A 48,301-nucleotide genomic window follows, 5' to 3' on the forward strand; every position below is an offset into this window, starting at 1 on the left:
ACCACTTCGCGCAAGGCCGCGTACTCACCGGGAGATATCACCGGAGGTCGGCCGGTCTTTGCCATCGTATTGCTCCTGCGGGATCAGCACCCCAGGAGCATAGTTTATTTCTTCGACACCCTCTTGGGTTTCACCAAAAAAAGAAAAGCGGTCCAAACGCCTTGGCGCGTGGACCGCTTGGAGCGGGCTGGGTGCTTGCCGGTGGCAAGCCGTGATCAGCTGGCCGATGGCGTGCTGGTGGCTGCGTCGGCTGCGGCACGTGTCGCGGTCTTCTTTGCGGCCGCTTTCTTGGCGGGGGCCTTGGCTGCAGGCTTGGCGGCGGCCTTTGCAGGAGCCGCCTTCTTTGCCACTGCCTTCTTGGCGGGGGCCTTGGCTGCGGGTTTGGCGGCTGCCTTGGCAGCAGCTTTGGCGGGTGCAGTCTTGCTGCCCTTGGCCAGGGCGTCCACACGGGCGCTCAGGGCTTCGAGGTCGCGGGCCGAGGGCACGCCCAGCTTGGCGAGGGCCTTGGCCACGCGGTCTTCAAAGATGTTTTCGAGCTTGTCCCACTGGCCCTGGGCCTTGGAGCCGATATCGCTGGCCATGGTGGTCACACGGCTGGTGGCTTCGGTGATCTTTTCTTCGGCCACGGCCTGGGTCTTGCGCTGGATGGTCAAGCCTTCTTTGACCAGGGCTTCAAACACCTTGCCGCCTTCTTCCTGTGCCTTGGAGAAGGCACCCAGGCCTGCCAGCCAGATCTGCTGGGCGGACTCCTTGACGGTGCTGGACAGTTGGGCGTTGCTCTTCTTTTTGTCGGCGCTGAGTTTCTGCAGTTTCTTGACCATGGGGCCTCCGTTGTGCGGTTGGTTGGGTTTGCCGGGGCGGGTTGCCTTCGACGCATGGCCGCACTGTACGCCGCACGGCGCGACAGGTGTAGGCACGCGCTCCTAAAAATGTAGAGCGTGCCATCTAGGGCCTGTTCGCACTATTTTTGCCAGCGCGAAGGCCTCCCCCGCCACGCCACTCGTCGTTGCGTTCCCAGCCAAGGCCCCGGCCTTGGCGTCGTCGCGCGCCTAGATTGGCGTGGCGGGGGAGGCCTTCCCTTCGGGTTGCGATGCCCAAGGGCCATCTGCGGCGTTGCCAAGCCTCGCTGGGGCCGTACTCCAGCTTCGTTCGGCGCTTTGCGCTTGGCCCTTGGGCATCGCAACGCATCTGGCAAAAATAGTGCGAACAGGCCCAAGCCCGCCTGCCGGCGGGGCGCCTAGCATCGGCGCGGGTTTCTGCTGAATCGGTGCGCGCAGGCCTTGGGCAAGAATGAAGCTATCTCAGAGGAGTTATCCATGCAGTATTTCGTGACGGGGGCAACGGGGTTCATTGGCAAGCGGCTGGTCAAGAAGCTGCTGGAGCGCAAGGGGGCCGTGGTGCATTTCCTGATCCGGCGCGAGAGCGCGGACAAGGTGGCCGACCTGCGCAGCTACTGGGGCGTGTCGGCCGCGCGGGCGGTGCCGGTGTTCGGCGACCTCACGGCCAAGAAGCTCGGCGTGGCCTCCGAGGATGTGAAGAAGCTCAAGGGCCAGATCGACCACTTCTACCACCTGGCCGCGGTCTACGACCTTGGGGCGGATGAGGAAACCCAGGTGGCCGTGAACATCGAGGGCACGCGCAATACGGTCGACCTGGCCAAGGCCATCGATGCCGGGCATTTCCACCATGTCTCTTCCATCGCGGCGGCCGGCCTGTACGAGGGTGTGTTCCGTGAGGACATGTTCGAGGAGGCAGAGGGCCTGGACCACCCGTACTTCCAGACCAAGCATGAGAGCGAGAAGATCGTGCGCCAGGATTGCAAGGTGCCCTGGACGGTGTACCGCCCCGCCATGGTGGTGGGTGACAGCACGACCGGCGAGATGGACAAGATCGACGGGCCCTACTACTTCTTCAAACTGATCCAGCGCCTGCGCCAGCTGCTGCCGCCCTGGATGCCCACGGTGGGCCTGGAAGGCGGGCGCGTGAACATCGTTCCGGTGGACTTCGTGGTCAACGCGCTCAATGTGATCAGCCACCAGAAGGACATCGTCAAGAAGTGCTACCACTTGGTGGACCCGGTGGGCTACCGGGTGGGCGACGTCCTGGACATCTTCAGCCGCGCCGCCCATGCGCCGCGCATGAACCTTTTCATCAACGCAGCCTTGCTGGGCTTCATCCCCAAGGGCATCAAGAAGAGCCTGATGGCCATGGCGCCCGTGCGCCGCGTGCGCAACGCCGTGCTGAAGGACCTGGGCCTGCCCGAGGACATGCTGACCTTCGTGAACTACCCCACGCGCTTCGATTGCCGCGAGACCTTGGCGGCGCTCAAGGGCTCGGGGGTGACTTGCCCCAACCTCAAGGACTACGCCTGGCGCCTGTGGGATTACTGGGAGCGCAATCTCGACCCCGAGCTGTTCATCGACCGCACGCTCAAGGGTACGGTGGCCGGCAAGGTGGTGCTGATCACGGGCGGGTCGTCGGGCATCGGCCTGGCGGCGGCGCACAAGTTTGCCGAGGCGGGCGCCACCACCATCATCTGCGGGCGCGACCAGGACAAGCTCGACGAGGCCTGTGCCGAAGCCAAGGCCAAGGGTTATGCGTTCATCGCGTATTCGGCCGACATTGCCGACATGGCCGACTGCGACCGCTTTGTGCAGCTGCTCATCGACAACCACGGCGGCGTGGACTTCCTGATCAACAACGCAGGCCGCTCCATCCGCCGCGCCATCGAGTCGAGCTACGACCGCTTTCATGACTACGAGCGCACCATGCAGCTCAACTACTTCGGTTGCCTGCGCGTGACCATGGGCTTTTTGCCCGGCATGGTGGAAAAGCGCAAGGGCCATGTGGTCAACATCAGCTCCATCGGGGTGCTGACGAATGCACCGCGCTTTTCGGCCTATGTGGCCAGCAAGGCGGCGCTCGACGCCTGGACGCGTTGCGCATCGAGCGAGTTCGCCGACCAGGGCATCACTTTCACCACCATCAACATGCCGCTGGTGCGCACGCCCATGATCGCGCCGACCAAGATCTACAACAACGTGCCGACGCTGAGCCCCGAGGAGGCGGCCGACATGATCGCCCAGGCCTGCATCTTCAAGCCGGTGCGCATCGCCACGCGCCTGGGCATCACCGGGCAGTTGCTGCATGCGCTGGTGCCGCGTGTGGCGCAGATCACCATGAACACCAGCTTTCGCATGTTCCCGGATTCCACCGCCGCCAAGGGCAGCAAGGACGCCAAGCCGCAGCTGTCGGCCGAGGCTGTGGCGCTGCAGCAGATGATGCGGGGCATCCACTTCTAATGACTGTCCGGCCCGCGCAGAAACCCCCGCGTTGAACTCTGTTACCCGGGGGCCGGGCGGGGTGGGATAATCGTGGGTTCTGCCGAGCTGGCATTTCACACAGCCCTCCCTATGATTCTGGTTACTGGCGGCGCGGGTTTCATTGGCGCCAACTTCGTTCTTGACTGGCTTGCTGCCTCCAGCGAGCCTGTGGTCAACCTCGACAAGCTCACCTACGCGGGCAACCTGCACAACCTGGACAGCATCCAGGGGGATGCGCGGCACCTCTTCGTGCAGGGCGATATCGGCGATACCGCCTTGATCGCACGCCTGCTCGCCGAGCACAAGCCCCGCGCGGTGGTCAACTTTGCGGCCGAATCGCATGTGGACCGTTCCATCCATGGCCCTGAGGATTTCATCCAGACCAACATCGTCGGGTCCTTCCGACTGCTGGAAGCCGTGCGCGCCTACTGGGGCGCACTGCCCGGGGGTGAGCGCGAGGCATTCCGGTTCCTGCACGTCTCTACCGACGAGGTGTACGGGTCGCTCGCACCCACGGACCCGGCCTTCGCCGAAACGCGCGGTTTCGAGCCCAACAGCCCCTACAGCGCCAGCAAGGCCGCCAGCGACCACCTGGTGCGCGCCTGGCACCACACCTACGGCCTGCCGGTGCTGACCACCAACTGCAGCAACAACTACGGGCCGTACCACTTCCCTGAGAAGTTGATCCCGCTGATGATCGTCAACGCACTGGCCGGCAAGCCGCTGCCGGTGTATGGCGACGGCATGCAGGTGCGCGACTGGCTGTACGTGAAGGACCACTGCAGCGCCATCCGCCGAGTGCTGGAGGCCGGGGCTCCGGGTGAGACCTACAACGTGGGCGGCTGGAACGAGAAGCCCAACATCGAGATCGTGAACATGGTCTGCGGCCTGCTCGACGAGCTGCGTCCCCGCGCCGACGGCCAGAGTTACCGCACCCAGATCACCTACGTGAAAGACCGCCCGGGCCACGACCGCCGCTATGCGATCGACGCGCGCAAGATTGAGCGCGAGCTGGGTTGGAAGCCCGCCGAGACCTTCGATACGGGAATCCACAAGACCGTGCAGTGGTACCTGGAGCATGCCGACTGGGTGGCCAGCGTGCAGACCGGCGCCTACCGCGACTGGGTGCAAGCCCAGTATGCGCAGGAGCCCGCAGCCGTGGTGGGCGCCAGCGCATGAACATCCTGCTCTTTGGCAAGGGTGGTCAGGTGGGATGGGAGCTGCAACGCAGCCTGTCGGTGCTGGGCACAGTCACGGCACTGGACTTCGACACTACGGAACACTGCGGTGACTTTTCCAATCCGGCCGGCGTGGCCGAGACGGTGCGTGCGCTCCGTCCCGACGTCATCGTCAATGCCTCAGCCCATACTGCCGTGGACAAGGCCGAGAGCGAAAGTGACTTCGCCCGTACGTTGAACGCCACCACCCCCGGCGCGATTGCGCAGGAGGCTGCGAAGCTGGGTGCCTGGCTGGTGCACTACAGCACCGACTATGTGTTCGACGGCAGCGGCAACCGCCCCTGGGTGGAAACCGATGCGCCCGCACCCCTGAGTGTGTATGGCCGCACCAAGCTCGAAGGCGAGCAGCTCATTGTCCAGTCGGGCGTCAAGCACCTCATCCTGCGCACCAGTTGGGTTTATGCCGCGCGCGGCGGTAATTTCGCCAAGACCATGCTGCGGTTGGCGCAAGAGCGTGAACGCCTGACGGTGATTGATGACCAATGGGGTGCACCCACCGGCGCCGACCTGCTGGCCGATGTGACCGCCCACGCGCTGCGCCACCTGCAGCAGCGCCCGCAGGATGCCGGGTTGTACCACTGCGTGGCCGGTGGTGAGACCAACTGGAATGAGTACGCAAAATACGTGCTGGCGCAGGCGCAGAAAGCGCAGAATGCTATCGAAATAAAAGCAAAAGAGGTGGCGCCTGTTCCTACGAGCGCGTTCCCGACACCTGCCGTGCGCCCCCAAAATTCGCGCTTGAACACCCACAAGCTGCAGTCCACTTTTGGCTTGCAGATGCCCCATTGGCAGACCGGTGTGGCGCGCATGCTCACGGAAATTCTCTGAACGGACCCCAGACCATGACGCAACGCAAAGGCATCATCCTCGCAGGAGGCTCCGGCACTCGGCTGCACCCGGCTACGTTGGCCATCAGCAAGCAGCTGCTGCCGGTCTACGACAAGCCCATGATCTACTACCCACTGAGCACGCTGATGCTCGCGGGCATCCGGGACATCCTCGTCATCAGCACTCCGCAGGACACGCCGCGTTTTGCACAGCTGCTGGGTGACGGCAGTCAATGGGGCTTGAATCTGCAATACGCCGTGCAGCCCAGCCCGGACGGGTTGGCGCAGGCGTTTGTGATCGGAGAGCCTTTTCTGGATGGAGCACCCAGTGCCTTGGTGCTTGGAGACAACATTTTCTATGGGCACGATTTCCATGAATTGCTGGGCAGTGCCCAGCAGCGCACGGCGGGTGCCAGCGTGTTTGCCTACCATGTGCACGATCCGGAGCGCTACGGTGTCGCCGAATTCGATGCCCAGGGCAAAGTGTTGTCGCTGGAGGAAAAACCTGCACAACCCAAGAGCAGCTATGCCGTTACCGGGCTGTACTTCTACGACAACCAGGTCGCAAAGATGGCCAGGAGCCTTAAGCCATCGCCACGCGGCGAGCTCGAAATCACCGACCTGAACCGGCTGTACCTGGAGCAGGGGCAACTGAACGTCGAGATCATGGGCCGTGGCTATGCCTGGCTGGATACCGGCACCCACGAAAGCCTGCTGGAGGCCAGCCAGTTCATTGCGACACTGGAGCATCGCCAGGGCCTCAAGATCGCCTGCCCCGAGGAAATTGCGTGGCGTTCCGGCTGGATTGACAGCGCCCAGCTGGAGCGCCTGGCACAGCCTCTTGCCAAGAACGGTTACGGCCAGTACCTCCAGCGCCTGCTGAACGACAAAGTCTATTGATCACCCCATGCACTCCATCCGGCAATCCATTCCAGACGTTGTCCTCATCGAACCCAAGGTGTTCGGCGACAGCCGTGGCTTTTTCTACGAAAGCTTCAACCAGCAGGCCTTTCGGGAGGCCACGGGTGTCGAGTGCGAATTTGTGCAGGACAACCACAGCCGCAGTAGCCAGGGCGTGCTGCGCGGCCTGCACTACCAGTTGCCCCCCAGGGCGCAGGGCAAGCTCGTGCGGGTGGTGCGCGGCGCTGCGTTTGACGTGGCGGTCGATATCCGCAAGGGTTCGCCCACCTTTGGCCAGTGGGTAGGGGCGCTACTGACCGAAGACAACCACCGGCAGCTTTGGGTGCCGCCGGGGCTTGCCCACGGTTTTTTGGTGTTGTCCGAATCAGCAGACTTCCTTTACAAGACCACTGACTACTACAGCCCGGAGCACGAGCGCTGCATTCGCTGGGACGATCCACAGCTTGCCATCGCCTGGCCTGCGGTGGAGGCCGCCATTCAGCTTTCGGCAAAAGATCAGGCGGGGCGCTGGTTCGCTGAGGCTGACCTTTGACGACGGCGTTGGGGCCTGTGACCGGTCCTTCGGGCGGTCCTGCCAAGCTGCGGATCGCCCTGTTGGGAGCCAGGGGCATTCCTGCAAGTTATGGGGGTTTCGAGACATTCGCCGAACAGCTTTCGACACGCCTGGCGGCGCGTGGCCACGAGGTCACTGTGTATGCAGAATCCAGCGAGTCGTCCGTCGCAGACACCTTCTACCAAGGTGTTCGCGTGTGCCACAAGCGCCGACCCCAGTGGGGGGCTGCCTCGGTCCTGGCCTACGATTGTGCCTGCCTGTGGGACGCCCGCCGGGGATACGATCTGGTTTACATGCTGGGTTATGGCGCTGCGTGGGCCTGCTGGTGGCCCCGGGTTTTTGGGGTTCCGGTCTGGATCAACGTAGACGGACTGGAATGGGCCCGCAGCAAATGGGGGCGGGGCGCGCGCATTTACCTGCGTTGCATGGAGTGGGTGGCCAGCCGGGTTGCCACGCGCCTCATCGCAGATGCCGAGGCCATTGCACAGAGGTTCCGCCAGACCTATCCCAAGGGGGCACCGTCGAGTTTCATTGCCTACGGTGCTGAATTGGTGCAAGACCAGGACGCAGACCCTTCCTTGCTGTCTGTGTGGGGACTTCAGGCCCATCGGTACATGCTGGTCGTGGCGCGGCCAGAGCCAGAAAACCATATCCTTGAAATCATCCAGGGCTATGGGATGCATGGCGGTGATTGGCCACTGGTCGTCGTGGGAGACGTGTCTGGTGCCACGGCCTATCAGCAACAATTGCGGCAGCAGGCCAGTGCGCGTGTGCGTTTTGTTGGCGGCATCTACGATGCAGGGCAGCTCGCGAGCCTGCGTGTGCATGCGGCCTGCTACCTGCACGGCCACTCGGTGGGCGGGACGAACCCTTCGCTTCTGGAGGCGCTGGCCTGTGGAAACTGGGTCATTGCGCATGACAACCCGTTCAATCGCGAAGTGGCACGCGATGCGGCCGACTACTTCGAGACCCCCGAGCAACTCGCTCGCTGCTTGGACCTTGTGGTGGATCAGTCGGAAGCCATGCGGCCGCAGCGAAGCCAGCGTGCCCGCGACATCGTGGCAGAGCACTACACATGGGACGGAATCACAGATGCGTATGAAGCACTGATGCATTCTGAATGCCAGCCTCATCGCACGGCGACAACAGGTACAGGCGTAGTGTGATTGCCCCGAGGGATGGATCAGCCTTGCACAGCGGGTTGGCCGGGGCTGTCCCGTCCGCACAGCCCCTGGTGGATGTGCTGCTGGCGACATACAACGGGTCGAAATATCTCCATGCCCAGCTCGATTCCCTACTGGTCCAGACGCACCATAATTTTCGCGTCTTGGTCAGTGATGATGGATCTTCGGATGCGACGCTTGAGATTTTGGAGAACTACCGGGCGCGCTTCGAGGGGCGTTTGGTAGTGGTGCCCAATCCCCATTGCGGGCAAGGAGTGGTCCGGAACTTTGAGAACCTCATGGTGGCCAGCCTGCAAGACGGGCAGGCGGGATGGGTTGCTTTCTCGGACCAGGACGATGTCTGGCTTCCTCAAAAAATTGAGCGATGCTTGAACGAAATGGTGCGGATGGAGGAAGAGGGGGGTGAAGGGTTGCCCTGCCTGGTGCATTCCGACCTGACGGTCGTCGATGAGAGTCTGAATGTCATCTCGGACTCCTTCGCCAGATACCAGCGCATGGATCCACGGCAGTGTTCGCCGCTTTCACTTCTCAGTGTGAATCAGGTGACGGGATGCACGATGATGGTGAATCGCACCCTGTTGCAAATGGCCTTGCCCTTGCCGCGCGAGACCATCATGCATGACTGGTGGTGCGGCTTGGTGAGCGGGAGTGGCCGTCGCCGTTTCGTGTCGGCCCCATTGATCCTGTACCGTCAGCATGGTGCCAACCAGGTGGGTGCCAAAGACCGCAGCCTGAAGACACGCTTGCTGCGTCTATTGACGAATGGCGCAGGGATCGTTGGGCGCGTCAGGGTGCTCGGAGGCGCCACCTACTTGCAGGCGCAGGCGCTGCAACTGCGATTGCGAGCCGTGGGGTTGGATGGGGGCTACGTGTCAGAATACCTTGCGTGGAGAGGCCGACCCTTCTGGGTGAGGATGGTGGGATATCGACAATATTATGTGGGCCCCGAACTTGATCGAATAAGCCGCTGTTTGTTGTGGTTCAAGTGATTCGACTCTTTGGGTGATATGCATCGTCCCCGGCTATTTGGTGGTTGGAAGAATGTTCAAAGGCGTTAGTAATGAAGCTCTCGGCTGAAGTTGGTGAAGTGGAAAGCGTTGACCTCGCTGCGCCCAGGCTCGGGGAGATGCTCCTTGCGGACCAGAAATTGTCACGCAATGACCTGGAGAGGGCGCTGGAGGTTCAGCGTTCCATGGGCGGGCGTCTGGGGCGTCTGCTTATCAGCTTGGGGCTGGTGTCTGAGATTGACGTGTACTCTGCATTGTCCCGGCAGGCAGGGTTGCCTTTGGTGCGCCAGGACGCCTTCCCGAAGGAAAAACCGGATACATCGCGGTTGAACACCAGTTTTTTGCTGGCCAACAATCTGCTTCCCTTGGGAAACGCGGAGGATGCCGAGTTCACGCCTGATTTCGCGTCGGTAGATCCGAAAAGCGCCGCATTGCGCGATGCATTGCGCCTGGTCTTTGGGGATGCTCCCAGGGTCTTTTTTGGTCTTGAGTCCGAAATATCCAATCAGCTCAATGCCTGGTACGTCCAGGAGTCGGAGCCCGACGGAGAGGTCGTTGCGGACCAGTTCGAGGCTTCGGAGTTCATTGAGCACCTGAGGGATATGGCCTCGGAGGCGCCCATCATCCAGCGCGTGAGTCAAATCCTATCCCAGGCCGTTGCGGCGCAGGCCTCGGACATTCACATCGAAACCTACGAGGAAAAATCGGTGGTCCGCATACGGGTGGACGGGGAGCTGTATCCCATTGACGAGATTGATAACAAGGATGCACCTGCTGTCGTCTCCCGCATCAAGATCCTCTCGCAGTTGGACATCGCAGAACGCCGTATGCCGCAGGACGGGCGTACCAAGCTGCGTGTGCATGGCAAGGAAATGGACTCTCGTGTGTCCACCATTCCCACCATGTTTGGCGAGTCGGTCGTCATGCGCCTGCTGGAAAAAAACTTCGACCTGCTCTCGCTGGAAAGCCTGCACTTCACGCCGCCCACGCTGAAGACCATGCGCCAGTTGCTCAGCGTGCCCCATGGCATCTTTCTGGTGACCGGGCCCACTGGCTCCGGGAAATCCACCACGCTGTATGCCTCGATGCAGGAGCTGGAGGGTGAGAACCTCAAGATACTGACGGTGGAAGACCCGGTCGAATACCGGCTGCAATGGCTCAACCAGGTGCAGGTCCAACCTCAAATCGGACTCACCTTTGCCAAGGTACTTCGCTCCTTTCTCCGCCAGGATCCTGATGTCATCATGATCGGCGAAATGCGCGATGGGGAAACCGCTGAGATTGCGGTCCAGGCGGCGTTGACGGGTCATTTGGTCATGTCCACGCTGCATACCAATAGCGCGCTCGGGGCCATTGTGCGGCTCATCAACATGGGCGTGGAGCCCTATCTGATCACGGCGTCTGTGATCGGCGTGTTGGCCCAGCGCCTGGTGCGCAAGCTGTGCGAGGAATGCAAGGCGCCTCTGTTGCCAGACCAGGCACAAGCCGCCGCAGCGTCCCTGGGTGTGGCCATGGAAGAGGGGCAGGCCATTTATCGGTCCGTCGGTTGTCCTGCCTGTCGGGGCACCGGCTACCGGGGGCGTTTGGCGGTTCATGAGTTGCTGGTCATGACGGAAGACGTGAAGAAGGTGGTTCTCGAAAGAGGTTCTTCCCTTGGGGGCGGAGACGGCGCCTATGCTGGGGGGAACTTGTTGCAGGATGGCGCCACCAAGGTCTTCAAGGGTCTGACAACCGCAGAAGAAGTCCTGCGCGTCGCGCGTCAAAATGATTGAATTTCAATACGATGGAATCACGTCCGATGGCAAGGCTTGCCAAGGGACGATTCGCGCGCTAAACGTGGAGACTGCGCGGCTGCGGCTCATCGGGCAGGGCGTAACGCCGGTTCGTATTGCGGACGAGTCAGCTGCCGTCGCCCAAGATGAACAGCAAAGCCGGGGCGGCAAGCTCAAGCGCGGCGAGATACTTTTGTTCAGTCGCGAGATGGCGCACCTCAAGCAGGCCAACATGCCGCTCGACAAGGCGCTGGTCATGCTTAAAGAGACCGCAAACACGGAGCGGCTCAAAGCCTTCATTGCCAAGGTGGAGGAAGGGGTACGGGGCGGCAAGTCCTTGTACCAGTCGCTGCTACCGTTTGAGCGGGATCTAGGGCGCCAATACCTCGTCTTGATCCGGGCGGGGGAAACCTCAGGTTCGTTGGCGGTGGTCCTCAAAGAACTCACGGTGCAGCTGGAGGCGGAAGACAAGTTGCGCAACTACGTCATTTCTTCCATGACGTACCCAGTGATCCTGTTGGTGGTTGCTGTGATGTCTGTCGTGCTTCTGCTGGCGTTTGTGGTTCCCCAGTTTCGAGAGATTTTTGACTCCATGGGTGACAAGCTGCCTTACTCCACTCGGTTGGTGGTCGATCTCAGTGATCTGATCCGCTCGCATTGGATGGCAATCCTGTTAGGCTTAACGGTTGTCCTGTTCCTGGGCTCGCGTTGGAGTGCCACGCCCGCAGGGCGTTTGCGTGTTGATAGCGTGCTGTTGGACCTTCCGCTGTTCGGAAAGGTGTTGCGAAATCTGCAGTTCGCTATCTATTTCCGGACGTTCGGTATCCTGCTGCAGCGGGGTGTACCGATGGTGGATGCCTTGCGAATTGCGGTGGACACGTTGACCAATACCGCATTGCGCAAGGATATTGAACCCCTGGTCGGTATTGTGAAAACCGGCAAGCGGCTTTCCACGGGGTTTGTGTCTCCATACTTCGCTAAATCCAGCACACCGCAGCTTATTCGTGTTGCGGAGGAAACCGGCCAACTCGATATCACCCTGCTGGGGCTGGCTGATCGTTACGAGGATGAAGGTCGGCGCACCATGGGGCGTGTTTTGGCGGCCATGGAACCCTTGATCATTATTGTTTTGGGGGCCTTGGTTGCATTCATCATTATTGCAATTTTGGGCGGTGTCTTGTCGATTAACGACACGATTTGATTGTGAATTGTTTGAGAGATTTTGATATGAATGTAGAGAATTCTGGCCGCAAAGTAATGGCACGAGCGCAACGCTCTTCGGGCTTCACGCTGATTGAACTGCTGGTGGTTCTGGTGATCTTGACGCTGCTTGCAGGGCTGGTGGGGCCCAAAGTGCTCGATCAGCTCGGCGGCGCCAAGTCCAAGACAGCCCGTATTCAAATCTCGGAAATTGAGCAGAGCCTGGACCTTTTTAAATTGGATGTGGGCCGTTATCCCAATGATGCCGAAGGGTTGCGCGCTCTGGCGGACCGGCCCGCAACGGCCCAGGGATGGAATGGCCCATACCTGAAGAAGGGCCTGCCTTCCGATCCTTGGGGCGCTGCCTACCTGTACAAGAACCCGGGGCGCAATGGTGGGCCGGACGTGTTCTCTTTGGGGGCAGACGCCAAGCCGGGTGGTGATGGTGAGAGCGCGGACGTTTTCAACTGACCGTCCTCTCGCGTTTGTCACCTTGCAGTGCTGTCCAGTAACTTGCCTCGCATGAGACGCTGTTTGTTGGCGCCAGCCTTCCGCTCCCGTGGTTTCACCCTGCTGGAGCTGCTGGTTGTACTGGTGCTGGCTGCTATTACCGTTTCGGTGGTCGGAGCTGGAGGACAGGCATTCATGGAGCGGTCGCGCTACAACCAGACGGTACGGGATGTGTCCAGCCAGCTCAACAAGGCGCGCGCACTCAGCGTCCAGGAGGGGCGGTCGGTGACCGTGACCTACCAGCCAGAAATTCGCAAGTTGGTGGTGGATGGTCGGGAGTCTCTGGGGGTGCCGGAATCACTGGTGGTCCAGTGGGAGGCCATCGAGCGCAACCCTCGGTCTGGCAAGGGCGCGGTGGCAGCCGGAGAGCCAATTTTTGTGTTCAATTCTGACGGTGGAGCTCGCGGTGGGCGGCTTGCAGTGCTGCGAGGTGGGCAGGGTGTCACCTTTCGTGTGAACTGGCTGCTTGGAACCGTGGAGCAAGGCATGGCCGTGCCCCAGTCATGACCGTGACGTGCCGTTTGACGCCTTTGTTTGATCTGCCTCTCCCATCATTTAGGCGAGTGCCTCGGAAGCAGTGGGGTTTTAGTTTGCTGGAGGCCCTGGTGGCCATGGCAATCGCTTCCATCGCGCTGGCAAGCCTTTATCGAAGCGTGGGGCAAGGCTCCAAGAATGTGGTGAACGTGGAGGCTCGCGTGGAGGCATCCCTGGTGGCCCGGTCGGCGTTGGCCGCAGGAACCTTTGCCGAAGATTTGATGCGGCAGGACTCCGGTCAGTCGGGCGTTTGGCATTGGAGCATTCAGGTGACGCCTGAACAGGTTCCGCTGATGGAAGAGAGTGGCCGTCCGGCGCAGGGGGCGCCTTTGCGTGCCGCGAGGGTCACCGTGGAGGTCAGCAAAGACGGAGTGACAGCGGTCACGTGGACGACGTGGAAGCCCTACAGGTCTGCACCATGATCCGCGGCTCTCGAAAATCCTCCCGGGGTTTTACCTTGCTGGAGTTGCTGATTGCATTGGCCGTCACGTCTGCCGTGGTTGCATTGATGTTCGCGGGCGTGGGGGTGATCGGGCGTTCTCAAGAGCGCAACCAACGTGTCATTGAGCGCTCTGAACGCATGCTGGTGGTCAGTCAGTGGCTCGGTCGCAAGTTCGATACCCTCCGCTTGTTGAGCCGGCGCGACGAAAACATCTTTGTGAATTTTTTCAGCGGCAATGCGGCAGGTGCGATCTGGGTGGCGCCTTTGCCGGAGCGTGGGGATGCGGGGGGGCTCTATGTATTCCGTACGACCCCCCTGCGCCATGGGGATGGGCGAGTCGATCTGTCGGTAGAGGCCGTTCCTTATGACGGCGCGCTGATGGCGCTAGATTGGAGTCGGGCCTTGCGCGAGACGCTTTTGACAGACGTGCGGACCCTTCAATGGCATTACCAAGACGGTCAAACGGGCCAGTGGACTCAGCAATGGGACTCCGCCAAAGCTTATTACCCAGCCCGGATTCGGGTTGAAGTTGCCGATGCGCGGGGCGATTGGCCTTCATTGGTGTTCCCTCTGGTGAGGGCAAGATGATGGTCAGGTGGGCACGGGGCAGCCGGGGCGCTGCGCTGATTCTGGTGCTGTGGTTGGTGGCATCCCTGTCATTGGTGGTGATGGCGAGCGCGCGTGGGGTTCGCCAGCAGACGCAGCGCGCGGCCCTGGATCTGGAGCGTTTGCGCGTAGAGTCCGTGCTGGATGCGGCCATCCAGCTAACAGCGCAGCGAATGATGGCCGAGAAGACAGTAGAAAGCTGGTACCGTATTCAGCGCTTACCCATGGGGTCGAATGACATCTGGGTGGAGATCACGCCATCTGGAGGGCTGGTGGATGTCAATGTCGCCAGCGAAGCCTTGATGCAGGCGTTGTTTCAGAGAGCCGGGCGTCTTTCGTCGGGGGAGGCAGCCATTCTGACGTCACGTGTGCGGGACTTTCTCGACCCTGACGATACGCCAGGCGGCGTGGGTGGGGCTGAGTCTGCTCAGTACCGCGCGGCTGGCTGGCCCTCCATGCCCCGAAACGGAGCCCTGGACGATCTTTCCGAGCTGAGGTCGGTTCTGGGAATGACGTCTGAGCTCTATGAGATAATCGCGCCCCACTTGGGTATCAACGGGCAGCAACGCATCGAAATCGATTCAGCCCCCCCTGCCCTGATCGATGTCCTGACGGGACAGCCAGGTTTAGGGGCGCGCATTCACAACTCCCCACCGGAAACGCGGGCTGGCGTGCTCTTGACCGGAGCCGCCGCAGATTTCTTCGCGCCTGCCCGGGCGGGGGGGGGGCTAACGGTGCGCCTCAAGGCGTTGGTGCGGGCCGAAGGCGATCGCTGGTGGCAGCGTGAAGCATGGGTCGATCTCAGCGAGCGCCCTGGCGGATTGACCCCCTGGACAACGCTCTCGTTGGAGCCAACACGCCGCTTAAACAAGCCGGAACAGGAATTCAAGCCATGACAGGTTGGGGGCAGCTATCTCTTCGTGCGCAAACAGCGCTGGACCGAATGGCCTGGGGTTTCGGCGATCTCAAACGCGTTCTCATGGAGCATCGCGCCTGGCCCGCGGTTGCGAGTGCGGCGATGGCGTCCGATGGTGGGAGGTGGACTGTCACAGCAACCCACGTGCGCAAGCGATCCAACAACCGAAAGGCTTCCAGCTTGCTGGTGCCGGAGTCGGATTGCCTGTGGGGCACAGTGCAGTTGCCGAACATGCCGAGGAGCTCTTTGGCGGGGGGGGTTGAAGAAGCTCTTTGGCGGGTTTCTCCGATGCCTCCGGAGCAGATTGTGGCTGCCTGGCGGGCCGAGCCCCAAGCCCAAGGTGGATGGGTGGTGGAGTGGGGTATGTGCCGGCGCACCACCTTGACCCAACAAATGGCGAACCACGGTTTTGCAGAGAATGCGCCTGTCTATCTGATGCGCCAGGGGCGAGCCCTCCCTGTCCGCAGCGCTGCATGGCGCAAGCAGGACCGCCACCAGCGTTGGATGGATTGGGGGGGGGGCATATTGCTGCTGGTATTGCTCGCAGTGCTGTCGTTGCCCGCGCTCATGCCACTGGTCTTGAAGCGCCAGGCGGTGGTGCGTGCCGTTGAGCATGTCAGCATGCTGGAGCCCAAGGCGGCGCCTTTGCGCCAGAAGATGGATGAGTTGCGTCGCCAGGCCGAACTGGCGGACGAACTTCGCAAGAACATTAGTACGGATCTACCTCTCGCCAGTGTCATTGACGCGCTGTCGGCAGCCATTCCTGCCGACACGTGGCTGGACCGCATTGAGGTCAATGGCAGCGAGATCAAGATTACGGGTTTGACGGCGAACGCCACGGAACTCATTGGACACCTGGGGCGCCAGCCTGGTTTGGTCGATGTGCGTGCTACGGGGGCCAACGTGCGCGATGGCACCCTGAACAAGGAGCGCTTTACCTTTGAGATGCGCTGGCGAGGTGAGGGAGCAAAGCCATGAAAATGAATGTGTGGCGTCGCCGTTCGGTGGTTTTTCTGCTGCTGTTGTTTGTTGGTGCGCTGGCTTGCGCCGCATTGATCTATAGAACCCTCTGGGTTCGCTACGACAACGCTCTGCAGCAGTTGGAGCCTCGCAGCGAACGTCTCGAAGGGGTTGTGAATGCCGGTTCCGAAATCGAAACGCTGCTTGGTTCTGCGAGCAGCACTGTGGCGCCCTTGTTGCACCCTGCTGGTGAAACTTCGCAAAACGATATCCAGCAAAAGCTTCGCCAAATGATCATGGCTTCTGGCAGCACGCTGGTTTCATCCCAGGTTGCGCTGGAGCCTGGAGTGGATGGCAAGCTGGCGCGCATACGACTTACTGCGACCGTCAGCGGCGAATGGGTCAAGCTGGTGAGTTTCATGGAAAGTCTCCAGACGCACCGCCCTCCTTTCTGGGTGCGCACTGCCAACATCACGCGTGAGGGGGCTAGTTCTGGCGCTGGTCCGCAAAATGCGCGCCTGTCTTTGCAACTGGAAGCCCCCTTGGCGCCAGAGAAGGCCAAGCCATGATCAAACCTTGGTACCTTGGCCCCGTTTTGGGTGCCGTAGCTTTGGCTGCGAGCGTCTACTGGTGGCATGCCGAAAAAGAACGCTGGGTCCCCCCGCCGGCACGTAGACCTGATCTGCCGAAGGTCGAGCCTATGCCGCAAGCGATAAAGGTCCGTGCGAAGCAGGCTGTCGAGCAGCCTTTGTTGTGGATGTCTCGGCGTCCGGTGGCGGTGGATGTGAAAAAGAGCAGTCTGGTCACAGAGTTGATGCAGTCACGCCTCACCGCCGTGCTGGAGTCTGGCAGCGACCGGGTCGCCATCTTGCAGCGCCCAGATGGCAGCACCCTCAAGATCACCGGGGAAACCAAACCCTGGCGAGTTGAATCCTTTGATGGCCGCAAGGCATTCTTTGTGTCTGCAGATGACCAACGCGTGGAGCGCCCACTGGAAGCAGGAAGTGCTGCGACCGTGAAGGCCGGGCCGATCGGTGATCGCCTGCGCAGGCCTGCAGCAAATCAGTAAGCCCCTGTGGCATACCCCAATATTGGAGCTATCTCTATGAACATTCGGCCTTCCATCCTCTTGCTCGCGTTGCTGGCGGCAGGCTGTGCCAGTACGCAGGGTGGTCCTGCGGCGTCCAGCGCGGCAGAGTCCAAGGTCACGGTTGCAGGGGCCTCGGGTCCATCGCAAGCTGCCGCTACTGTGGCGCCTACGCCGGTGGCGCCAAACGCCGTACAGGCAGCATCATCGGCCGGGGCGCAAGCGCAAAAGAGTGCATCTTCCAGTACGAAGCTTTATCCCGGCAACGACCAGTTCTTCAAGCGCGATAAGGCGCCTGTGGTTGATCCAGTCCTTGCCAAGGGCGACAAGGTAGCGCTCAATTTCGAAAATGTCACTGTCAGCAACTTGGCGGTGGCGTTGCTGGGCGATCTGCTCAAACTCAACTACACCATCGATGCAGGCGGAGACACGGTGGTGAGTCTGCATACGCGCCAACCGCTGGCGCGCAATCAGGTGCTGGATGTGTTGGATGCAGTGCTGTTGCCCCACGACCTTGCCATCGTTCGCGACAACGCGGGGGTCTACCACGTGACCAAACGCACAGTCACCCTGGGCGCGCGTCCGGTGGTCGGGGCGTCTAAATTCAAGGACCTCTCGGGTGCCGGGACGGTCATCGTTCCCTTGAATCACATTGCAGCGGCCGAAATGGCCAAGATTCTGGCGCCCATCGCACCGCGTGAGGCCATCGTCTACGTGGACTCCATGCGCAACTTGCTGGTGCTGCAGGGCAGCAAGGCCCAGTTGGGTGGCTGGCTGGAAATGGTAGAAGCGTTCGACGTGGACTTTCTCTCAGGCATGTCGCTCGGGGTGTTCGTACTGGAAAACGCCAACGTCAATGTGGTGCGTGATGCCCTGCAGGCGATGCTAGGTTCCGACAAATCCTCCGATCCCTACGGTGGTGGTGGTGCCGCTCCTGCAGGGGGCGCCGCGCCCAACGCCGCAGGTGGCGCGGCCGCAGGTGGCAGCGCCAGCGGTGCCGGCGCCCAGATGGCGACCCCACTGGGTGGCTTGATTCGCGTCTTTCCAGTTGAACGCCTGAATGCTCTGGTCGTGGTCACGCCGCGCAGCCACCTGTTGGCACAGGTGGAAACCTGGATTCGCCGCCTGGACCGCCCTACCGACACTCTGGAAGCCAGCCTGTTTGTGTATCCGGTGCAAAACGGTTCAGCTTTGCAGTTGGCGGAGATGCTCAATGGTTTGTTCGGTGGCCAGTCCGGGCAAGCCAAGTCGGGAGGCGTGGCAGCAGGGTCGGCGCCCACGCAGTTCTCCCAGGGGGCGGGGATGGGGGGCTCCGGCTTGGGTACGGGCAATACGGGTAGTTCCAGCAGTCTCTATGGCAATACCGGCAGTGCTGGGACGGGCGGCAGTCCCATGGGCGCTGCACTCGGGGCCGGTGGAAACAGGACATCATCCAACAACACTTCCCTCACATCGACGAGCCAATTGGACGGCAATGTTCGTGTGGTTGCGGATGAGAAGCGCAACGCTCTGCTGATCCGCGCTCCGCGCACCGAATACCGCCGGATCGAGCAAGCCCTGCGCGAACTCGACAAAGCTCCATCGCAAGTGCTAATAGAGGCGAGTATTGTGGAGGTGGCACTCACGGGCAACCTTGAATACGGGGTGGAGTGGTATCTGCAAAATGGTCTTAGCAATGGCCGCCAAGGGCAGGCGTCGCTGAACATGAATACCTCGGGGGCCATCAGTGCGAGGCAACCAGGCTTTTCCTACACTATCCTCAACAAGGCGGATGTGGTTAGAGCCACGCTCAATGCGTTGGCCGAGAAATCTCAGGTGCGCCTGCTGTCCAGTCCTTCGGTGCTGGTGTTGAATAACCACAATGCCACCATTCAGGTCGGTCAGCAGCAGCCGATCAAAACATCCACTGCCGTCACCACGGGCAATTTAGTGACCGAGTCCATCACCTACAAGGACACGGGGGTAATGCTTTCAGTCACGCCGTCTGTCAATGCGGGTGGATTGATAACAATGGATATTTCCCAGCAGGTCACCGATGTAGGTGACCGTGATACGGCTACGGGTCAGCGTGCTTTCCAGACACGTCAGATCCAAACGCGTGTTGCTGTGCGCTCTGGTGAGCCTATTGTGCTGGGGGGGCTCATACGGGAAAACGACACTAGCACCCGCAGCGGAATCCCTGGCTTGGCGGACATTCCTCTTTTGGGTTCCTTATTCTCTACAAGCGCGAATCTTCGCAATCGTACGGAGCTGCTGGTGTTGATGACGCCCCGAGCCCTGGAGGATGACGATCAATTGCGTTCCGCCAGTGCGGAGATGCGGGAGCGCATGCGTTCCTTGTCCTTGCAGGCGCAGCCTATGAGTTTCCGCCCGGCAGATGTACCGCTCCAGCCCTGGCGTTAAGTTCGGTGTTGGTGCAGTGTCCGCATGCATCGGGCGCATATATATAGATCGTTAGCCAATCAGGAGATTCTTTACATGACAAAACCTGTTACCCGTCGTCATCTGGTTGTGGCTGTGGCCGTGCCTCTGGTTTTGGCCGCCTTTGGGGGCTGTGCCGCCACAGGTGGCACAGTGGTGTCGGCCGAAGATGATCAGGCGTCACTTTTGACGCGTGCAAAAGCGTACTGGGCGCTGATCCAAAAAAATGATCGTGTAAGCGCGTGGGCCTATGAGGAACTGTCAAAAGACCCGAATGCTACGCTGGAGGCCTATCTCAAGCGCGGTGGCATTGCATTTGATGGAGTGGAAGTTCGTGGAGTGCGCAGCATCGACGGTGACCGTGCAATGGTGAATGTGTGGATGCGCTACTCGTTGCCATTGCTGCGCGTGAAAAACCAAGAGGCTGTGGCTGAGGACGAATGGCGCCGCATTGATGGCGCGTGGCACCATGTGCAGCGTCGCAGTGTCATGTTTCCAACAGCTCAGTGATACTTCGTTGTTTGAGTGCAACAAACGCGCGTGCAGTGGGTTTCTGGTGGAAATAGGTTGAAAAAATCAAAGGTATCAGTATAAGATTGCATCAACCCAAACGGAGTACGGATGGGTTGCAGATCCCGCACAGGGTGGGAAAGCTTCCTTCAATTATCTAAGGACTGAGAAGATGAAAAAATTTGCAATGGCAGCCGTTGCAGCCGCTGCGCTGAGTGCTGGTGTGGCGCAGGCGTACACCGTGGGTACGTTCAGCAATGGTTTCGTGGTTCCTAACGTGATCCACAATGGCGACACCGATACCACTGCTGTGGGTATCATCAACCAAACCGGCAACGTTGTGCCTGTGTTCTGGACGTTCTTTGATGCGAACTCCAACCACGTGACCGACGGTTGCTTCCCTCTGACCAATAAGGACTACGAGCCCTTCATCTGGTCGCAACAATCCGGTACCGGCTTGGCTGGCACCCGTGGTTACCTGGTGTTCGCTGTGGGTGCTAACACTGCATCCACCACGGCTGCTGGCGCATGTAACGTTGCTAACGCTGTTGGTGGTCCTTTCACCGGCGGTATCGGCGCTAACGCTTTCCAAGTGAATACCACGGCTCAAGACGTGTCCTTCACGCCAGTGATTGACGGTCCCCTGACCTTCGCTACTGGTTCCGATCTGACGACTCTGGGCCCACTGAACCTGCTGTCCGTGGCTGGTGCTCGTGCAGTGACGGCTGGTCCTTCGGCTACGCCTGCTTTCAGCATGCGTTATGCAGTTGACGCAGCTCTGAATGCTGGTCTGGAAACCCGCATCGTGGTGTGGTCGACTGGTGACCATCGTGGTACCCACACGGTCAACATGTACGATGCGGCCCAAAACCGTAAGTCGGTGAACTTCGCTCTGGCAGAAGCCGAGCTGTCGTTCTTCAACCCAGAAACCATCCCTGGCCGTCCTGCGAACTTCACCGATGGTTTCATCGAGTGGGCTCCAGTGGCTGCTCAGCCGTCTGACTACCCAGGCGACGCTGGTGCATCGCTGTTCTCCTTGGGCGGTTCTGTGTTCACGTACAGCCTGATCAGCGCACCTGCTTTCGGTGCTGTGCAATCGGTTCTCGGTTCGCACAATTAATTTTTCTTCATGCATGCGGTGCTTTGGTGCCGTATGTAAAAAGAAAAACAAAACTTGGCAATATCCACTTGTGGGTGTTGCCAAAAAAAATGGCGCCAATTTGGCGCCATTTTTTTTGCTTGTGGAGTTTTCATGAAATTGTCTCGTCCTTTTCGCTTTCACTGGTTGGGCGTGGTTGTTGCCGTTGTGACTGTGGGTTGTCAGATGCAGCCAGTCTCTGTTGCTGGACGGGCTGCGCTCGCCGCGGCGCCAATGCCCCAGGGGAATGCTGCCCGTATCACCATTGGGGCGCACATGGTTTGGGGTGGGGAAGCACGCTGCGCTGTAACGGAGGGATGCCGCCTCGTGCTCATTGAGCATGAAGAGGGGAAAGTGGCTTTGCACCGGATTGATGGCAGAACGTCACGGTTGCTTGATCGCCAACCTGTGGCCTACCATCCTGACTCTGCAATATGGTTGTCAGACGCTCTGGTGGCTGCGGCTGTGGAAAACACGGGCAGCCTTGATATCTTCCGCGTAGAGGGGGAGCGCTTGGTGCGCATCCATCAGGCACAGGTAGGCTTTGCACCACGCGATGTCATCTTGGCCAGTGCCTCACAAGGGCAGTACAAGTTTCTGGCTACGCCGTACAGTGGCAAGGAGGTGGCTTGGATCGATTGGCACGAGGACAATCGCCAGGCAGCTACCTCGAAAAAAGTGCGATGGTGCGAGGCCCCATGGCATCCGGTACGCGTGAGCAAGATTCCTGGGGTGCAAGGGGGCGGGTTTGCTGTGGCGTGTCTTGACGACCGCAAGGTAGTGGTTGTTTCAGACTCGGATCTGCTGGCGCCCCCACGGGTTCTTGCGACGTTTGGGGGTGTCGCTCGCCAAGCTCGGCCTTCGCCGTCGGGCCAATGGCTTTACGTCGCGCTAGAGACAGGGGCGCGCAACGCCCGCATCAATATGCAAAGTGGGGAACTCCAGTGGATCCAATCCCCTCTGACTGGCAGCGTCGCGGTTGCGCCATTGTCCGACGATCTTGTGGTTTGGGGTGAGGATGGCAAACTGTACTTACAGCGTCTTGACTCTGAAGCCAAGGTGCTTGAAACGCGTTGGCTGAAGACCAGCGGGTTTTCAACGGGTTTACAGTTGATTGATCTGGATGGTGATGGTGAGCGCGATCTGGTGGTGCTCAACTCGGTGGATGCCGTGGTGGACGTCATCTATGGTCCGCTTTGGGGCAACGCAGCCGAGCGCCTGTGAAATTGAAGATGGGTTTTCAAAAATAGCTATGAGTCATTTTTCGCTTCGTATGAATTGGCCTTCCGCCTTTGCCGCAGTGGCTTTGACAGTTGCTTTATCGGCCGCATCAGCCGCTAGGGCATCGGAAGCCTTGGTCCGGTTCTCCAATGGTGAGACCATTACCCAGGAGGACCTCTCGGTGTATCTGGACCGTCGAGTCGATCTGCGTTCCTCCAGCCGCAACGTATGGGGGGTGCAAACAACCTTGCGTGAAATGGCCATGGTTCGCGTGCTGGCCCTGGAGGGCGCGCAAATGGGGGAGCCCCGCCAGGAGGGAAAGGACGGACAGCGCTTCGATGATGTGTATGCCCAGGCCATCTATACCAAGCTAGCGCCACAATGCAAGCCGCCGGCTGATGAGGCGGCTTCCCGGCAGTTTTTCAAGGAACACCCCCAAGCCTTCAAAGTGCCCCCCATGGCGCGATTGAGCCGCGTGATTCTTCCCGCTGCCGAAACACTCGAAGGCGAGCCCGCGGCGGCTTGGCTTATGAAGCAAGCCCAGGCTGTGGCCTCCGGAACGAAATCGTTTGATGACTTGGTAAAGCAGGCGGAATCTGTATACAAGCTTGATCCCCAGGGTGATCTGGGCTGGGTTACTCTCTTCGAAGAGGATTCCAGTGTCTTGCGCGTGCTGGCAACCGCCAGCCAAGGGGAAATGGTGGGGCCTATCCGTGAAGGCGACTTTGCCTATCTCTTCAAGGTCAATGAAAAGCGTGACGGGCGTCAATTGGCCTGGGGGGATGTCGCAGTGTCGGTGCCTGCCCGAGCAGTCACCTACTGTCGTCAGGAGGCCAGCAAAAAGGTTCGAGAGGATCTTTTCAAGAAATACGGTGTGGAGCTGGACAACGCTGCGATACGTGCGTTGTTCTCGAAACAGTCTGCAGCAAAATAATCTGCACTTGGCATTCCCTGGCACTCTTGGGGTTGCTGTCTCCAAAACGGTGCACGGTACAATCGACGGCTTTGCGGATTGCTAGGCTTGCCATCTGAGTCGCTGTTGGGCGCGGGGCATATGGCGCCGTATTCCGACCAAGATCCTTGCAGCACTTAGACAATGACTCAAATACGCGCCTCTGTGTTGATCCCCGTCAAAAATGGGGGGCCTTTGCTGGGCGAAGTGCTGGATGCCGTGCTGGCCCAGCAAACACCATGGCCGTTTGAGGTCATCGTAGTGGATTCCGGTTCATCTGATGGCTCTGTGGAATGTGCGAGGGGGCGTGGCATCCATGTGGAAAGCATTCCAGCCTCAGAGTTTGGCCATGGGCGTACCCGCAATTTGATGGCTTCCATGGCAAAGGGACAGTTTCTTGTGTTCATCACGCAAGACGCGCGGCCGGCCAGCCCGCAATGGCTTGCCAACATGGTGCAAGGCTGCGATATTGATCCGAGTGTGGCGGGGGCTTTTGGCCCTCATCGGGCGCATCCCCAGGCTCGGCACGTCACCCATTGCGAACTGAACCAACATTTTGCAGGTTTCGGGGACAAGCTTTCAGTGGTCCGTCTCGAAGACCGCGCCCGATTTGCCAACGACCCTGGCTATCGCCAATGGCTGCATTTTTTTTCCAGCAACAACTCCTGTATCCGCCGCTCCGTGTGGGAGCAACTGCCGTTGCCCGAGGTCGCGTTTGCCGAGGACCAGACATGGGCGCTGCGCGCCATTGAGGCTGGGCACGCGAAGGCCTTTGTGCCAGACGCGGTGGTCTATCACTCACATGATTTTGGTGTCTGGGAAACGCTGCAGCGCAATTTCGACGAAGCGCGTTCGTTTAATCTCTATTTTGGCTACCGCATCCAGGACAGTCTCTTGCAGGCCTTGAGGTCTGGTGTGTACTTGGCGAAGCGAGACCTCGGCTGGTTGCGCAACGGTGGTTTGCGCGGCTGGCGCCTCTTCAAGAATGCCGTCTACATGGGTTTTATTGAAATGGCCCGGGTTGCAGGCCAATATCTGGGTACGCGGCACGACCGTCTGCCCACATGGCTATTGCGCTCTGTGTCGCGCGATGAGCAATTGCAGCGCGCAGGAGCCGTGTGACCATGGCGCTGAATCTGTCAAAAAAGATATGGCGTGTGAAAGAAATGGCGCGCAAAGAAGGCGTCTTTGCCGCTCTTCGCGCGGTGGTACGTCGCCTCCGCCAAGGGCCAGGGCGGTATGTGGATGTCTTTCGACACTACGACTTTGCCCTCCCCTATGTTCTGCCTGCCCAGCCCGGTGAGGCCAAGCGGGGAACTCTGCTGTGGTTCATTCCTGATTTCAACGTCGGGTCCGGTGGACATCTGAACATCTTTCGCACCATCTGGCATCTGGAGCAGATGGGCTACGCCTCAAGCATCGTGATTGGCAAGCCCGTCATGCACCACGATGCGCAGGAGGCTCGAGAGTCCATCCGAAAAAATTTTTTCCCGCTGCAGGCGCAGATTCTGTTGGGTCTGGACGATCTGCCGCCGTGCGAGTTTGCTCTTGCCACTGGCTGGGACACGGCATATGCAGTACGTGCCTTCACGGGCGCCATGCACAAGCTGTATTTTGTGCAGGATTACGAGCCACATTTCTATCCCGTGGGGTCCGAGTCGGTGCTGGCACAGAACACTTACCACTTCGGATTTTTCGGTATCACGGCGGGTGGCTGGCTGGCCAGCAAGCTGGCGAACGACTATGGCATGGCCACTCACTCTGTAGGTTTTGGCGTGGAGCTCGAGCGCTATCGACGCCTGCCGCGCAGGGAACCGGAGATTCGCCGGGTATTTTTCTACGCGCGCCCCCCCACGCCCCGCAGGGCGTTTGAAATAGGCCTCCTGGTGCTGAACGCGGTGTGGGAGCGCATGCCTGAGGTGCAGTTTGTGCTGGCAGGCTGGGACACTGCCGGCTATCACATTCCGTTTCCGCACCTGGGCTGTGGCACGGTGGCGCTGGATGACCTGCCGGATCTTTACAGCCAGTGTGACGTGGCGCTGGTTCTATCGCTCACGAACGCATCCCTGTTGCCCCTGGAGCTGATGGCCTCCGGTTGCGCCGTGGTTTCCAACCGAGGCCCCAATGTGGAGTGGCTGCTCAATGAGGAGGTGGCCGTTTTGGCAGAGTCTTCCCCTGAGGGGCTCTCGGATGCTGTTTGTGACCTGCTGCGGGATGACGAACGGCGCCACGCACTGAGCGAACGTGCCGAGAAGTTCGCGCGGGCGCAGACGTGGGAAATGGTCGCAAAGGACTTTGAGGCGGCCCTGCTGCACGCGCGCGCCCAGGATCCGCGGGAGACTTTTTGATGCGTTGCGCGATTCTGGGAGGTGCTGGGTTTCTAGGCCGCCATATTGGACGTGCCATGGCGTCGGAAGGCGCTGAGGTGTGGTCGGTAGACCGTTCATTGCCGGCCGCGGGTAGTGCGCCTTGGCTAGCTGGTGAAGTACAGGCCGACTGCTTTGACCTCTCGTCTTGGTGGGATGTGGTGGGTGGTGCGGATGTGATTGTTCATCTGGCATCTTCCACCGTGCCGGCCACGGCCAGTGAGGATCCCATCCAGGACGTGCAGACCAATTTGGTAGGTACGTTGCGCCTACTGCAAGCACTGCGCAAAAAGGCTGCGCGGCCCAAGCTGCTGTTCGCGTCATCCGGCGGGGCTGTGTACGGACGGCCGCAATCTGTGCCTTTGTGCGAGTCTCACCCTACGATGCCGATGGGCGCCTACGGGGCAACCAAATTGGCGATTGAGCACCACTTGCGCATAGAGGAGGCTCAGCATGGTCTGCCATGCAGGATTCTGCGTTTGAGCAATCCTTACGGCGAGTGGCAACAGCCCCATGGTGTCCAGGGTGTGATTGCTGTGTTTGCACACCGTGCACTCCATTCACAGCCGCTGGATGTTTGGGGGGACGGGTCCGTGGTACGAGATTTCGTCTATGCCGCTGATGTGGGGCATGCATTTGCAGCCGCAGCGCGCCATGAGGGCGAGACCCGTATTTTTAACATTGGCGGTGGCGCCGGGCACAGTGTGAATGACATTGTCCGTACCCTGGAGCAATTACTGGGGCGTACCGTAGAGCGGCGCGTGTTCTCGGCACGTCCCTTTGATCCACCGGTCAACGTGCTGGATATTCAGCGTGCCCAGAAAGAACTGCTCTGGAAACCAACGATGGCTTTCGAGGATGGGGTGGCCAAGTCGGTCGAATGGCTACGGACGGTAGCATGACGCGCCCAGCTTCCCACTCCACAGCCGTGTCATCGGCAGCGCCACGCAACCCGCGCCAGTTGTGGGTGCTTTGGCGATATTGGATGGTGCGCGAGTTCAAGACCCGCTACGCCGGTTCGGTGTTGGGTTTTGCTTGGGCTTTTGTCCAGCCTCTCGCCACGTTGGCAATTTTTTACGTTCTTTTCGGTCTGGTCTTGGCGGTGCGTGTGCCTGGGCTGGATGTCAGCAACGGCTATCTGCTGCACCTTTTGGCAGGGCTGGCCGTGTGGTTGCCCTTTACAGATGCAATCGGGCGAGGCGTGGGGTCTTTGGCCGCATATGAGGACTTTTTGCGCAAACAGCCCATGCCTGCGGAGATTCTGCCCGCCGTGTCGGTGGGGGGCAGTCTATTGGTCCTGGGCATTGGGTATGGGTTGTTGCTCATTCTGTCCGTTTCGCAGGGCGTGGGGCCGTATGCGTCGCTGGCTTGGCTGCCGGTGCTGGTGCTGGCCCAGATTGCCCTGACCTTTGGCCTCACGCTGTTGCTGAGCATGGCCCATTTCCTGTGGCGGGATGTGGGTTCCATGGTGGCCTTTGCGCTGCAGCTTTGGTTCTACCTGACGCCTGTTGTCTACCCGTTGTCCCAGGTGCCAGAGAAGTTCCACAATTGGTTTCTCTTCAATCCGGTGGCGTGCTTGGTGCTTATGGTGCAGAGCACTGTATTGCACATGCCGGTGCCATCGGGAACACCCCTCGCTCTGGTTGTGTGGGTGGTCTTGCTCGGTGGCGGCGGATGGTGGTTCTTTCGCTCGATGAAGTCTGCATTGGGCGAGGCCTTGTAAAGCCATGACGATACGCTTTGAGGGCATTGAAAAGACCTACATGGTTTACAGCCGTCCGCAGGACCGGCTGTGGGAGTGGGTGACACGCAAGCAGCGCCACCGCGTTCACGTAGCTTTGACGGGTGTGGATTTTGAAGTACAGGCGGGTGAAACGTTTGGCCTCATCGGCGAGAACGGTGCTGGCAAAAGCACCTTGTTGAAGATTGCCGCAGGCACTATCCGCCCCACCCGTGGGCAGGTGTCACAAGAAGGTCGCGTTGCCGCGTTGCTGGAGCTGGGCGCGGGCTTTCATCCCGAGGAGTCGGGCTACGACAACATCCGCTTCATGGCCGCGCTGCATGGCCTGGAGGGTTTGGCGATGGAGGACTTCATTGTCCGAGCTACGGCATTCTCGGAGCTGACCAGGGAAACGCTTGAACGGCCGGTGAAGACCTACTCCTCGGGTATGTTCATGCGCTTGGCTTTTGCCGCCGCGACCGCTATTGATCCGGATGTACTGATCGTGGACGAGGCCCTGTCGGTGGGTGACCTGCACTTTCAGAAGAAAAGCCTAAACCGCATTCTGGAGCTGCGCGAGCGGGGCGCGACGGTGCTTTTCTGCTCCCACAACCTGTACCAAGTGAGAAGCCTATGCCAGCGGGCCGCCTGGATTCATGGCGGCCACGTGCAGGCGATTGGTGCGACCGAGGATGTGGTGACTGCCTACGAATCCCATGAGCGGCGCAGGTATGCCCATCTGCGGGTTGAGGCCCATGAGGCTGAAAAGAAGGACGCCGCTGCACAGCCCACAGCCGTCGCATCATCGGGCGCCCCTCTGGTAAAAATCGCGGGACTGACGATCGAGACCGGGGACGGCATCAATCCGGCACAGGTGGATTCGTTCCAGGATCTGTCGGTGGAGATTGAAATCGAGTCCTATGGGGATGCGCCGTTTCATGTACTGTTTGCGATCGTTCGCCCCGACAAGGACAACGTGTTTGGCACCAGCACGCAGTTCCGTGCTGATGGCACGCCGCTGCAGGGCATCGGCAGCCACCGTATTCGTGCCAGATTTCCACGATTGCCACTGCTATCGGGCGAATACCTGTGGAGTGTGTATGTCCTGGATGATTCGGGCATCCAGGTGCTGGACATGGCCGAGCTGATCCAGCCCTTTACCGTCCTGAATCAGAAGCACCGCGAGTTTGGTGTCGCTTGGTTGGAGCACGAGTGGGTGCTGGCGGAATGACCCGTGCCTGGTCCCTGGACCTGCTTTTCCCCTGCATTGCCCGACTGCCTACAACCTTGCCTTGGAGGCTGGCCGGGCGGGTGGGGCGTGGCGAGTCGGCGACCGAGCGCGAGCACCTGCTGCTCTGGCTTGAAAATCTGTTCGCGCGGGTGTTCCCCCAAGCGACGGCAGAGCAGCATGTGCAATGGGCGCGTGCCCATCTGGCGATGTTGGCGCAGGAGATGGTGGATGCCATGGCGTTCAGCCGCCTGGGCCGTCCCGGGGGACCGGCCATTGGCCTGCAGGGCGCGGAATTTGCCAAGGAACTAGTCCGCCAAGGCAAGGGCTTTATCCTGGTTCTGAATCACTATGACCGGCTCTTGACTGCTCCGGTTGCCTTGGCAAGAGAGGGGATTGTCACCAATGTCCTGACCATGCCGGTCTTGGACAACCCGGAGCTTGCGGTGGCGCAGCGCCGGTTCTTGCTGCGGAAAATTCAGGGCTATACCGAGGTGACCGGTGGAAAATGGCATACCACCAGTGAAGGGCTGCGCTCGGTGCATGAAAGCCTGCGGGCGGGGCAAGGGTGGGTCATTCTGGCGGATGCATGGCGGCCCGAGTTTGGCCGTCTGCGCGGTAGTCCTTTTCTGGGCGGGCGACTGAACCTGCCCACTGGTATTGAGCGCTTGGCGCAATCCACGGGCGTGCCGCTGCTGCATGCTGTGACTTATTCGCGGCGCCCTGACCGCCTGGAGGTCGTCGTGGAACCATTGCCGGAAGATCCCAGGGAGGCGATGGATAAAGTCATTCAGCGGCTTGAACAGGATGTGCTGGCCAGACCCTGGGCTTGGTGGCAGTGGGGGCTGTGGGATCAGATGTGGCAACCGGAACCGGGGCCAAAGGCGGAGGGAAATCCATGACCAATATTGAGCGATACGACTACGCATTCGACCCGGACGGCGAGGAATGGGCTGCCCGCTTGCTGCGCCGCGTACCGTCTAGCGGAGGCTCGGTGCTGGAGCTTGGGCCGGGGCCTGGCGCCATGACCCGGGTTTTGCTGGCGCGAGGCCATCGGGTCACGGTGGTGGAAAACGACCCCGAGGCACTGGAAGTGCTCAAGACATTGGATGTGGAGATCATCTCCGGAAACCTGGATGGGACGGACTGGCTGGATGCGGTCAAGGGTCGGCAGTTTGATACGGTGATGGCTTGTGATGTGCTGGAGCACCTCAGAAAACCCGAAGACGTGTTGCAGCGGTTGAATGAGTTTGTCGCCCCCATGGGCTGTCTGCTGATTTCCGTTCCCAACATCGCCTATGCTGGGGTGCTGGCTTCAATGCGTAGTGGCATCTTTGACTATTCTGACAAGGGTCAACTGGACAGGACCCATGTCCGGTTTTTTACCAAACGCAGCATCGAAAAGGTGTTGCTGGACTGCGGATGGGCTCCCCGGGTATGGGAGGCCAACAGGGTACCCGTTGAGTGCAGCGAATTCGCCGGGTACTGGAGCGCCCTGTCGGGCGACCAGCGTCAGGCGTTGCTGGCTGGGTGGCAGGACTTTGACGTCTACCAGTGGATGGTGGTGGTCACGCCTTCTGTGGCTACCCCAACGTGGGAACTGAAAGAGGCTCGGGGCATGGCGGACAGCTTGCGCGGTGAGTTGCAGGCACTCACGGTGCTGCACCAACGCGAACGAGCTTCGTTACTGGAGCATCAAAAGGCCTTTGCGGAAGCCAAGGACATCATTTCTAAACTCCAGCAAGACATTGCAAGACTCCAGGAAGAGATTAATGAATTGCGAACAGATGTGGGCTCGCTGCGATCCGAAAAGGCTGTTGTGGAGTCGGAGCTAGCAAAGACGCGAATAGAGTTGCAGGCCAGGACGGCGGAGCTGACTGACCGTGCTTGGCGCAGCCGTTGGCGCAGGCTCATGGGTTCGCATCGCAGCTATTGAGCGACGGACATGCTGCTGGGAATTCCCGATTTCACGACGTCACACGCGGGTGTGGACAGAATGGGTGTCGCTTGCCGGATCGACCCGTCCGTTTCCGTTATGCGGTTTGGGCAACGTGCCGATGTGTTGTGCCTGGCCGATGGCGTCAGCATCTATGCCCAGACACGGCTGGTGCTGGGGGATGTGGTGGCAGACCCCTGCGTGGGTATCCACATCGGCGCCCGCACCATCGTCAACGTGGGTGGGTACCTGTCTGGTGAGGGTGGTCTGGAGATTGGCGACGATGTCCTGATTGGTCCCCATGCCAAGCTGCTGTCTGCAGGCCACGCCATCGATGAAGGTGATTCTGTCATTGCGCGCAACCGTATCACCCGGGCAAAAATCGTTGTAGAAGATGGCGCCTGGATAGGTGCGGGTGCCATTGTCCTGGAGGGTGTCACCATTGGCCGGGGTGCCGTGGTGGCAGCGGGGGCGCTGGTGCGGCAGAACGTGCCTGCGGGGATGGTGGCAGCAGGCATGCCCGCTCGGCTGATCCGTTCAAGGAAGGGGGATACATGGCCCGTAGCGGAGACTCCCACCCCCTGGTTTCAACGGGCCGGTGCTGAACTGAAACGTTTCTTTCGCCAAGAACGCGAGATCAAATGACAACAAAAAGTGTGTTTTGCCAGGTGGTTGAAGGGGCTGAGCGCCTGTTTCGTGAAGCGCCAAGCCTACGCAGCGCCGTGCTTTCGATTTTCTTGCTGTTGGGACTGCTGCCGTCCTCTTGGGCCGACCAAGTGTGGGAGTTTGTGGATGGGGACGGCGTGACCCACATCGGCAATGTGCCCCCTTCCGCTGCATCGCGGGGCGTGATCTGGCTCAACCGTGTGCCACCTGCTTCGGCGATGAAGGGCAAGGATCGTGGTCCTTCTGCACTGCAGTTTTCGGGCTACGACGACGTCAAGCAGCACCTGGAAGCAGCGGCCGTGGCGCAGTCGCTGGACCCTGCGTTTGTGATTGCCGTTGCCGCTGCAGAGTCGGCTTTCAATGTGAAGGCTGTTTCGCGCAAAGGTGCACTGGGGCTGATGCAGGTCATGCCAGCAACGGCAGAACGCTATGGGGTTGCTGCGCGCCCATCCTCGGAAGGAGAGCATGCTGCGATGGAGCCTAAGGTGAATGCCCAGATTGGCACCCGCTACCTCGCCGATCTGCTGCGCATGTTCGATGGCGACAAGGAGCTGGCGCTGGCTGCTTACAACGCTGGTGAAGGTGCTGTGATCAAGCATGGTCGGCGAATCCCACCGTATCCCGAAACACAGCAGTATGTGGAAAAGGTGATGCGTTTTTACCGTGGCATGCTTCGGTAGCGCGCCAGGTTTTTGACCACGTGAACCTTGCCATGGCCTGCTGGGAGCTGCCGAGGGTTGGGCTGATCTCGGTCGCAGATCTTTGTGGCTTCTTTCTGCAGGGTTCTCCGCACCAGATGGCAATATTCCACACCAACGTGCCCAAGCATCCAGCAGAGGGGCGGCCGGCTAGCGCTTTCTTACAGGCGCCTTGTCCGAGTGCGGGTACCATCGGCCGCTCATGATCTGGTTATCTGTGGTGGCATTCATCGTGGCAGCGTTGGCGGCAGGGTTCATCGTGCGGTGGATGCACAGCCATGCTTCCATCTATGGCAATGGCATGCCCCAGCGCTTTCATCTGGGGGATGTTCCCCGTCTGGGCGGTGCCGCGTTGCTGCTGGGCATTGGGTGCAGCTGGGGTCTCGGTGTTCTGCAATCCACTCATTGGGGGGACCCCGGCTCGCTCAAGCTCGGGGCTTGGGTGGGGGGCTGGCTGGTGGCCTTGCTGCCGGCTGCTTTGGGGGGTATCGCGGAGGACATGACCCAGCGCCTGTCTGTGCGATACCGGTTAAGTCTGACCGGCGCATCCGGCGCCCTGGCGGTGATCCTGCTGGATCTGACTTTGCCGCGCATGGGGTGGCCTTGGCTGGACGCCCTGCTGGCCGCTGCACCGTGGCTGGGCGTTGCGGTGGTTGTTCTGGCGGTTGCGGGGCTTCCCCATGCATTCAACATCATCGATGGCTACAACGGCTTGGCCGGCATGGTGGCCCTCATCGTCTGCCTGGCTCTGGCCCACGTGGCCCTGCAAGTGGGAGACCGTGCACTGGCTGCCCTGTTGGTGTCCACAGCAGCGGCGACGGGCGGTTTTCTGGTCTGGAACTACCCGCGCGGCATGTTGTTCGCGGGGGATGGCGGTGCCTACGTGTGGGGTGGCGTGATTGCCTTGGCCAGCATTTCCCTGGTGCAGCGCAACGCCGATGTGTCGCCGTGGTTCCCGATGCTTTTGCTGATCTACCCCGTGTGGGAAACGATCTTCTCGATCTACCGCAAGACCGTGCGGGGGGTGTCTCCTGGCGTGGCCGATGCATTGCACTTTCATCAGTTGATCTACCGCCGTATCGTGCGAGGCGTCTTCCATGACGACGAATCGCGCAGGGTACTGATGCGCAACAACCGCACCTCCCCCTACCTCTGGGGCTTTACCCTGCTGACTGTGGTCCCGGCGGTGCTGTTCTGGAGCAATACCCCGCTGCTGATGGCATTTTGCGGCCTGTTTGTCATCAGCTATGTGATGGCTTATCTGGCCATTGTGCGTTTCAAGGTGCCCAACTGGTTGCGCCACTGACGGTGGGTACGCTGGCAAACCCAGCGCGCCGCGCGAATGCGGCACAATTTGCGCCTTACCGTTTTCTCTGGATGGCCCGCCTCCATGACCGACCTTCTTTCGATTGCCCCACGCGACAAGGCTGAAATCCTGGCCCAGGCGCTGCCCTATATCCGCAAATTCCATGGCAAGACCATGGTCATCAAGTATGGCGGCAACGCCATGACCGACCCGGCGCTGCAGGCCGACTTTGCCGAAGACGTGGTGCTGCTCAAGCTTGTGGGCATGAACCCCGTGGTCGTACATGGCGGCGGCCCGCAGATCGAGACGGCCCTGAACCGGCTGGGCAAGAAGGGCGAGTTCATCCAGGGCATGCGCGTCACAGATGCCGAAACCATGGAAGTGGTTGAGTGGGTGCTGGCCGGCGAGGTGCAGCAGGACATCGTGGGTCTGATCAACCAGGCCGGGGGCAAGGCCGTGGGCCTGACGGGGCGCGACGGCGGCATGATCCGCGCGCAAAAGCTCAAGATGGTGGACAACAAAAACCCATCCATTGAGCACGATGTGGGGCAGGTGGGGGATATCGTGTCCATCGACCCCAGCGTGGTCAAGGCGCTGCAGGACGACGCCTTCATTCCCGTCATCAGCCCCATCGGTTTTGGCGAGAACAACGAGAGCTACAACATCAACGCCGACGTAGTGGCCAGCAAGCTGGCCACGGTGCTGCAGGCTGAAAAACTGATGTTGTTGACCAACACGCCCGGCGTGCTGGACAAGGCGGGTAATCTGCTTACCGACCTGACCGCCCGCGAGATCGACGCGCTGTTTGCCGATGGCACCATCTCCGGCGGCATGTTGCCCAAGATTGCCGGTGCGCTGGATGCCGCCCGGGCGGGTGTGCAGGCGGTGCACATCATCGATGGCCGTGTGCCGCACGCCATGCTGCTCGAAATCCTGACGGACCAGGCCTACGGCACCATGATCCGCAGTCATTGAAATGCACCCCCTGAGCCGCGTCGCGTCTTCCCCCTCTCTCGTTTCTCGGGAGGGGGACGCCACCAGTGGCCTGGCAGAGCCAGTTCCACGGTGGCACTGGTCTTTGCCGCGCCAGTGTCGTTGGCTGTGGGCCTCACGCAACGCAGGAGGCCACTGACATGCGGCTGTTGCTGGTCGAAGACGACGTCATGGTGGCCAGTGGCATCAAGCTGGGGCTCACCGATGCGGGGTATGCCGTGGATTGGGTCGGAAGCGGTGAGCGTGCCGAAGAGGTGCTGCGTACCGAGTCGTTTGACGCTGCCATCATCGACATCGGCTTGCCGGCCATGGATGGGCTGGAGCTCACCCGTCGCCTGCGCCGCCCCGACATGGCAACCCCGGCCCTGCCGGTGCTGATCCTCACTGCGCGCGACGCGTTGCACGACCGCGTGCAGGGACTGGACCTGGGGGCCGATGACTACATGGTCAAGCCCTTTGAGTTGCCTGAACTGCTGGCAAGGCTGCGCGCCCTGCTGCGCCGCTCGCAGGCCGCCACCACGGCGGTCCTGAGCTTTGGCCCGCTGGAGCTGGACACGGCCGGCCGCCGTGCAAGCATCCGCACCGGGGATGGGGAGCAGGTCATCGAACTCGGCCCCCGTGAATGGACTGTGCTGGAGTACCTGCTCATCAATGCCCCCAAGCCAGCCAGCAAGGACAAGCTCCTGCAGGCCCTGACGGGCTGGGACAAGGAGATCACGCCCAACGCGGTGGAGGTGTATGTGTCCCGCCTGCGCGGCAAGCTGGAGCCCCACGGCGTGGCGCTCCGGTCGATTCGCGGGTTCGGCTATCGGCTTGAACTCCAGACTGCCTGAGCGGAATCGGTCAGGCTGAAACCCTTCGGTGAAGATGATGACGGCGCCGGATCGGACCACCCCCTCGCAACGGCCTCGCCTGCGCGCCATGACCTCCGATCTGCGCAACCGGCTGCTGCTTTTGCTGGTGCTGCCCTTGTGCGCGCTGGCCCTTGTGGGTGTGTGGCTGGACTACCGCTCCGCCGACGAGGCCGCCGGGCGGCATGACCAGCGCCTGCTGCGGCTATTGCCCGCGCTGGCCGATTCGGTGCTGGCCCCGTCGATCCGTGACAACGAGCCGCCCCTGTTGCTGCTGGCACCACCGGTGGAAGAGTTTCTGCGGCAGAACACCGGCTTTGCCGGATACAGCGTGCGCGATATCTCTGGCCGTCTGTTGCTGGGCGATGACTGGGTGCACGGGGCCGTGCCCACCACGCAAGCGCCGGAGTTCCACAGCGTCGAGTTTGGCGGCGTGACATACCGGGTGGCCGTGCAGCGCGGCCGCACCGGGGCCGGCGAAATGGTGGTGGCGCTGGCCGACGGGTCGGACCCGCGCCAGCAGTGGGCGCAACAGCTCTTGCTGCGGGTGCTGCTGCCCAACCTGGTGCTGGTGGCCGCTGCCGCGCTGGCCATCCACTGGGCGGTGGGCCGGGCGTTCAAACCGCTGGTGGATTTGGCCGAAGCGGTAGAGCACCGTTCGCCGCGTGACCTGAGCCCCATCGACGAAGCCTCGTCGCCCGCCGAGGTGCGCCCGCTCGTGCATTCCCTCAATCGCCTGTTTGCGCTGGTCAACGCGCAGGCGGAAGGGCAGCGCCGCTTTGTGGCCGACGCGGCGCACCAGCTGCGCACCCCGCTGGCGGGCCTGCAGGCGCAGGTCGAAGCCTGGGCCATGATGGCCAAGGCGGCGGCGCCACCCCGGGTGTCGTTGCCAAGTTTTGATGGAAAAGTGCCGCTAGCGCATGATGGACATGCGAAAGGTGCTATTGTTTTGGGAGTCGACCAGATTGAGAAGCTGCGCAATGCCACGCGCCGCACCTCACAGCTCGCCCACCAGCTGCTGGCACTGTCGCGCGCCGATGCGCGCAGCCTGGACGCGCAGCCGCCCCAGCGCGTAGACCTCAAGGACCTGTGCGAAACCTTGCTGGAGACCTTTCTCGACCCGGCCACCGGCAAAGGACTGGACCTGGGCCTGGAAGTCCAGCCTGTACATGTCACCGGACATGGCTGGCTGCTGCGCGAATTGCTGTCCAACCTGGTGGACAACGCCATCAAGTACACCCCGGCGGGTGGCATTGTCACCATACGCTGCGGCATGCGCCAGTGGCGCGCGGGGCCTCCACGCGTGTTCATCGAGGTGGAAGACGACGGACCGGGTGTGCCCGATGCCGAACGGGGCCGTGTCATGCAACGGTTTTACCGGGTGCCAGGCACGGTGGGTGAGGGTACCGGGCTGGGGCTGGCCATTGCCGACGAAATCGCGCGCGTGCACCGCGCCTCCCTCACGCTGGGCGCCGGTCCCCAGGGGCACGGCCTGCTGGTGACTGTGGTGTTTCCGCTGTAAAGCGGGGCTGCGGCGCCATCCCGGCCTGTGCCTGCACGGCCGGGTGCGGGGCCTGTGCGAGAATCATTTCCACACATGATTTACGCCCTGCCGCAGGCCTGTGCATGCCCATCCGGCATGTGAACCAGGTGCAGGGCGCCATTGGCCGTCTGGCCCTACCCGAGCCCCTGTTCCTGCATGTCCGAACTTTCGCCCCTTCCCGAGCCAGCCAGTACCGACGATGCGGGCGAAACGCCCGCTGCGCGCAAGCGGCCCAAGCCGGGCGAGCGGCGGGTGCAGATCCTGCAGGCACTGGCCGCCATGCTGGAACAGCCCGGGGCGGAGCGCATTACCACCGCCGCCTTGGCCGCGCGCCTGTCGGTCAGCGAGGCAGCTCTGTACCGCCACTTCGCCAGCAAGGCGCAGATGTTCGAGGGGCTGATCGAATTCATCGAGCAGACCGTGTTCACCCTGGTCCAGCAAATCACTGGCCGCGATGTGCCCGATCCGGATCAGCCTGCCGAGGTGGGTGCACGCCAGGCCGCGCGCATCGTGGCCTTGCTGTTGCAGTTTGGCGAGCGCAACCCGGGCATGGTGCGCGTGATGGTGGGCGATGCGCTGGTGTTCGAGCACGAGCGCCTTCAGCAGCGCATGAACCAGTTCTTTGAACGCATCGAGTCCACCTTGCGCCAGTGCCTGCGCCCGGCTGCAGCGGGCTCTGCAACGCCCACGGTCGATGCCCAGGTGGCGGCCAGCGTGCTCACGGCGTTTGCCCAGGGTCGACTGCAGCGTTACGCCCGCTCGGGCTTCAAGCGGCTGCCGACCGAGCACCTGGATGCCAGCTTGGCGCTGATGCTTTAAGGGCGCTCCAAAACGCTTCTGGCGTTGTTGCTGCGCCCTGCGCCGGGCTCGAAAGCGCTCCGTTGCGCTGAGGTTGCTTTGCGGCCTTCACCCATTGGCTGCAACGTGCAGGTCCGGGGACGCAGAGACGCGGTTGCGTTCCTGCAACGGGCGATTTGGGTGGGCCTCCCTATTTTTTTCGGGGGTTTTGGTCAGAGGGGTAATTTGCTGCAAAATAGAACGAACGTTCGTTTTTATTTGCCCGCATGTCCGCCACCTCTTCATCCAGCCAGGTCACTCGCATCCCGCGCGCTCGCAGCGGAACCGGCCGTGCCCTGCAAAAAGGCCAGCAAACCAAGGCGGCCATTGTCGAGGCGGCCCTCGGGTTGGCCACGCACATCGGGCTGGAGGGCCTGTCCATCGGGGCGCTGGCCGATGTCACGGGCATGAGCAAGTCGGGCGTGTTCGCCCATTTTGGCTCGCGCGAAGAGCTGCAGATCTCCGTGGTCCGCGAATACCACACGCGTTTCGAGCAGGAAGTGTTCTACCCCGCCATGTCCGCGCCGCGTGGCCTGGCCCGGCTCAGCGCCATGTTCGACAACTGGATGAAGCGCACCTCCATCGAAATCGATTCGGGCTGCATCTATATCAGTGGCGCGGTCGAATTTGACGACCGCACCGGCCCCGTGCGCGACGCGCTGGCCAGCTCGGTGCTGACCTGGCATGCCGCCATGCGCCGCGCCATCGAGCAGTGCAAGGGCTTGGGCGAGCTGCGCGCGGACACCAATGCCGAGCAGATGCTCTTTGAGATCCACGGCCTCATCCTTGCGCTGCACTACGAAGCGCGGTTCCTGCAGACCCCTGGCTCCATGGGCCGGGCCGTGCAGGGCTTCCACAACATCCTGGCGCGCTACAGCAGTGCCCAGGCCACGACCCCGGCCGCCGCCGCGTCTGCAGCACCGCCTGCTGCCGCCAAGCGCCGCAAAGTTTCCAACCAAACCACCACCTCCAAGGAGTAAACCCCATGCCTATCTACACGCCGCCCCTGCGCGACATGCAATTCGTCATGCACGAAGTGCTCAAGGTCAGTGATGAATTCAAGGCAATGCCGCCCCATGCCGAGGTGGATGTGGACACCATCAACGCCGTGATCGAAGAAGCCGGCAAGTTCGCGGCCGAAGTGACCTTCCCGCTCAACATCAGCGGCGACACCGAAGGCTGCGTGCTCGACAAGGCCACCCACGAAGTGAAGCCGCCCTCGGGCTTCAAGGACGCCTACGCCAAGTACGTTGAAGGCGGCTGGGCGGCACTGTCGTGCGACCCCGCCTACGGCGGCCAGGGCCTGCCCTTTGTGCTGAACCAGTGCCTGTACGAAATGATGAACTCGGCCAACCAGGCCTGGACGATGTACCCCGGCCTGTCGCACGGCGCATACGAAGCCCTGCACGCCCACGGCACCGAAGCGCAAAAGGCCCTGTACCTGCCCAAGCTGACCAGCGGCGAGTGGACCGGCACCATGTGCCTGACCGAACCCCATTGCGGCACCGACCTGGGCCTCTTGCGCACCAAGGCCGAACCCCAGGCCGACGGCACCTACAAGATCACCGGCAACAAGATCTTCATCAGCGCCGGCGAACACGACATGACCGCCAACATCGTGCACCTGGTGCTGGCCCGCCTGCCCGACGCGCCCAAAGGCAGCAAGGGCATCAGCCTGTTCGTCGTGCCCAAGTTCAACATCCAGGCCGACGGCTCGCTGGGCGAGCGCAACCCCATCTTCTGCACGGGCCTCGAGCACAAGATGGGCATCCACGGCAACGCCACCGCGCAGATCGCCATCGACGGCGCCATCGGCACCATGGTGGGCCAGCCCAACAAGGGCCTGGCCGCTATGTTCGTGATGATGAACGCCGCCCGCCTGGGTGTGGGCAACCAGTCGCTGGGCCTGACAGAAGTGGCTTACCAGAACGCGCTGGCCTACGCCAAGGACCGCATCCAGATGCGCAGCCTCTCGGGCGTCAAGGCCAAGGACAAGGACGCCGATCCCATCATCGTGCACCCCGACGTGCGCAAGATGCTGCTCACCGCCAAGGCCTATGCCGAAGGTGGCCGTGCGCTGCAGATCTTCTGCACGCTGCTGCTCGACAAGGTGCACAGCCACCCCGATGAAAAGGTGCGTGCCGAATCCGAAGAGATGGTGGCGCTGCTCACCCCCATCGTGAAGGCCTTCATCACCGACAACGGCCACATCAGCACCAACGCGTGCATGCAGGTCTTCGGCGGCCACGGCTTCATCAAGGAATGGGGCATGGAGCAGTACGTGCGCGACAACCGCATCAACATGATCTATGAAGGCACCAACACCATCCAGTCGCTGGACCTGCTGGGCCGCAAGATCCTGGGCAACAACGGCGCCACGCTCAAGAAGCTGGGCAAGCTGATCGGCAAGCTGGTGGAAGAAGAAGGCGTGAACGAGAAGATGGCCGAGTTCATCAACCCCGTGGCCATGCTGGGCGACCAGATGACCAAGTTCACCACCGAAATCGGCTTCAAGGGCATGCAGAACCCCGACGAAGTGGGCGCCGCGGCCGTGGACTACCTGCGCGTGGCCGGCCACCTGGTGTTCGGTTACCTGTTCGCCCGCATGGCCCAGGTTGCGCTGCGTGAGATCGCTGCCGGCAACACCGACCCGTTCTACGGCGCCAAGCTGCAGACCGCGCGTTTCTACTTCGCCAAGCTGTTCCCCGAAACCGTCACGCTGATGCGCACGGCCCGTGCGGGCAGCAAGGTGCTGATGGACACGGATCTGGCCCTGGCCTGACCGGTGGATCTGCGGATTTCAAGCTTTTTTGGCACGGAGCGCTTATGTATAAAGCGGTAGTAGCTATTGTTTTTGTAGCGTCGGCGTTGCCCGCGTGGGCGCAGGCAACGCCCGAAGGCCTGTGGCGCAACATCGACGACAAGACCGGCGAGGCCAAGGCCGAAATCCGTATCCGCGACATTGGCGGCGGCGTGCTGAACGGAGCGCTGGAAAAGCGCCTGTCCAAGGATGCCAAGGCCGATGACGTGTGCGACGAGTGCTCGGACGACCGCAAGGGCAAGCCGATCCTGGGGCTCGAGATCATCCGTGGCGCCAAGAAGGCCGAGGGCAAGGACGTGTGGGAGGGCGGCAAGATTCTCGACCCCGAGAACGGCCGCAACTACACCCTGCGCATGACGCCCATCGAGGGCGGGAAGAAGCTGGAAGTGCGCGGTTCCATCGGCCCCTTTGGCCGCACGCAGACCTGGATCCGGGTGCAGTAAAGACGACAACACCGTGCGCGCCGCGCCCAGGCACGGCGTGCACAACAACGAGGGCAGGGCGCCCACCGCGGCCGCCCTTCTGGAGAAATACCGATGTCAAGATTCCAAGTGAAAAAAGTCGCCGTGCTCGGCGCAGGCGTGATGGGCGCGCAGATCGCCGCCCACCTCGTCAACGTCAAGGTGCCCGTGGTGCTGTTCGACCTGCCGGCCAAGGAAGGCCCGAAGAACGGCATCGTCACCAAGGCCGTCGAAGGCCTGAAGAAGCTCAAGCCCTCGCCCCTGGGCGTGGCCGAGGATGCGGCACTGATCCAGCAGGCCAACTACGAAGAGCACATGCACCTGCTCAAGGAATGCGACCTCGTGATCGAGGCTATTGCCGAGCGCATGGACTGGAAGCTCGACCTGTACACCAAGATTGCGCCCCATGTGGCCAAGCACGCCATCCTGGCGTCCAACACCTCGGGCCTGTCGATCACCAAGCTGTCTGAAGTGCTGCCCGAGAGCATCAAGCCGCGCTTTTGCGGCATCCACTTCTTCAACCCCCCGCGTTACATGACGCTGGTGGAACTGATCAACACCCCCACCACGCAGCCTGAAGTGCTCGACCAGCTCGAAGCCTTCGTCACCAGCGGCCTGGGCAAGGGCGTGGTGCGCGCGCACGACACCCCCAACTTCGTGGCCAACCGCGTGGGCATCGCCGGCATGCTGGCCACCATGAAAGAGGTCGAGAACTTCGGCCTGACTTTCGACGTAGTGGACGACCTCACGGGCAAGAAGCTCGGCCGCGCATCGAGCGGCACCTTCCGCACCGCCGACGTGGTGGGCCTGGACACCATGGCCCACGTGATCAAGACGCTGCAGGACAACCTGAGCATCGAGACCGATCCGTTCTACGAAAGCTTTGGCACGCCCGCGGTGCTGAAGAAGCTGCTGGAGCTGGGCAACCTGGGCCAGAAGGCCAAGGCCGGTTTCTTCAAGAAGGTCGGCCGCGACGTGATGCGCTTCGAGCTGGACAGCGAAGAGTACGTGCCCGCCGGCCAGAAGGCCGACGAGGTGTATGCCCGCATGCTCAAGAAGCCCGCCGCCGAGCGCCTGCGCCTGCTGCGCAACGCCGAAGGCGCGCCCGGCCAGTTCCTCTGGGCCATCCTGCGCAACGGCTTCCACTACGCCGCCGTGCACCTGGGCACCATCGCCGACAACGCGCGCGACGTGGACCAAGCCATGCGCTGGGGCTTCGGCATGAAGCAGGGCCCCTTCGAGCTGTGGCAGGAAGCCGGCTGGCTCGACGTGGCGAAGATGATCCAGGAAGACATCGACGCGGGTAAAGCGCTGTGCAAGGCACCGCTGCCCGAGTGGGTCTTCAAGGGCCCCGTGGCCGAAGCCGGTGGCGTGCACACCGCGCAAGGCTCGTGGAGCGCATCGCAGAACAAGTTCGTGCCCCGCCGCCAGCTGCCGGTGTACGAGCGCCAGATTTTCCCCGAGTCGCTGCTGGGCGAGACCAACCTGCCCGACTGGCACACCGCCGGCACGACCATTGCAGAGTCCAAAGCCCTGCGCACGTGGACGCTGGATGGCCAGGTACTCATCGCCAGCATCAAGAACAAGATGCACGCCATCAGCCCCGAAGTGATGGAAGGCTTGATGGAAGCGTTGGAGCTGGCCGAGGCCGAATACCAGGGCATGGTCATCTGGTCCGGCGACGCGCCGTTCAGCGTGGGCGCCGACCTCGAAGCCACGATGCCGGCCTTTGTGGTGGGCGGTGCAGACGCCGTCGAAAGCATCGAGAAGGAACTGCAGAACCTGATGCTGCGCATCCGCTACGCCCAGGTGCCCGTCGTCGCTGCCATCCATGGCATGGCCCTAGGCGGCGGCTGCGAGCTGGCTGTGTATTCGGCCAAGCGTGTGGCCCATATGGAAAGCTACATCGGCCTGGTGGAAGTGGGCGTGGGCCTGGTGCCTGGCGCCGGCGGCCTGACCTACATCGCACGCCGCGCTGCCGAGAACATGGCGGCCTCTACCGGCAAGGACATCCTGCCCTTCCTGACCGAGGGCTTCACCGCCGCCGCGATGGCCAAGGTGGGCACCAGCGCCATCGAGTCGCGCAAGCTCGGCTTCCTGCTGGAGTCCGACATCATCGTTCCGCACAAGGACGAGTTGCTGTTTGTGGCCATCAACGAAGCCAAGTCCATGGCCGCCAGCGGCTGGCGCGCGCCGCACAAGCGCCTGTTCCCCGTGGCGGGCCGCAGCGGCCTGGCCACCATCAAGGCACAGCTCGTGAACATGCGCGACGGCGGCTTCATCAGCGCCTACGATTTCAAGGTCAGCACCATGATCGCCGAGGTGGTGTGTGGGGGTGATGTGGACGCTGGCGCGCTGGTGAGCGAGGAATACCTGCTCACGCTGGAGCGCAAGGCGTTCTGCCACCTGATCGCCCAGCCCAAGACGCACGAGCGCATCCTGGGCATGCTCTCGACAGGTAAGCCTGTTCGCAACTGACCGCCATCACCATGACGGACCACGCCCCCAACAAACTCCAGCGCTCGCTGATGCGCCTGGACGAGGCGCCCGCCTTCATGCGTGGCTTCGTGCAGAACATCATCCTGCGCCGGGCTGTGCCCTTTACCGGCACGGCCGGGGTGAAGTTCGTCTCGCTCACGCCCGAGCGCGTCGAGGTGCACCTGGCCAATGAGCACCGCGTGCAGAACCACATCGGCGGCGTGCACGCCTCGGCCATGAACCTGCTGGCCGAGACGGCCACGGGCATGGTGGTGGGCATGAACGTGCGCGACGACTGCATCCCGCTGGCCAAGGAGTTGTCCATGGCGTTCAAAAAGCGCGCCACCGGCGGCCTTAAAGCCGTGGCCATGCTGACCGCCGAGCAGCGCGCCGCCATGTTGGCCAGCGACAAGGGCGAGGTGCAGGTTGCGGTCACCGTGACCGACGAAGCCGGTGTAGAGCCGGTCGAATGTGTATTTACGTGGGCCTGGATTCCTTCCAGCCGCCCCCCCAAGAATTGAAGGAGTTTCAACACCATGGCTCAAAAACAAGTCCAAGACGCCTACATCGTCGCCGCCACGCGCACGCCCATCGGGCGTTCGGGCCGCGGCTATTTCAAGAACACCCGTCCCGACGACCTGCTGGTCGCCGCCATCAAGAGCGCGATGCTGCAGGTCCCCACGCTGGACCCCAAGGCGATCGAGGACGCCATCATCGGCTGCTCCTTCCCCGAGGGTGAGCAGGGCATGAACATGGCGCGCATTGCCGTGGGCCTTGCGTTCGACCACCCCGTGGGCGGCGTGACGGTCAACCGCTTCTGCGCATCCGGCATCACCGCGCTGCAGATGGCGGCCGACCGCATCCGCGTGGGCGAGGCGGACGTGCTGATCGCCGGTGGCGCCGAGTCCATGAGCCTCGTGCCCATGGGCGGCAACAAGACCTCGTTCAACGCAGAAATTTTTGCGCGCGACGAAAACGTGGGCATCGCCTACGGCATGGGCCTCACGGCTGAAAAGGTGGCCCAGCAGTGGAAGATCAGCCGCGAGGCACAGGATGCCTTTGCACTCGAATCCCACCTGCGTGCCATCAAGGCGCAAAAGGCCGGTGAGTTCACCGACGAAATCACGCCCTACGAAATCGTGGAGCGTTCGCCCAACCTCGCCACCGGCGAAGTGGTGGAAAAGCGCCGCACCGTGAGCCTGGACGAAGGTCCACGCCCCGACACTTCCCTCGAAGGCCTGGCCAAGCTCAAGCCCGTGTTTGCCGCACGCGGCAGCGTCACGGCGGGCAACAGCTCGCAGACCAGCGATGGCGCGGGTGCGCTCATCGTGGCCAGCGAGAAGGCCGTGAAGCAGTTTGGACTGACGCCCCTGGCGCGTTTTGTGAGCTACGCCGCGCGTGGCGTGCCGCCAGAGATCATGGGCATTGGACCGATCGAAGCGATTCCTGCGGCCCTGCGTTATGCGGGTCTCAAGAGCGATGACATTGGTTGGTACGAGCTGAACGAGGCGTTTGCGGCCCAGTCGCTGGCGGTGATCAATACGCTGGGTCTGAACCCTGCGAACGTGAACCCCATGGGTGGCGCCATTGCGCTGGGGCATCCGCTGGGCGCCACCGGTGCGATCCGTGCGGCGACGGTGGTGCATGCGCTGCGTCGGCACAAGCTGAAGTACGGCATGGTCACGATGTGCGTAGGAACCGGCCAAGGCGCCGCCGGCATCATCGAAGCTTTGTGAGTTAGCTGGCTACTGCGCGGACCATCTGCGTCGTTGGGCGGTGCTCGGAATCCTCACGTACAGGAAGTACGTTCCGGTTCCTGTGCTCCGTCCGCCTAGCAGCTGATCCCGCTCGCTACGCACTGGAGGGTGGGGTGTTAAGGCAGGGGAGCGGTCGGGGTAAGGCTTGAATCGCTCCCACTCAAACCGCTCGGGCTGAGCTTGTCGAAGCCAGGGTTCTGCCCTCAGCGATAGTTTTCTTTTCAAGCCGACGCAGATCGGTTTCGACACAAGGAGACAGACATGAACAAGCAAACCTTGCAGGTCAACGGGGCGGTGTCTTTGGCACTGCGTGTTTACGAACCTGAGGGCGCACCGCGCGCCAGCGTTGTCATTGGCGGCGCGATGGGGGTGCGGCAGTCGTTCTACGAGGCCTTTGCGCTGTGGATGGCGCAGCAGGGGTTTCGGGTCACCACGTTCGACTACCGAGGCCATGGCGATTCGCTGCAGGGCGCGATGCGCGATGTGAAGGCGGATCTGTTTGATTGGGCGCAGGACTATGAGGCGGTGATCTCTGGCGCCAAGGCCGCGTTGCCTGCGCAGCCGCTGTACTTGCTGGGCCACAGTCTGGGCGCGCAGTTGCCCGGTCTCTTGAAGAAGCCCGAGCAGGTCGATGGTCTGCTCAGCGTGGCCGCAGGCAGCGGCTACTGGCGCGATAACGCGCCCCAGCTCAAGCGCATCGTTCCGTATTTCTGGTGGGTGCTGGTGCCGCTGGCCACGCGGCTGTGCGGGTACTTTCCGGGGCGTACGCTCAAGAAGGTGGGCGACCTGCCTGCGGGGGTGATCCTGCAGTGGCGCCGCTGGTGCCTGCATCCAGCCTACATGGTGGGCGCCGAGGGGCCTGCGGTGGCGCAGAGTTATGGCGCGGTGCGTTTCCCTGTGGTGGCGCTGTCGATGGCCGACGATGAGCTGATGACCTTGCGCGGCACACACAATCTGGTGAACCTGTACGCCAACACCGAGCGCCGCGTGGAGAGCATCACGCCGGCCGATCTGCAGGTGCGTCGCATCGGGCACTTCGGTTTCTTTCGCGACCAGTTTCGCCAGAGCCTGTGGCCGCGCGCGGCGGCTGCGCTGGCCGCCCTGGGTGGCGGCGTGCACCACGGCGAAGTCTCCGGTACGACGGCCTGAGCGGTCGTTTCGCGGCACACTCGCAGCATGACTTCCTCTTCATCCACTTCTTCGTCTTCGTCCTCCGCAGCCCACCCGCTGGACGAGGCGCTGCAACTGACGGCCTCGTCCGTTCCGACCGGCCAGTACGAAGGGCAGACCCACCCCGGCTACTGGAACATGGTGGGCCCGTTTGGTGGCATCACCGCCGCCACGCTGCTACAGGCCATCCTGCAGCACCCTGACCGGCTCGGCGACCCGTTGTCGCTCACCGTCAACTACGCGGGCGCACTGACAGCCGGTGCGTTCACCGTGCAGGCAACGCCCGTGCGCACCAACCGCTCTACCCAGCACTGGACGCTGTCGATCCTGCAGGCCGGTGCTGACGGCGCGCAGGTGGTCACCACCACCGCCACGGCCGTCACGGCGGTGCGCCGTGAGACCTGGAGTGTGGGCGATGTGCCCATGCCCGAGGTGCCCCCGCCCGCAGAGCACAAGGCCATCGTGGCGCCCCCGGGCGCAGTCGAGTGGCTCAACCGGTATGAGATGCGTCCCATCGCTGGCTTTATTCCGCGCACCTGGGACGGCAGCGGCGACCACAGCCTTACGCAGTTGTGGATGCGCGATGCGCCGCCCCGGCCGCTCGACTTTATCGCGCTGTCCGCATTGGCCGATGTGTTTTTCCCCCGCGTGTGGCTGCGCCGTGCGCGCCAGGTGCCTGCGGGCACGGTGTCGATCACCGTGTACTTTCACGCCACGGCAGAGCAACTGCATGCCACGGGCACGGGCTTCCTGCTCGGCCAGGCGCGCGGGCAGGAGTTCCGCAACGGATTCTTTGACCAGACCGTGCAGCTGTGGAACGAGGCTGGCACCATGCTGGCCACCAGCCACCAGATCGTTTACTACAAGGAATAGGAAGTCGGCCCGTTGCTCTGCACGTGCACTCTTTCCTCCATCCATCAGCCCCCGGAACCCTTACCACCATGACCGAAGCCACCCAAGACATCCTTGCTCACACCGAAGCGGGCGTGACCACCATCACCTTCAACCGCGTGGATAAGAAGAACTCCATCACGCGCGACATGTACGCCGCCATGGCCGATGCGCTCGATGCCGCCAAGGCCGATGCCAGCGTGCGCGTGGTGGTGTTTCAGGGCGACGTGGCGATCTTCAGCGCGGGCAACGACATCAGCGACTTTCTGCAGCAGCCGCCCGCCACGCAGGATTCGCCCGTGTTCCGTTTTCTGCGCGGCATCGCCACCTTCCCCAAGCCCGTGATCGCCTCGGTCTGCGGCCCGGCCGTGGGCATCGGCACGACGATGCTGTTCCATTGCGACCTGGTCTATGCGGGCGATAACGCGGCGTTCTCCATGCCGTTCGTTAACCTGGGCCTGTGCCCCGAGGCCGCATCGAGCCTGCTGGTGCCGCAGATGCTGGGGTACCACCGCGCTGCGGAAGCGCTGCTGCTGGGCGAGCCTTTCATGGCCGAGGCCGCGTTGGAAGTGGGGCTGGTGAATCGTGTGGTGCCGCCCACCGAGTGCAATGGCGTCGCACAGGCGCAGGCGAAGAAGCTGGCTGCCAAGCCGTTGTCGTCGCTCATCGAAACCAAGCGGTTGATGAAGGGCGGGCAGACGGCGAAGGTGCTGGAGGTGATGGCGGAAGAGGGCGAGAGCTTTGGGCGCATGTTGCGTGAGCCTGCAGCGCGGGAAGCGTTCTCGGCTTTTATGGAGAAGAGAAAGCCTGATTTCAGCGCGGTTTGATTCGCTAGTTCTGAGGGTTTTTGGGCTGCTGGCGCTTGTACATAAAGCGCTGGCAGCTACTGTTTTTATAGTTCGTTCTCGCCCCATCCGTTCGGGTTTAGCCTACCGAAGCTTGTTTTGGCGGTGGCTACTGCATGCCCGTGTGGAGTGCGGGAGCCGGGAGTCGCCCGGCGTGCGAGTAACTTTCTTTTGCTTCGCCAAGAGGGTGTCGAAGAAATAAACTATGCTCCTGGGGTGCTGATCCCGCAGGAGCAATACGATGGCAAAGACCGGCCGACCTCCGGTGATATCTCCCGGTGAGTCCGCGGCCTTGCGCGAAGTGGTGCGCGCTAACCCACAGGCCACACTGCCCGAGTTGGCCCTGGCCTGGGCTGAGCACATGGGCCGCAACGCACCCAGCACGGTCACTATGCGGGCAGCGCTCAAAGCT

Annotated in this window: 46 protein-coding genes; 45 read left to right on the forward strand and 1 reads right to left on the reverse strand. The window is 61.8% G+C overall.

The window, feature by feature from the left end; translation table 11 throughout:
• Positions 1-215: 215 nt before the first annotated feature.
• Complete coding sequence (locus IB243_RS26400) at positions 216-821, reverse strand: phasin family protein (protein WP_192430041.1); 606 nt, start codon at positions 819-821, stop codon at positions 216-218.
• Between the two features lie 495 nt (positions 822-1,316).
• On the opposite strand from IB243_RS26400, the gene IB243_RS26405 reads away from it, so the two are divergent.
• From IB243_RS26405 to IB243_RS26625, 45 genes are all read left to right on the forward strand, one after another.
• Positions 1,317-3,302, forward strand: coding sequence for an SDR family oxidoreductase (locus tag IB243_RS26405; RefSeq protein ID WP_192430042.1), 1,986 nt, complete (start codon positions 1,317-1,319; stop codon positions 3,300-3,302).
• A 111-nt stretch (positions 3,303-3,413) separates the two neighbouring features.
• A complete protein-coding gene (gene rfbB / locus IB243_RS26410) occupies positions 3,414-4,502 on the forward strand; it encodes a dTDP-glucose 4,6-dehydratase (RefSeq protein ID WP_192430043.1) in 1,089 nt (362 codons plus the stop codon).
• Positions 4,499-5,389: a dTDP-4-dehydrorhamnose reductase gene (gene rfbD / locus IB243_RS26415; protein ID WP_192430044.1), complete on the forward strand. Its 891-nt coding sequence runs from the start codon at positions 4,499-4,501 to the stop codon at positions 5,387-5,389. The genes rfbB and rfbD overlap by 4 nt, the downstream gene beginning before the upstream one ends.
• 14 nt (positions 5,390-5,403) lie before the next feature.
• Positions 5,404-6,288, forward strand: coding sequence for a glucose-1-phosphate thymidylyltransferase RfbA (gene rfbA / locus IB243_RS26420; RefSeq protein WP_192430045.1), 885 nt, complete (start codon positions 5,404-5,406; stop codon positions 6,286-6,288).
• Positions 6,289-6,295: 7 nt separating this feature from the next.
• Positions 6,296-6,841 carry a dTDP-4-dehydrorhamnose 3,5-epimerase gene (gene rfbC / locus IB243_RS26425; protein WP_057229244.1) on the forward strand — a complete coding sequence of 182 codons (546 nt, stop codon included), beginning with the start codon at positions 6,296-6,298 and terminating at the stop codon, positions 6,839-6,841.
• A 17-nt stretch (positions 6,842-6,858) separates the two neighbouring features.
• Positions 6,859-8,028, forward strand: coding sequence for a DUF1972 domain-containing protein (locus IB243_RS26430; RefSeq protein ID WP_192430046.1), 1,170 nt, complete (start codon positions 6,859-6,861; stop codon positions 8,026-8,028).
• A gap of 68 nt (positions 8,029-8,096) precedes the next feature.
• Positions 8,097-9,035, forward strand: coding sequence for a glycosyltransferase family 2 protein (locus tag IB243_RS26435; RefSeq protein ID WP_370540397.1), 939 nt, complete (start codon positions 8,097-8,099; stop codon positions 9,033-9,035).
• A gap of 71 nt (positions 9,036-9,106) precedes the next feature.
• Complete coding sequence (locus IB243_RS26440) at positions 9,107-10,825, forward strand: GspE/PulE family protein (protein ID WP_192430048.1); 1,719 nt, start codon at positions 9,107-9,109, stop codon at positions 10,823-10,825.
• Positions 10,818-12,026, forward strand: coding sequence for a type II secretion system F family protein (locus tag IB243_RS26445; RefSeq protein ID WP_057229239.1), 1,209 nt, complete (start codon positions 10,818-10,820; stop codon positions 12,024-12,026). The genes IB243_RS26440 and IB243_RS26445 overlap by 8 nt, the downstream gene beginning before the upstream one ends.
• A gap of 26 nt (positions 12,027-12,052) precedes the next feature.
• On the forward strand, positions 12,053-12,496 hold the full coding sequence (gspG, locus tag IB243_RS26450) for a type II secretion system major pseudopilin GspG (RefSeq protein ID WP_035196999.1): 444 nt from the start codon (positions 12,053-12,055) through the stop codon (positions 12,494-12,496).
• Between the two features lie 51 nt (positions 12,497-12,547).
• The gene (locus IB243_RS26455; RefSeq protein ID WP_192430049.1) at positions 12,548-13,042 is read left to right on the forward strand and encodes a Tfp pilus assembly protein FimT/FimU; all 495 of its coding nucleotides are present in this window, start codon (positions 12,548-12,550) and stop codon (positions 13,040-13,042) included.
• 56 nt (positions 13,043-13,098) lie between these two features.
• A complete protein-coding gene (locus IB243_RS26460; protein ID WP_370540400.1) occupies positions 13,099-13,491 on the forward strand; it encodes a prepilin-type N-terminal cleavage/methylation domain-containing protein in 393 nt (130 codons plus the stop codon).
• Positions 13,455-14,099 (forward strand): type II secretion system protein J, encoded by a 645-nt coding sequence (locus IB243_RS26465; RefSeq protein WP_370540398.1) that lies wholly within the window; start codon positions 13,455-13,457, stop codon positions 14,097-14,099. Before IB243_RS26460 ends, IB243_RS26465 begins: the two co-directional genes overlap by 37 nt.
• Positions 14,060-15,013 (forward strand): general secretion pathway protein GspK, encoded by a 954-nt coding sequence (locus tag IB243_RS26470; RefSeq protein ID WP_225585394.1) that lies wholly within the window; start codon positions 14,060-14,062, stop codon positions 15,011-15,013. The genes IB243_RS26465 and IB243_RS26470 overlap by 40 nt, the downstream gene beginning before the upstream one ends.
• A gap of 47 nt (positions 15,014-15,060) precedes the next feature.
• A complete protein-coding gene (locus tag IB243_RS26475; RefSeq protein ID WP_225585396.1) occupies positions 15,061-16,011 on the forward strand; it encodes a PilN domain-containing protein in 951 nt (316 codons plus the stop codon).
• The gene (locus IB243_RS26480) at positions 16,008-16,562 is read left to right on the forward strand and encodes a GspMb/PilO family protein (protein ID WP_192430051.1); all 555 of its coding nucleotides are present in this window, start codon (positions 16,008-16,010) and stop codon (positions 16,560-16,562) included. The genes IB243_RS26475 and IB243_RS26480 overlap by 4 nt, the downstream gene beginning before the upstream one ends.
• On the forward strand, positions 16,559-17,062 hold the full coding sequence (locus tag IB243_RS27230; RefSeq protein ID WP_225585398.1) for a hypothetical protein: 504 nt from the start codon (positions 16,559-16,561) through the stop codon (positions 17,060-17,062). The genes IB243_RS26480 and IB243_RS27230 overlap by 4 nt, the downstream gene beginning before the upstream one ends.
• Positions 17,063-17,098: 36 nt before the next feature.
• Positions 17,099-19,483, forward strand: a complete 2,385-nt coding sequence (gene gspD, locus IB243_RS26490) for a type II secretion system secretin GspD (protein ID WP_192430052.1) — start codon at positions 17,099-17,101, stop codon at positions 19,481-19,483.
• Between the two features lie 75 nt (positions 19,484-19,558).
• Positions 19,559-20,011 carry a hypothetical protein gene (locus IB243_RS26495; RefSeq protein ID WP_192430053.1) on the forward strand — a complete coding sequence of 151 codons (453 nt, stop codon included), beginning with the start codon at positions 19,559-19,561 and terminating at the stop codon, positions 20,009-20,011.
• Between the two features lie 172 nt (positions 20,012-20,183).
• Positions 20,184-21,131 carry a hypothetical protein gene (locus IB243_RS26500; protein WP_192430054.1) on the forward strand — a complete coding sequence of 316 codons (948 nt, stop codon included), beginning with the start codon at positions 20,184-20,186 and terminating at the stop codon, positions 21,129-21,131.
• A 132-nt stretch (positions 21,132-21,263) separates the two neighbouring features.
• Positions 21,264-22,373: a VCBS repeat-containing protein gene (locus tag IB243_RS26505; protein ID WP_225585400.1), complete on the forward strand. Its 1,110-nt coding sequence runs from the start codon at positions 21,264-21,266 to the stop codon at positions 22,371-22,373.
• A 28-nt stretch (positions 22,374-22,401) separates the two neighbouring features.
• The gene (locus IB243_RS26510; RefSeq protein WP_225585401.1) at positions 22,402-23,304 is read left to right on the forward strand and encodes a peptidyl-prolyl cis-trans isomerase; all 903 of its coding nucleotides are present in this window, start codon (positions 22,402-22,404) and stop codon (positions 23,302-23,304) included.
• A 162-nt stretch (positions 23,305-23,466) separates the two neighbouring features.
• Positions 23,467-24,444, forward strand: coding sequence for a glycosyltransferase family 2 protein (locus tag IB243_RS26515; RefSeq protein ID WP_192430056.1), 978 nt, complete (start codon positions 23,467-23,469; stop codon positions 24,442-24,444).
• 2 nt (positions 24,445-24,446) lie between these two features.
• Positions 24,447-25,670, forward strand: a complete 1,224-nt coding sequence (locus IB243_RS26520; RefSeq protein WP_192430057.1) for a glycosyltransferase family 4 protein — start codon at positions 24,447-24,449, stop codon at positions 25,668-25,670.
• Positions 25,670-26,590 (forward strand): NAD-dependent epimerase/dehydratase family protein, encoded by a 921-nt coding sequence (locus IB243_RS26525; RefSeq protein ID WP_192430058.1) that lies wholly within the window; start codon positions 25,670-25,672, stop codon positions 26,588-26,590. Before IB243_RS26520 ends, IB243_RS26525 begins: the two co-directional genes overlap by 1 nt.
• A gap of 83 nt (positions 26,591-26,673) precedes the next feature.
• Positions 26,674-27,411 (forward strand): ABC transporter permease, encoded by a 738-nt coding sequence (locus IB243_RS26530; protein ID WP_192430075.1) that lies wholly within the window; start codon positions 26,674-26,676, stop codon positions 27,409-27,411.
• A 4-nt stretch (positions 27,412-27,415) separates the two neighbouring features.
• A complete protein-coding gene (locus IB243_RS26535; RefSeq protein WP_010462557.1) occupies positions 27,416-28,639 on the forward strand; it encodes an ABC transporter ATP-binding protein in 1,224 nt (407 codons plus the stop codon).
• Positions 28,636-29,538: a lysophospholipid acyltransferase family protein gene (locus tag IB243_RS26540; RefSeq protein WP_192430059.1), complete on the forward strand. Its 903-nt coding sequence runs from the start codon at positions 28,636-28,638 to the stop codon at positions 29,536-29,538. The genes IB243_RS26535 and IB243_RS26540 overlap by 4 nt, the downstream gene beginning before the upstream one ends.
• Entirely contained in the window at positions 29,535-30,572 is a 1,038-nt protein-coding gene (locus IB243_RS26545; protein WP_192430060.1) for a class I SAM-dependent methyltransferase, read from the forward strand. The genes IB243_RS26540 and IB243_RS26545 overlap by 4 nt, the downstream gene beginning before the upstream one ends.
• Positions 30,573-30,581: 9 nt before the next feature.
• A complete protein-coding gene (locus tag IB243_RS26550) occupies positions 30,582-31,217 on the forward strand; it encodes a DapH/DapD/GlmU-related protein (protein ID WP_225585403.1) in 636 nt (211 codons plus the stop codon).
• 77 nt (positions 31,218-31,294) lie between these two features.
• Positions 31,295-31,918 (forward strand): lytic transglycosylase domain-containing protein, encoded by a 624-nt coding sequence (locus IB243_RS26555; RefSeq protein ID WP_370540399.1) that lies wholly within the window; start codon positions 31,295-31,297, stop codon positions 31,916-31,918.
• 220 nt (positions 31,919-32,138) lie between these two features.
• On the forward strand, positions 32,139-33,242 hold the full coding sequence (locus tag IB243_RS26560) for a glycosyltransferase family 4 protein (protein ID WP_192430063.1): 1,104 nt from the start codon (positions 32,139-32,141) through the stop codon (positions 33,240-33,242).
• An 84-nt stretch (positions 33,243-33,326) separates the two neighbouring features.
• A complete protein-coding gene (gene argB, locus IB243_RS26565; RefSeq protein WP_010462547.1) occupies positions 33,327-34,217 on the forward strand; it encodes an acetylglutamate kinase in 891 nt (296 codons plus the stop codon).
• Positions 34,218-34,375: 158 nt separating this feature from the next.
• On the forward strand, positions 34,376-35,068 hold the full coding sequence (locus IB243_RS26570) for a response regulator transcription factor (protein ID WP_192430064.1): 693 nt from the start codon (positions 34,376-34,378) through the stop codon (positions 35,066-35,068).
• 88 nt (positions 35,069-35,156) lie between these two features.
• Positions 35,157-36,608 carry a sensor histidine kinase gene (locus IB243_RS26575; protein WP_010462542.1) on the forward strand — a complete coding sequence of 484 codons (1,452 nt, stop codon included), beginning with the start codon at positions 35,157-35,159 and terminating at the stop codon, positions 36,606-36,608.
• Between the two features lie 177 nt (positions 36,609-36,785).
• On the forward strand, positions 36,786-37,448 hold the full coding sequence (gene slmA / locus IB243_RS26580; protein ID WP_010462540.1) for a nucleoid occlusion factor SlmA: 663 nt from the start codon (positions 36,786-36,788) through the stop codon (positions 37,446-37,448).
• A 245-nt stretch (positions 37,449-37,693) separates the two neighbouring features.
• A complete protein-coding gene (locus IB243_RS26585; protein WP_010462538.1) occupies positions 37,694-38,446 on the forward strand; it encodes a TetR/AcrR family transcriptional regulator in 753 nt (250 codons plus the stop codon).
• Between the two features lie 5 nt (positions 38,447-38,451).
• Complete coding sequence (locus tag IB243_RS26590; RefSeq protein ID WP_192430065.1) at positions 38,452-40,248, forward strand: acyl-CoA dehydrogenase C-terminal domain-containing protein; 1,797 nt, start codon at positions 38,452-38,454, stop codon at positions 40,246-40,248.
• A gap of 44 nt (positions 40,249-40,292) precedes the next feature.
• Complete coding sequence (locus IB243_RS26595) at positions 40,293-40,730, forward strand: DUF2147 domain-containing protein (protein ID WP_192430066.1); 438 nt, start codon at positions 40,293-40,295, stop codon at positions 40,728-40,730.
• 93 nt (positions 40,731-40,823) lie between these two features.
• Positions 40,824-43,226 carry a 3-hydroxyacyl-CoA dehydrogenase/enoyl-CoA hydratase family protein gene (locus IB243_RS26600; RefSeq protein ID WP_192430067.1) on the forward strand — a complete coding sequence of 801 codons (2,403 nt, stop codon included), beginning with the start codon at positions 40,824-40,826 and terminating at the stop codon, positions 43,224-43,226.
• A gap of 11 nt (positions 43,227-43,237) precedes the next feature.
• Complete coding sequence (locus IB243_RS26605; protein WP_192430068.1) at positions 43,238-43,747, forward strand: DUF4442 domain-containing protein; 510 nt, start codon at positions 43,238-43,240, stop codon at positions 43,745-43,747.
• Between the two features lie 15 nt (positions 43,748-43,762).
• Positions 43,763-44,962: an acetyl-CoA C-acyltransferase gene (locus IB243_RS26610; protein ID WP_010462529.1), complete on the forward strand. Its 1,200-nt coding sequence runs from the start codon at positions 43,763-43,765 to the stop codon at positions 44,960-44,962.
• Positions 44,963-45,244: 282 nt separating this feature from the next.
• Complete coding sequence (locus tag IB243_RS26615; protein WP_192430069.1) at positions 45,245-46,132, forward strand: alpha/beta fold hydrolase; 888 nt, start codon at positions 45,245-45,247, stop codon at positions 46,130-46,132.
• Between the two features lie 27 nt (positions 46,133-46,159).
• Positions 46,160-47,026 carry an acyl-CoA thioesterase II gene (locus IB243_RS26620; protein ID WP_192430070.1) on the forward strand — a complete coding sequence of 289 codons (867 nt, stop codon included), beginning with the start codon at positions 46,160-46,162 and terminating at the stop codon, positions 47,024-47,026.
• Between the two features lie 68 nt (positions 47,027-47,094).
• Positions 47,095-47,871: an enoyl-CoA hydratase gene (locus IB243_RS26625; protein ID WP_192430071.1), complete on the forward strand. Its 777-nt coding sequence runs from the start codon at positions 47,095-47,097 to the stop codon at positions 47,869-47,871.
• Positions 47,872-48,301 lie beyond the last annotated feature (430 nt).

The sequence above is a fragment of the Acidovorax sp. ACV01 genome (assembly GCF_014851495.1).
Taxonomy (GTDB): domain Bacteria; phylum Pseudomonadota; class Gammaproteobacteria; order Burkholderiales; family Burkholderiaceae_C; genus Acidovorax; species Acidovorax radicis.

Bases quoted from the DNA above. Each gene is read 5' to 3' on its own strand.
- IB243_RS26400 (WP_192430041.1), bottom strand. From the start codon at position 821: ATGGTCAAGAAACTGCAGAAACTCAGCGCCGACAAAAAGAAGAGCAAC.
- IB243_RS26405 (WP_192430042.1), top strand. From the start codon at position 1,317: ATGCAGTATTTCGTGACGGGGGCAACGGGGTTCATTGGCAAGCGGCTG.
- rfbB (WP_192430043.1), top strand. From the start codon at position 3,414: ATGATTCTGGTTACTGGCGGCGCGGGTTTCATTGGCGCCAACTTCGTT.
- rfbD (WP_192430044.1), top strand. From the start codon at position 4,499: ATGAACATCCTGCTCTTTGGCAAGGGTGGTCAGGTGGGATGGGAGCTG.
- rfbA (WP_192430045.1), top strand. From the start codon at position 5,404: ATGACGCAACGCAAAGGCATCATCCTCGCAGGAGGCTCCGGCACTCGG.
- rfbC (WP_057229244.1), top strand. From the start codon at position 6,296: ATGCACTCCATCCGGCAATCCATTCCAGACGTTGTCCTCATCGAACCC.
- IB243_RS26440 (WP_192430048.1), top strand. From the start codon at position 9,107: ATGAAGCTCTCGGCTGAAGTTGGTGAAGTGGAAAGCGTTGACCTCGCT.
- IB243_RS26445 (WP_057229239.1), top strand. From the start codon at position 10,818: ATGATTGAATTTCAATACGATGGAATCACGTCCGATGGCAAGGCTTGC.
- gspG (WP_035196999.1), top strand. From the start codon at position 12,053: ATGAATGTAGAGAATTCTGGCCGCAAAGTAATGGCACGAGCGCAACGC.
- IB243_RS26455 (WP_192430049.1), top strand. From the start codon at position 12,548: ATGAGACGCTGTTTGTTGGCGCCAGCCTTCCGCTCCCGTGGTTTCACC.
- IB243_RS26475 (WP_225585396.1), top strand. From the start codon at position 15,061: ATGGCCTGGGGTTTCGGCGATCTCAAACGCGTTCTCATGGAGCATCGC.
- IB243_RS26480 (WP_192430051.1), top strand. From the start codon at position 16,008: ATGAAAATGAATGTGTGGCGTCGCCGTTCGGTGGTTTTTCTGCTGCTG.
- IB243_RS27230 (WP_225585398.1), top strand. From the start codon at position 16,559: ATGATCAAACCTTGGTACCTTGGCCCCGTTTTGGGTGCCGTAGCTTTG.
- gspD (WP_192430052.1), top strand. From the start codon at position 17,099: ATGAACATTCGGCCTTCCATCCTCTTGCTCGCGTTGCTGGCGGCAGGC.
- IB243_RS26495 (WP_192430053.1), top strand. From the start codon at position 19,559: ATGACAAAACCTGTTACCCGTCGTCATCTGGTTGTGGCTGTGGCCGTG.
- IB243_RS26500 (WP_192430054.1), top strand. From the start codon at position 20,184: ATGAAAAAATTTGCAATGGCAGCCGTTGCAGCCGCTGCGCTGAGTGCT.
- IB243_RS26505 (WP_225585400.1), top strand. From the start codon at position 21,264: ATGAAATTGTCTCGTCCTTTTCGCTTTCACTGGTTGGGCGTGGTTGTT.
- IB243_RS26510 (WP_225585401.1), top strand. From the start codon at position 22,402: ATGAGTCATTTTTCGCTTCGTATGAATTGGCCTTCCGCCTTTGCCGCA.
- IB243_RS26515 (WP_192430056.1), top strand. From the start codon at position 23,467: ATGACTCAAATACGCGCCTCTGTGTTGATCCCCGTCAAAAATGGGGGG.
- IB243_RS26520 (WP_192430057.1), top strand. From the start codon at position 24,447: ATGGCGCTGAATCTGTCAAAAAAGATATGGCGTGTGAAAGAAATGGCG.
- IB243_RS26525 (WP_192430058.1), top strand. From the start codon at position 25,670: ATGCGTTGCGCGATTCTGGGAGGTGCTGGGTTTCTAGGCCGCCATATT.
- IB243_RS26530 (WP_192430075.1), top strand. From the start codon at position 26,674: ATGGTGCGCGAGTTCAAGACCCGCTACGCCGGTTCGGTGTTGGGTTTT.
- IB243_RS26535 (WP_010462557.1), top strand. From the start codon at position 27,416: ATGACGATACGCTTTGAGGGCATTGAAAAGACCTACATGGTTTACAGC.
- IB243_RS26540 (WP_192430059.1), top strand. From the start codon at position 28,636: ATGACCCGTGCCTGGTCCCTGGACCTGCTTTTCCCCTGCATTGCCCGA.
- IB243_RS26545 (WP_192430060.1), top strand. From the start codon at position 29,535: ATGACCAATATTGAGCGATACGACTACGCATTCGACCCGGACGGCGAG.
- IB243_RS26550 (WP_225585403.1), top strand. From the start codon at position 30,582: ATGCTGCTGGGAATTCCCGATTTCACGACGTCACACGCGGGTGTGGAC.
- IB243_RS26560 (WP_192430063.1), top strand. From the start codon at position 32,139: ATGATCTGGTTATCTGTGGTGGCATTCATCGTGGCAGCGTTGGCGGCA.
- argB (WP_010462547.1), top strand. From the start codon at position 33,327: ATGACCGACCTTCTTTCGATTGCCCCACGCGACAAGGCTGAAATCCTG.
- IB243_RS26570 (WP_192430064.1), top strand. From the start codon at position 34,376: ATGCGGCTGTTGCTGGTCGAAGACGACGTCATGGTGGCCAGTGGCATC.
- IB243_RS26575 (WP_010462542.1), top strand. From the start codon at position 35,157: ATGACCTCCGATCTGCGCAACCGGCTGCTGCTTTTGCTGGTGCTGCCC.
- slmA (WP_010462540.1), top strand. From the start codon at position 36,786: ATGTCCGAACTTTCGCCCCTTCCCGAGCCAGCCAGTACCGACGATGCG.
- IB243_RS26585 (WP_010462538.1), top strand. From the start codon at position 37,694: ATGTCCGCCACCTCTTCATCCAGCCAGGTCACTCGCATCCCGCGCGCT.
- IB243_RS26590 (WP_192430065.1), top strand. From the start codon at position 38,452: ATGCCTATCTACACGCCGCCCCTGCGCGACATGCAATTCGTCATGCAC.
- IB243_RS26595 (WP_192430066.1), top strand. From the start codon at position 40,293: ATGTATAAAGCGGTAGTAGCTATTGTTTTTGTAGCGTCGGCGTTGCCC.
- IB243_RS26600 (WP_192430067.1), top strand. From the start codon at position 40,824: ATGTCAAGATTCCAAGTGAAAAAAGTCGCCGTGCTCGGCGCAGGCGTG.
- IB243_RS26605 (WP_192430068.1), top strand. From the start codon at position 43,238: ATGACGGACCACGCCCCCAACAAACTCCAGCGCTCGCTGATGCGCCTG.
- IB243_RS26610 (WP_010462529.1), top strand. From the start codon at position 43,763: ATGGCTCAAAAACAAGTCCAAGACGCCTACATCGTCGCCGCCACGCGC.
- IB243_RS26615 (WP_192430069.1), top strand. From the start codon at position 45,245: ATGAACAAGCAAACCTTGCAGGTCAACGGGGCGGTGTCTTTGGCACTG.
- IB243_RS26620 (WP_192430070.1), top strand. From the start codon at position 46,160: ATGACTTCCTCTTCATCCACTTCTTCGTCTTCGTCCTCCGCAGCCCAC.
- IB243_RS26625 (WP_192430071.1), top strand. From the start codon at position 47,095: ATGACCGAAGCCACCCAAGACATCCTTGCTCACACCGAAGCGGGCGTG.